Origin of the sequence: Streptomyces sp. NPDC056373 (assembly GCF_042262425.1) — a bacterium.
Taxonomy (GTDB): Bacteria; Actinomycetota; Actinomycetes; order Streptomycetales; family Streptomycetaceae; genus Streptomyces.
Genome location: NZ_JBHJPX010000001.1, coordinates 668444 through 726114, shown reverse-complemented (window position 1 = coordinate 726114; position 57671 = coordinate 668444). Strand labels below are relative to the sequence as shown.

Below are 57671 nucleotides of genomic sequence, written 5' to 3'. Positions count from 1 at the left end.
CCGTGGTGCGCCTGGGGGGGAGCGTGGGTCGGTCGTGGTGCGCCTGGGGGGTGAGCGTGGGTCGGCCGTGGTGCGCCTGGGGGGAGGGGGAGCGTGGGTCGGTCGTGGTGCGCCTGGGGGGAGGGGGAGCGTGGGTCGGTCGTGGTGCGACTGAGGGGTGAGCGTGGGTCGGCCGTGGTGCGCCTGGGGGCATCCGCGGCCGGTCACGGGGCCACACCCGGGGCGTCGCGCGTGGGGCTGCGGCGATGCCCCGGGCGGTTCAGTCCCCCGGCTTGCGCGCCACGAGGCTGGCCTGGGCGACCGGCTCGCCCTGTGCCTCGTCCGGCTCCCGCACCGTCGTGGCGCGGACGGTGAAGCCGGCGCCGCTCAGCAGGGCGGCGACACGCTCCGGCCGGCGCCGGCGGAAGGTCAGGGACACCTGGTGCCCGAAGGCCTCCTCGTAGCGGCGGGGCTCGTCACCGCACTGGAAGCCGAGAAGCAGATGGCCGCCGGGACGCAGGACGCGGTGGAAACCGGCGAAGAGGGCGGGCAGGTGCTCCTCGGGCGTGTGGATGATCGAGTACCAGGACACGACACCGTCGAGCGAGCCGTCCGGCAGGTCGAGCTCCAGCATCGAGCCGTGCACGAACCGCAGGCCCGGGTGCTCGCGGCGGGCGATCGTGAGCATCGACTCCGACAGGTCGAGCCCGAACACCGACAGCCCCCGGGACGCCAGGTACGCCGTCACCCGCCCGGGCCCGCACCCCAGGTCCGCGACCTCGCCGCCCGCGCCCACGAGCTCAGCGAAGCCGTGGAGCACGCCCCGGTCGAGCGGCGACCCGGGCCGCAGGTCGTCGAAGTGGACGGCGTACTCCTCGGCCACCGTGTCGTAGAAGGTGCGGGTCTCGCTCACGAAGTCGGCGTCGGTCATGGCCACAGACCCTAGCGCGGCGTCGCGGCGCCGCCCTTCGGCCGGAATTCACCGGGAATTCATCGGGCGCAAGGGCCCGGAAAGGGCAGGAGCCCCGTCGCCTTGCGGCGCGGGGCTCCTTGGGTACTGCAAATCAGACCGGCGTGACGTTCTCAGCCTGCGGGCCCTTCGGACCCTGCGTGACGTCGAAAGACACCTGCTGGTTCTCCTCGAGCGAGCGGAAGCCGCTCGCGTTGATCGCGGAGTAGTGGACGAAGACGTCGGGGCCGCCGCCCTCCTGGGCGATGAAACCAAAGCCCTTTTCGGCGTTGAACCACTTCACGGTTCCGGTAGCCATAAGCCCTCCTTGGGCCCAAAAGGGTTGCCCTGCTCCAGAACCAGCAAGTGTGAAGATGAATTCCGCACAAGTGCATATGTCTGAGAATGACGAGAGCCCGCGGTCACATGCTCCGCAGGCTCTGTACTGCAAGGGAAACCAAACTGCAACTTGCGATGAGCCTAGCACGCAGGCTGCGGAATGCAATAGGGGTCAAGATCACGTCACCCGAATGTTTGAACATCCCTCCGCCGACTGGCCGAGAGGGCGCCCGCAAGGGGCTCGCACCCCGACGGCGGGGTCGCGCGCCGGTCCGTACGCCGTGAGGGCTAGCCTCACGATGTGGACAATCCTCGCACCCGGCCGCGCGTCGGCCACATCCAGTTCCTGAACTGCCTGCCCCTGTACTGGGGGCTCGCGAGAACGGGCACGCTCCTCGACTTCGAGCTCTCCAAGGACACCCCGGAGAAGCTCAGCGAGAAGCTGGTGCAGGGCGAACTCGACATCGGTCCGATCACCCTCGTCGAGTTCCTCCGGCACGCCGACGATCTGGTCGCCTTCCCCGACATCGCCGTCGGCTGCGACGGCCCGGTCATGTCCTGCGTGATCGTCTCGCAGGTCCCGCTGGACCGTCTGGACGGCGCCCGCGTCGCCCTCGGGTCGACCTCCCGCACCTCCGTCCGCCTCGCCCAGCTGCTCCTCGCCGAGCGCTACGGCGTCCAGCCGGACTACTACACCTGCCCGCCCGACCTGAGCCTGATGATGCAGGAGGCCGACGCCGCCGTCCTCATCGGCGACGCGGCCCTGCGCGCGAACATGCTCGACGGGCCCCGCTTCGGCCTGGAGGTGCACGACCTCGGCGCGCTGTGGAAGGAGTGGACGGGCCTGCCGTTCGTCTTCGCGGTCTGGGCGGCCCGCCGCGACTACCTGGAGCGCGAGCCGGTCATCACCCGCCGGGTCCACGAGGCCTTCCTCGACTCCCGCAACCTCTCCCTGGAGGAGGTCGGCAAGGTCGCCGAGCAGGCCGCCCGCTGGGAGACCTTCGACGAGGAGACCCTCGCCCGCTACTTCACCACCCTCGACTTCCGTTTCGGCGACCCGCAGCTGGCCGCGGTCGCCGAGTTCGCCCGGCGGGTCGGCCCGACGACCGGTTTCCCGGCGGACGTGAAGGTGGACCTGCTCCAGCCGTGAGCCGGGCGGTGCTCCCGCACTGCTCTGCTGGGTGGTGCGGGCGCACCGGGACCGGAGGCGCCCCCACTTGCAGGCTCGGGACGTCCGGACCGCCGCCGGCGATGCGGTCGCCCTCCCCACCTGTGCCCCCTGTTCCGCCCGAGAGGGCAGGGGCGCGGGGAGCGCTGCCGGCGGAGGCGGGCGACAGCGGTCGCTGGCCGATCGATGCCGCCGTTGCCAGGGATGCAGCGTGCCTCGCGATGTTGCCGTTGCCCGGGACGCAGCAGTGCCCCGTGACGCCGCCGTCGCCCGGCAAGCACCGGCACCCCCGCGACGCCGCCGTCCCGGAGCCCCGGGGCGGTGACCACCCGCAGGACCCGAGGCGGCCGGCCTGCACGGCGAACGGTGAGTCGTTCGCGGGGACGCCGACGCCACCCCGGTCTCCGGGCGCCGCGCGGGCAAGGTCACGATCTCCGTCGCGGCGACCCCCACGCCGGAGGGCGGCGGGCGGGTGCGGAGGCTCAGCTGCTCCGTGGCCCTGGCGGTCGTGACGATCGGGTCGGTGCTCGTGTTCGACGTGCTGCCGGACCGGGGCGGCGGCCACGACGACGCGGGCTCGAGCAGCGGCTCCGATGCGTCTCCGGCGGCGGAGGCGAGCTCCGCCCCGTCCGGTGCGGTGCGGTGCCGCGGCGTACCTCGGCACCTGGGAGGGCCAGGGCGTCGCCCTCGACGGCAGACTCCCCCTCGGCACGTTCCGCATCACCCTCGAACAGGCCGCAGTGGGTGAGCAGCTGGGCCGGCTCCGACAGACCGACCAGATCGGCGGGGTCTGCGTCGACGTACTCTGAAGCAGGTGACGAAGACGGAGCTCGTCGCGGCGTCGGTCGGCGCGGGGACCAACGACGGCGGCTGCAACTCGGCGAAGACGACAGTGCACCTCAAGCCGGTGGGAGATGACCTCCAGTACCGGTCGGAGAGTGAGGAGTCGGGGCGGCCGCAGGCCCGGATGGTGAGGGTTCGGTAGAGGGTGCCCTGCGGCCGAGCTTGACGAGCATGGTGATCAGCATCCCGGCCGCCGCGAGGGTGGCGGCCAAGCCGACGGCCCACAACCACGGGTGGTGCACGTGCACCCAGCAGGGCCCGCCCTGGCTGTAGCAGTCAGCGTCCCAGTTGCGGCGCCGCTTGGGCCGTGCGGTCGCGGCGATCACCCCAGCGACCAGGTAGCAGGCGGCCAACCCGGGCAGCGACGCCGCCAACCAGGCCAGTGAAGGCCCTTTATTACTCTTCCGATTCATCCGGGTCAGCGGTGCCACCCAGGCGAAGAAGACCACCGGTACCAGGGCGCCGACCGTGGCGGCGAAAGCGTAGGCGCCGCCGGGCCACGCGGGAGCGACGTCGCCCCACAGTTCATGACCCCAGTACATGTCGAACAGGACGAGCGGCATGAGCAGGGCGACGAAGCCGGGAAGAACCAGGCAGCCGAACAGGCGCTCTCCACAGTGGTTTTCACCCGGGGGGACAGCCGGCGTCCTGGCCTGTGCTCGTACTTCAGAACAGGACCAGCCGCTTTCCTCCGCTTTGGCTTCGCCGAGGTCTTGCTCATGGCCCCTGGCCCTCCACCTTCTCAGGCGCTCACTAGTGTGTCTGCGATAGCGAACACCATCTGACGCGACTAACGCACCGTATTGCGTATCGCCGGGAAGGCCCACCATGGAGACACTGCAGCCGGACGATCCACTGGAGTTGGGCTCCTACCGGCTCCTTCGAAGACTCGGCGTCGGCGGCATGGGCCGCGTATACCTGGCTCGTTCGCCCGGTGGCCGTACCGTCGCGGTGAAGGTCGTACGTCCGGACCTCGCCGCCGACAACGACTTCCGGGACCGCTTCCGGCACGAGGTCGAGATAGCGAAGGCGGTTTCCGGGCGCTTCACCGCCCCGGTCGTGGACGCCGACCCGGACGCGCCGCTGCCCTGGCTGGCTACGTCGTACGTGCTCGGCCCGGACCTCACGGACGTGGTGTCGGCGCACGGTGCGCTGCCGGAGCAGACCGTCCGGGCACTGGCCGCCGGCCTCGCCGCCGCCCTGCAAGAGGTTCACGCGGCCGGACTGATCCACCGCGACATGAAGCCGTCGAACGTCCTGCTCGCGGCAGACGGTCCGCGCGTCATCGACTTCGGGATCGCGCGGGCGGTGGACGGAAACCGTATGACGCAGACGGGAGTCGTGGTCGGCTCACCCGGCTACATGTCACCGGAGCAGGCGCTGGGCGGGGACATCGGCACGGCGAGTGATGTCTTCTCACTGGGCGCCGTACTCGCCTTCGCGGCGACCGGCCGGGGCACCTTCGGCCATGGTGCCGTCTCGCATGCCTCGTTGCTGTATCAAGTCGTGCACGGTGAACCCGACCTCGAAGGCGTACCGCAGCAACTGCTGGGACTGGTCCGCGCATGCCTCGCGAAGGACCCGGCGCATCGGCCGGTACCCTCCGAGATCGTGGCGGCACTCGCCCCGCAAGGTGTCGAGGGAGTCCTCAGCAACTGGCTGCCCTCGGCGGTGGCCTCGACGATCGCCACGCACGCGGCCGGCATCCTGGACCTCGAGGCACCGCAGCGGCCTCAGCCGCCCGCCGCGTCCTTCGGGCCGGCACCGGTGATGACCGACGGGACACCGCAGCCACCGGGTACACCCACGCCGGGTTACGGGTATCCCCAAGCTCCGGGATACGGCGGTGCCCCCGCGGCTCCCGCCCAGGGAACCCCTGCCCCGGGGCATGCCACACCGCCGGGTGGCCTTCACACCCCGGGGTACGGGACGACCACGCCGGGGCAGGACGCTCACGGGCGGCCCGGCGCCGCGGGGCCGACCGTCTCCACCTCCTCCGCAGTGCCCTCCCGCCGCCGAGTCCTCGGGCTCGCGGTCGGCGGCGCCGCCGCCGTGGCGGTGGCCGGCGGCGGCACCGCCTGGTGGCTCGGTCGGAACGGCGACACCACCGACGGGGCGACCGGCACGAGCGGCGCCGGATCCGCACAGCCCGTCGAGGAGAACTTCACCACCCCGCCGGCCGGAGTGGCCCCCCAGCCTCTGTGGCACGAGACAGCGGCGGAAGACAGCACCACCACTGACGTACCGCTCCTCATCCATGACGGCCTGCTCCTGATCAGCGGAGACCCTCTGGTGGCGTACGACGTGAAGACGGGGAAGCCCCGGTGGTCGAAGCCTGATGTCTGCGCCCCCGGTTCACCGCTTCTGTTCCACGACGGCAAGGTGTTCCTCACTGACAGCGGCGCCGAGGGCGTCCTCGTCGCGCGCGACGTGAAGACCGGCAGCGAGGTGTGGCGCAGCCGCCTGGGCAAGGAACTCGGTATCGAGAGCACCATCGCCATCGACGACAAGAACGTGTACGTCACGGCGACCGACTACGCAGAGGCCCACAGCGCCACCGACTACCGCACGGCCATCGCCGCGATCAGCCACAGCACTGGGAAGAAGGTGTGGCTGCAGCACCGCGACTGGGGCACGAGGGACTACGACGTCCAGGGCACCGCCTCCGGCAAGTACCTCGTCTACGCGGATTCCAACAAGAACCTCACCGTGCGCGACACCGCGACCGGCGACCAGTTGTGGACGCAGAAGATCGGCGACGACTGGGCCTGGCAGCCCACGGTCGCGAACGGCCTCGTCTTCCTGCCCGGCGAGAAGCTGACAGCGGTCGACGCGGAGACCGGCCGCACCCGCTGGACGCTCTCCCCCAAGGGCCGCCGCGGCTTCAACAATCCGGCCGTCATCGACGGTGTGCTCTATGTCAGCGACTACGACCGCGGCATCTGGGCCGTCGACGTCAAGAAGCGACAGCGGATCTGGCTCTGTGAAGATCAGGACCGTGGCGCGCCGGGAACGTTCATCAGGGTCGGCACCACGCTGTACTGCGCCGCCGGGCCCCTGTCGGGAGGCGTCATCGCCCTCCAGGCCAGGACCGGCAAGGTGCGGTGGACATGGTCGGACGACAAGGACTCCGGCGCCCCGTGGCAGTTCGCAACGGCAGGAAACCGACTGTTGGTGACGAACGGGCCGGAGATCTACGCGATGCCGGCGGTGTGACGCCGGGGCGCTGGGGCGCGATACCGGGGACTGCCATAGTCTCCGTTAGCTGAAGTTAACGAACGTGGCCACAGGGGCCGACGGGGAGGACGACCATCATGCGGATGCTGGTCACGGTCGTACGCGAAGGCGGTGAGCCGGAGGACGTCGTAGTCACCACCGACGACACCGCCACGGCAGGCGATGTCGCGGAGGTGTTGGCGCAGGCTGCCGGGGTCCATGCGCGTGGCAATGGGCCGGGGAACGTCCTGGCGATGCCCGGCACCTCACTGGCCTCGCTGCCCGGATACGGGACGGCGTCGGCAGGAATACCGGCGCTGTGGGCCGACGGCGAGCTGTGCGATCCGGCGTCACCTGCGGCCGGCGTCCTGAGGGACGGCATGCGAGTCTCCGTCGACCGATCGATAGGCCCGCTGCTGCGCAAGGGCGAGCCCGTCGGACAGTACGAGTTGCGGGTGGCCGGCGGACCCGGCTCCGGGCGAGTGGTCAGGCTGGGTGTCGGCGTGGCCACTGCGGGATCGGCCCCGACCTGTACGCTCCCCCTGCCGGACGCCTCCCTGCCGCCGATCGCCCTCCGGCTGACGGTCGACCTCCAGGGCAACGTCACCCTCACCCCGGAGAGCGGGGCCGGGATCCGACTGAACGATGACGCGGTGACGGCCGGGACGCCCTGGCCGCTCGGCGGAGTCGTACGGGTCGGCGACTCGTTGCTGGTGATCGACAAGGTGGCCGAGCCGGACGCGCACCTGTCGCCGATGAGCGAGGGCGGCCTCGCCTACAACCGCCCCCCTCGGCTGTCGCCACTGCGGCCCCGGCGGCGGCTGGCCGTGCCGGTGCCCCCCTCCAAGGGGGAACGGGCTCGTTTCCAGTTCATCATGGCGTTCATGCCCATGCTGTTCGGGCTGTCCATGTACTTCATCACCAAGCAGATCTACATGCTGCTGTTCTGCCTGATGAGCCCGCTCATGATGCTGGGCCAGTGGATCAGTGAGAACCGCGAGGGCAAGAAGAAGCACAGGACGTCCCTCAAGCAGTACAAGAAGGACCTCGCGGCGCACGAGGCCGAACTCGTCACTCTCGGCAAGGAGGAACAGCGCGCCCGCCGCGAGGACAACCCCGACCCGGCCGAGACCCTCCTCTTCGCGACCGGACCCCGCCGCCGCCTGTGGGAGCGCCGGCTCACCGACCCGGACGCGATGCAGCTGCGCATCGGGCTCGGCGCCCTGCCCTCCGACGTGGAACTCGTTTTCGCGCGCGGCGGCTCGTCGCACGACGAGGAGCCCCCGGAGCCCCCGGTCCTTCCCGACGTCCCCGTCACCCTGCCCTTCGCCCGGCTCGGCGTGGTCGGCATCGCGGGCGACCGCCCCCGTGCCCTCGCCACCGCGCGTTGGCTGAGCGTGCAGGCCGCCGTGCTGCACAGCCCCCGCGATCTGTCACTGGTTTCCCTGGCCGCCACGCCCGCCGCGGGCGCCGAGTGGCACTGGGCGCACTGGCTGCCGCACACCAACCCCGAAGAGGGACAGGACTGCGTAGCCCTGGTCGGTTTTGACTCGGAGGGCATCAGCCGCCGGGTCAACGAGCTCCTCAACGAACTGGCTCGACGCAAGGCCGCCCGCGAGCAGCACAACATGACGGGCCAGCTGTATCCGGACGCCAACGTGCTCCTGATCCTGGACGGAGCACGGCTGCTGCGCCGTGTGCCGGGCGTTCCGCAACTCCTCACCGAGGGCCCGCAGTACGGCATCTTCGCCCTCTGCATCGACGAGGACGAGCGGCTGCTCCCCGAGGAGTGCAAGGCCGTCGTGGCCTGGTCGCCCGACGCGGCCCACCACGTCCGGGTGCGCGGCTACGGCCTCGAGGCGGCAGGCGATGTGCTGGCCGACCAGGTCCCGTACGAATGGTGCGAACTCCTGGCCCGCTCCCTCGCCCCCATCCGTGATGTCAGCCGCGACGACGCCGGTTCCGCGCTGCCCACCTCGGCCCGGTTGCTGAACCTGCTGAACATGCCCAACCCGGCGGGTACCGACGTGGAACGCATCTGGCAGGCGGGTGGCTCGACCACGGCCGCGCCCATCGGGCTCGCTGCCGACGGCGCGTTCGTCCTGGACATCCGGCGTGACGGGCCGCACGCACTGGTCGCCGGTACGACCGGTGCCGGTAAGTCCGAGCTCCTGCAGACGATCATCGCCTCGCTGGCCGTGGCGAACCGGCCCGACGCCCTGAACTACGTCCTCATCGACTACAAGGGCGGCAGCGCGTTCATGGACTGCGCCCGCCTGCCGCACACCGTCGGCATGGTCAGTGACCTCGACGCCCATCTGACCGAGCGGGCCCTCGCCTCGCTCGCGGCCGAGCTGCATCGCCGGGAGCGCATCCTCTTCGACGCCGCGGCCAAGGACATCGAGGACTACAACGACACCCGCAAGCTACGTCCCGAACTGGAGCCGATGCCGCGGCTCGTGCTCGTCATCGATGAGTTCGCATCCCTGGTCGCCGAACTGCCCGACTTCATCGCGGGTTTGGTCGACATCGCACGTCGAGGCCGCTCGCTCGGCGTGCACCTGATCCTCGCGACGCAGCGTCCCGCGGGTGTGGTGAGTGCCGACATCCGGGCCAACACGAACCTCCGCATCGCCCTGCGGGTCACGGACGCCGCCGAGTCGATGGACGTCATCGACGCACCGGACTCGGGCGCGATCGCCAAGTCGACCCCAGGTCGCATGTATGTACGATCGGGTGCTCAGTCCCTGGTCGGTGTCCAGTCGGCCCGTATCGGTGGCCGTCGCCCTGCCACGGGCCAGACGGGCCCCAAGGCCAACCTGATCCCGCTTCCCTGGAACGCCTACGCCCGTCCGCTGCCCAAGCGGGACGACGCTGAGGACGACGGCACGATGGTCACCGACCTGGCCGTCCTCGTCGACGCCGTACGTGACGGCGCGGAGCGGATGGGCTTCGGTGAGCAGCGCAGCCCGTGGCTGCCGCCGCTGGCGGAGTCCGTCACGCTCGACGAACTCTCCGCCTACGGCGGTGCACCGACCGCCCCGGGCGACGACGTGGCCCCGATCCCGTACGGCCTGGTCGACCTGCCGGCGAAGCAGAGCCGTGTGCCGGTGTCCCTGGACCTGGTGCACGGCGAGCACACGCTGCTGCTCGGCGGCGCCCGCTCCGGTCGCTCGACGGCTCTTCGTACCCTGGCCGGCTCCCTGGCACGGAACACCTCCCCGCTCGACGTGCACGTCTACGGCATCGACTGCGGCTCCAACGCCCTCCTGCCGCTAGTTCGTCTGCCTCACGTGGGCGCTGTCGTGACCCGCGACGAGCCGGACCGAGCCCGCCGTCTGATCCAGCGCTTGCAGGTGGAGGTCGCCCGTCGACAGCAACTGCTCGCGATGGAGGGCGCGTCGAGCGCGGCGGAACAGCGTGCTGGGGCCTCCCCGGAGGAGCGTCTGCCCTGGATGGTCCTGCTCTTGGACAGCTGGGAGGGCTTCGCATCGACCTTCGAGAACTACAACTACGGTCAGTTGCTGGAAGCGGCCCAGAGACTCTTCCGCGAGGGCTCGGCAGCGGGTCTGAAGGTCGTCATGACGGCCGACCGCAGCGGCCTCAGCGGCCACGTCTCCTCTGCCTTTGCCGACCGTCTCGTCATGCGCTTCGCCGACCCGAACGACTACTCCACGGCAGGCCTCCAGGCTCGCGAGGTCCCGAAGAACATGCCACCCGGCCGCGCCCTGCGGATCACTGACACGGGTGTGGACGAGACCCAGATCGGCCTGCTGGCGCAGGACCCCGCAGGCCAGGCCCAGGTCCGTGCGCTCCGCGAGATCGCGGAGGAGGCGCGAACCCGCTACGGCCGCGTTCCGGCGGGCCGCCGCCCGCTGCGGGTCGACGCCCTTCCGGCGCGCATCACGGCGTCGGAGGCCATGGCTCTGGACCCGGACTTCGCGCCGCCGTCGCCTCTGTGGGCTCTTCTCGCCGTCGGTGGCGACGAACTCCACCCCATCGGGGTCGACTTGGAGGAGAACGGACCCGGCTTCGTCATCGCGGGCCCGCCGAAGTCCGGCCGCTCGACGGCACTGCTGTGCGCTGCCGAGTCGCTTCTGCAAGCAGGGACGCCTCTGGTGGTCGTGACACCTCGTCGGTCCCCGCTGCGGGACCTGGAAGGGCGAGAGGGCGTCCTCGGCATGCTCAACGCGGACAGCTCGGGTGACGACCTTGAGGAGATCCAGGACCAGCTCGACGGACGGCCGTACGTCGTCGTGGTCGATGACGCCGAGCTCCTCTACGACACACCACTGGACGAGCCGCTGGAAGGGGTCATCCGCAAGGGAGCCGACGGCGGTGTGGGCCTGCTCGCCGCCGGCACGACGGACTCACTGTCCAGCCAGTACCGCGGCTTCACGGTCGAGGCCCGCAAGTCCCGCAACGGCCTGCTGTTGACGCCGCAGAGCTCCTCGGACGGAGAGCTGTTCGGCATCCGACTTCCCGCGAACAGCGGGGGCGGGGCAGCGGGGAGCGGGTTGTTCGTGGCGGGTGGGGGGTTTGTGCCGGTGCAGGGTGTTATGAACGGCTAGGACACAAGAGGGCTCCCGCCCATGGGGCGGGAGCCCTCATTTCGTTGATCGACTGACACTGGTCTGCAAATCAGTCTCTTATGACCTCTTGAGGGTTCTTCTTGGCACCGGTTGATGATGCAGGAGGCGCCTCTGGGCCGAAGGTGCGCAGGATCCAGAGACGGCGCCAGATCACCGCCGTGGTGAGGCCGAGGCAGATGACAGCCAGAGCTGAGGTGCCGAAGGCCGGCAGGTTTGCCGGCGGGTCTTCCACCCAGGCACGGGTGAGAATTCGTGACGGGTCATCGCGATCGTACGTGACGACCAGTGATGCAGAGGTGTGCGTGTCGGGGTACATCCCGGCGTAGTCTGACAGCTTGACCTCTGTACCGGCCTCGGGCCCGGTCACGAGGCGAACCTTCACATACTTGGGTTTCGAGTCGATACCGACGACAGTGGCAGCGGAATCGACGCCGCGGGAACGCAGGTCCTGCACCAGAATATGCGGAGGAAGCCACAGAGCAAGAGATAGGACGATGCACAGCAGGAATATCCCTGAAATTGCCCAGATTACGCGCCGTTGAGGGAGCTTCGGTCGCGGCTTCCAAGCCTTCGCCTCGGCAATTGCTTTGCGCGCCTCCTTCACGTGGGGTGGGAGTTGGTGCTGGCTCGCACCAGCTTTTCGACTCTTCTTAGCCATGACTGAAACACCTCATGAGAACCATCCACCCACTGTATTCTTTACGCTCGATGCGGCGTCGCCAATCGCCTTGCCTGCGCTCTTGGCCGCTCCTGTAACAGCGTTGACAGCCTTCCTGCCTGCTTCCGTCTTGATGGCATACGAAACTGCGTAACCAACACCGAAACCCACCACGACACCTGCAGCGATACCCCAGCCGACCGGCCCGCCAACGGCAGCAACTGTTGCCGTGGCGGCCCAAGTTCCAGCCATGCCAGCCGCCATACCGCCGACGTTGGCGGCAACAGCTACATCCTTCTCCTCGCCGTTACTGATATCCCAACCGATGGCGCCAACGGTGAGGAGACTCCCGACCAGAGGTAGCTTTCCACCGGTCCGGAGAGCGCGACCCCACAGCGATGTAGTGCTGGGCGGCTTGAGCCCAGGAACCTTGCCGATCAGCCAACCTCCCCCGTCAGCGATGGATGCCTCCATCAGGCGGGAGAACGACCCCATTCCAAACTTGGAAAGAATCCGCTCCGCCTCCCGCGCAGATTTTCCAGAGGCCTTGGCAGCGCGACTGGTCGCGTTCTTGAACGCCCGCTTCTCTGCCTTGCTCATAGCGTTGAGGCGCTGCTCCTTCAACTGGGCCGCTTCATCGCTGAATTTCTGCGCTTGAGTCCAGAAGTTACTTGCAAACTTTGACTGGACGCCGATGACGCTGGCCAGTAGTCCAGCAGTGTCAGACCATGTGTCAGCGGGATCGAGGAGCTTCTTCGCGGCGATCTGTGTGTGCTTCCAAGCGATGTCCCACAGCTCCGGGTCGTCCCCCTGCATTAGCGCCCGGTTGAACACAGCCGTTGGCTCGTCCTTCGTGAACTGGCCATGGAAGAGCGCGGCCTTCTTGTCAAAGCCCGGCGCAGGTGTTTCAGCGTTGACCGCTGTGGTGAACGCGGACCCGAATACCTTCGCATCGTCCTTGGCCGTTGGGGCATTGGCGGCGGCGATTGCCATCGGCAGATTCTTGACCAGGTCTGGATTCATCTTGGCGTAGAACGCCGAGGCGAAGTCTGGGTCACCCTTGTGTTTGGCGAGCTCCTCAGCGATGCGGTGGAATTCTGGGCCTGCTTTACTCGGATCGAGCTCAGCCGCCTCGTTTGCATCCTCTGCAAGCTTCTTCCCCGCGCTTCGAGCCTCGCCGATCGTCGCGATGGGTTCGCGAAGCTGGACCATGGCGCCAGGTTTCTGAATCCCTTTTTGGTCAAGCTCCATTGCTGCTGCGAGTGCCTGACGGCGGCGAAGCATGGGCAACTCGTCATCGACCCAGCCGGCGATCTTTCCGATTTCCGATAGGTTGCTCGTCTCTAGCCCAAATTTCTGAAATCTGCTCACATATGAAGACTTTGCCCCGTGCAGCTTCTTACCGCCGGACTCAAGGCCCTTGATCGTCCTCAAGAGGTTGTCCGGGTTGATTCCGGAGAAGTTTGGATCAACCACTGGTCGATTCACCTTCCGCGCTGTCGGCCAGTTGAGGGTCGATCAGCACCGCGGCTGCGCCCGACCCGCTGAGTGCCTCCCCTACTTCCTCGGTGGGGATGATGACCCAAGGCTGCCCTTCTCCCATGGCCTCGACCAGCAGGGAGATGGACGTGAAAGCCAATGCCACGAGCCGCTCCTCGCCGTCGTCACCAGCCATGGGCACGAGGATGACGTCTACGGTGCCGTCGCTGAGCGGGGAGCCGTCAGGCCCTTGAGGCACCTCGGTCATGGTGGGAAGCACGAGGGCTTCGGGGGCGGCCTGGGCCGTTTCGCTTGAGGTCATTGCTTCAGATTATGAGGTGATGGAGCGGCAAGCAATGTGATCTCTGGACGGCTTATGGGGCATCGAGTTGACCGCTCGGTAGGCTTACGCCCCGCGCTGGGGGCTCGATCGGAACACCCCAGAGGCCGCTGGTACGGTGAGCATTCATCAGTCGGAACTGTGATGAATGAGGGTGGGATTGTGGCAGATCCAGATGCCAAGGTGCCCAATCCGCGGAAGGCGGACCTTGAGCGGCTGCGGAGCGACCTGGCCAAGGAGGTGGAGAGCATCAAGAAGGCACTCAAGGGCCCGACCGAACAGATCGGCGGTGACAAGGTCTGGGTCGGGAAGAATGCTCGAGCCTGGCACAGAGAACTGGACGGGCGGAACAAAAAGTTGGTCGAGCAGGTCGACAAACTGCTGCCTATCATTGATGCCGCCATTCGGAGTGAACCCGAGAAGGTGTCACAAAGCGAAGCGCGTATGTACAACAAGGATGTTTGAGTCGCCGCGCGTGAGCTGTCGGTGCCGGGCTGAGGCTGCAGCTCCTGTGGCGCTCGACGCCGTTCCTTGACGTGCTGACGTCGCACCCACTGACTGCCCGCACCTCCTGTTCAATGCCGCCGGGGGCATCCCACTCGAGGTGCGACGGCCTCGAAGGAATGCCCCGGCAGCTATGACGTCGGCGCGGCAGCTCAGGTCGCGCGCTCGATGTTGTCGGCGCTGGTGTTGGCCGACTTGCTGGCGTCGTTCAGCGTGTCGACCCACTTGTCGAACGTCGGCTTGATGTCGTGCCAGTCGTTCCGGAAGCGGTCGGCCTTGGGGCCCTTCCAGTAACCCGAGCTGTGGCTCGTGGCGGACTCCAGTGCCTTGATGAGGCCTTGGAGGTCGGTGGCCTTCTTGCCGAAGAGCTTGGACAGCTCCCGAAGCTGAGTGAGATCTGCACCGCGATCCATGGCGATCCTCCCCGTGTCACACACGTAAACGGACTATCCGTTTGCACCAACGGACGCTACCGCACCAGAGGGAGCCGCCGTCCATCGCCTTCGTAGAGGGGAGTCGCGTGTGAACGAGCGGTGTTGACCCTGATGGTGAGCCCGAACCCCCGCGGTGGCTCTGGGCGGAGCTGCCGGTGCACTGGCACCTCCGGGACAGCGGGGGGCCGGACTTACGTGCAGATGCGCAAGAAGCGCAGTACCGCGGGAATGAAGGCTTGATCGGTTGAAACAAGGACGATACGTAGGCCGTTGCCCGGCGGCGTCGTACAGTCGGCACCATGGCTGCGAGTCCAGTCGGTCTCCACTGTCCGACGCGCAAGGCGGAGAAAATTTGAAGAGTGTGAAAAGTTGTGCAAGGTTTTCCGGCAAGTCAGTTCTCTTCTGAGCCAGTCGGTGCCGGGCAAGCCCTCAGCTATGATGTGTGCGGGGTCAGACTGCGCGTGCGTCAATGACGTCACGACCGCTGATCGCGCTCTTTCCTGGCGTGGGTCCGCCTGTAGCTAGCCTGGGCGCCTTTGCTACCTTGCCCCGACGCGACTACGCGGCCGGAAAGACGTTTGGCAGACGCATGGAGAGCCTCGCGGTGGCAATGACGAACACTGTTCATATTGAAGTGTCAGCACGCTGCGTTTGTACGCAGCGCCCGTGGTGATGTTCTCCTCTGGTCAGGCTAGTGGACGGCCTCGGCCATCGAGCTCGCCTTCCCGACAGAGTAGCTACGGGCTGACTGGGACGCCCGGATCCCTCCCGAAACGTGTGGTGGCCGGGGAAGGAGGGTCGTGTCCCTCACATCAGGGTCAAAGGGCGGAGGCACTCGTATGCCGAGCGGCGAGGCGGATGCCCTCGACATCGGTGTCGCGCTCGTCCTCGAGGGCATATACACACGGAACCTGTTGTTGCCCGGCGCGCTGGTGTCGCTGCCCAGGCGCTTCCTCAGTCGGTTCAACGATCTCTGACCGGTTCGCCAGTGTTCGGTTATCTCCAAGTTCAGTGTCAGAAGCAGTGATGCGCTCCGGGTGAGCGGATTCCGTCCCGGGGCATGCCGGGCCGTGCCGCGCAGGGCGAATGTGTCTGCTGCGCGGCAGGCCTGACTTGTCCGGGGCGAGGGCCCGGGCTTACCTGTTGACGGCCTGGATCTCCTGCACCGTGACTGCCTGTTCGTTGCCGAAGGTGCCGTTCGGGAGGTCTCCGCCCGCGCCGCCGGTGCCGGTCCAGTCGATGTCCCACGTGATAGTGGCCTGGAGCTTGTACGTGCCGTCGCCGGACGAGCGGAGGTACTTGAGGCCACAGGGCGGGGTCTGGTCGGCCTTGCCCTTGGCGTAGGGCTCGCCGATGGACTTGTCGGCGTTGATGACGCACTCGCCGGAGGCCGGGTAAGTCTCGGCGTCCTTGGTGCCCGGCTCCAGCTTGAGGGACACCGGCCTGGCGGTGGTGGTGGCCTGGATGTTGAAGCCGGGGACGTTGAGGGCCGCCGTCGCCTGGACCTCGTCGAAGACGGCCTTGTCGAGCCAGGCCCATGTCGGCAAGTTTACCTTGGTGTTGGCCGCGGGGGCGAGGGTGACCTTGGTGTCGGGCAGCTGCATGTGCTGGTAGGCGAGAGCGGCGAGTATCTCCGGTGAGATGGCCTCTTCGTACTGGGGCGGCGGCGCATCACCGTTCTCAACCCAGAAGGGGAGATCGGTGCACGAGGTCCGCTTGAGGTAGTCCGGCTCGTTGGGGTTCTCGACGCCGGCCCAGAACATACCCTTGCCGTCGTTCTCGACGTTGTAGTCCTTGTAGCCGGGTTTCCCGGGGATGCCGAAGCCGTCCTCGTAGTGGCGCTTGGTCTCGCCGAGCGCCGCGCCCGCGGTCCCGCCCATTCCAGGCGTGTTCAGCTGGCTGTCGATGTGCTTGGACATCTCCTTCTTGAAGTCCTTGGCGCCCAGGTAAGGGGCGTACCAGCAGGGAGGCGGTGTCCAGTTGACGTCCGAGGATGTCACGTTTCCGGTGCCGCCGCCCTTGGCGACGGAGCCGGAGTACTGGATGCGGGCGGCGGCGAAGATGCCGGTCCTGTCGCTGCCGCCCTCCTTCGCTTGGCCGCCCTTGTCCCAGTCCACCGGTTCCGCCGCGGCGGTGGGCGCAGTGAGGACGAGAAGGCTGATCGCAAGTATCAGGGCTGCGGCACTGGGGCATGGGATCGTCGGTCGTGGCCTGTTCACCGGCACTGCTCCGCCCCCCTCTCGACGAAGACCTTGGATGCTTGCCACAAGCCCTCGCCCGTGGGGAACTTGACCATGACGATCTTGTAATAGCCGAAGTCCTTGGCGCTCGGCTCCGTCTTCAGGATCTTCCCCGTTTTGACCTCTTTGCCATAGAACTTACTGGTGTCCGCGCAGAACGCGACCTCGACGGATTTACCGTTTGGCGCGGAACGTGTAGTGGCGTCGTAGTGGCGGCGTGTTCCGTCAGCGGTCCAGCCACCCTTGATCCATTCATTGATCTGCACCTGCGCGTAGTGCAGACCATTGCCGGTGGCGTAGGTGGTCACCGCCGCGTCCTTGGTCGTGCGCTTGCCGACGCCGCGATAGATGGCGCGGAGGAAGTTCGCCGCGTCATCCATCGCAGCCGCCTCGTTCTTGTCCTTCGGCTTGTCCCAGTCGAAGACCAGGTTTATGTCCTTAGGCAGGGACACGTCCACGCCGTCCGGCTTGTCCTCTGCCGGTGCTCCCGAAGGTGATGCCGACTCCTTCGGCGTCTTCGCTCCCTGGTCGGCGCCTGCGATCTTGTCGTTGTCGCTGGACTTGTCGTCCCCGCTACCGCAGGCCGTCAACAGCAGTGCTGCCGTTGCCGCCAGCGCGGCAGCAACGGGCAAAGGGCGGCGCTTCACAGTGGATACTCCCCGTGAGACAGATGTGAGGTCAGGGAGACAGACGCTATCGGTGAGGTTCTCGGTTTCGCCAGAGCGAACTGGGAACTGCGCAGGGCATTTGGGGCGTATGAGGGTGTAGTGGCGCGGAGTTGTTCCCAGATCGTGCTTCAGCCATGGCGGCCCCGGACACTCGGTCGTCCGTACCCGGGGTCGTCGGTGCAACCGGGGGTTTTTGCTATCGCGTCGCCCTGCATCCAGCGCAGGCGCACGGCGGATATGCGGAGGTGTACGGGACGGGCTCGGCGGGACCGCCGGCCGTGATCTCGACCTTTCCGCAGTCCTCCGTGACGGCGCCTTCGGCGTCGACTCGGTAGACGTGGAGCGTCATCCGCGAGTGGCGGTAGGGGGATTGCAGGAGACCGACCGCGCCCTCCAGGGCCGGGTAGTGAGAGACGCACTCCTGGCAGGCGTAGATGGTGAGGGGCAGGCCTGACGGGGCCTGGAACTGCCGGATGGGGGCCGGTGTGCCTGTGGAGCGTTCGCAGCGGGTGCACATCCGCATCGCCGGGCGCGTCATCGGGTGGCCACCGGTACGCGCCCTCCGTGGATGCGCTTAGCGCCCACATCCGTGCCGAGGGCGGCCCGACGGCGTTCGCGTTGGCGGCGGTGTTCGGCGGGGTCCAGGACGTAGGGGCGCACCAGGCGGCATGCGGTGCCGTCCAGCAGTTCGGTGAAGCGGGTCGGCGGGGGCGGGATGGGGACGATCCGCAGGGGCGGCACCGCGCCGAGGCGGTGACGGCCGCGAGGGCGTGGGGTGCAGAGGCTCAGCATCCACGCGAGGGTGCGGACGGTAAGGTCCAGCATGTCGGCGCTCCTTCGTAGCGTTGGCCATGCCCCGGGACGGCCACCATCCGTCGCCGGGGTCTGTCGTGACAGACCGTAGAGCTACTTGTACAGTCCTGTCTACCCATATGGGCTGAGAGGAGCTTCTATGCCTTCATGGAGGGTCGTACGTACAGTTCACTGGTGTTCGAATTTGACCCCACCAGGCCGAAGTGGCAGCAGATCGCCGAAGTCGTTCGGCAGCGCATCGCCAGTGGCGAGTACCCGGTGCGCGGCTTGATCTCCGAGGTGAAGCTGGAGCAGGAGTTCGGAGTTGCTCGCGAGACTGTTCGTAAGGCCACCGCAGCCTTGCGGGAAGAAGGGCTGATCGTCACCACCCGGGGCATGGGGTCGTTCGTCGCCGAGCGCTGAGCCACCCCGGGCAGTCTCGATGGGGAACCGGCATGCGGTCGGGGGCGCCGCGGCCTCTTGGAATTTGCTGTTACGGCCATCCAATCGCCGACGCGTAACTACACTCCCGGCCCATGCGAAGCCCCCACAACACCAAGCGCCCCAAGCCGAGAAGAGGCAGCGGCTCCCGAGGCGGCCGTGAAGAAGTGCCCGGGGGCGGTGACGCCCCCTGACCCCCGCCCCGTCCAAAGCCAAGGGCAACACCAAAGCCAAAACCCGAACCCGGGCCCGCCACAAACAATCCCGCGACCCCCGAGCCCACTGGCTCCTCCTCGCCCTCACCCTCCCCCTCGTCTTCGCCCTGCTGATCTTCGAAGGCTGGACCCGGCACGAGGTCGACGCCGCCAAGGCGCGGTCGCCCTGTACGGCTCCCGTGCCCGACGTCGTCGCCCGCGGCGGGCCCGTGATCGGGATCAACCGGGACGGGATACGGACCGGGGCGATGCCCGCCCGGACCGTCGCGCTCACCTTCGACGGGGGTCCCGACCCCGTCTGGACACCTCGGCTCCTCGACCTGCTGCGACGGCACAACGCGCGGGCGACCTTCTTCGTGCACGGCTCCCAGGCCGCCCGGCATCCGGAACTCACACGGCGGATCCGAGCCGAGGGGCATGAGATCGGGTCCAACACATATACCGGGGCCGTCCTCGGGGAGTCCTCCGCGCCGCGTTTCCGGGCCGAGTTGGAGCTGACCCAGAGTGCCCTCGCCGGGGCCACCGGACGGCGGACGAACCTGCTGCGGATGCCCCGCACCACCAACCCCGACACCCTGTGCGGACGCGAGTGGCAGGCCGCGCGGCGGGCCGCCGGGTACGGGTACGTGCTCGTCGCCGCCGACAAGGGGTCGCGCAAGCCGGCGCAGGGGATCGTCCGGCAGCTGAGTCAGACGGAGAGCGCCTACGCGGAGGCGCGCAGGCTCCTGAAGAACCCGGGCGTCGATCGGTTCACCACCGTGTCCGACGGGCTCGGGCTCGTGCCGTACGCCTCCCCGTCCCTCGTTCAGAAATGGGCCGGGCGGGGACTGATCCACGTCACCGGTCTCGGCCAGGCCTTCGCCACCGCCATGATCTGGATCCTCGGCGTCGCCGGCGGCCTCGGCGTGCTGCGGCTGTTGCTGCTCGCCCTCTTCGCCCGCGCCCATGTGCGGCGGCTGGAGCGGTTCCGGACCGGTGCGCCCTGGATGCGGGAGACGTCGGGGCCGGTGACCGTGCTGGTCCCGGCGTACAACGAGGAGGCCGGGATCGGGTCGACCTTGCGGTCGCTGCTCGACTCCACCCACCGGCGGCTCCAGGTCGTCGTGATCGACGACGGGTCCACCGACCGGACCGCCGACATCGCCGAGAACATGGGGGACGCGCGGGTGGAGGTCGTACGGCAGGCCAACGCGGGCAAAGCCGCCGCCCTCAACACCGGGATCGCACACGCCCGGTACGACATCGTCGTGATGGTCGACGCGGATACCGTCTTCGAGCCCGACGCCGTCGAGCGGATCGTCCAGCCGCTCGCACACCCGGCCGTGGGTGCCGTCAGCGGCAACACCAAGGTCGGCAACCGGCGCAGCCTGCTCGCCAGATGGCAGCACCTGGAGTACGTCTTCGGGTTCAACCTCGACCGGCGCATGTTCGAGGTGCTGGAGTGCATGCCGACCGTGCCGGGTGCCATCGGGGCGTTCCGGCGGGACGCCGTGATCGGGGTCGGCGGGGTCAGCGAGGACACCCTCGCCGAGGACACCGACCTGACGATGGCCCTGTGGCGGTCCGGCTGGCGGGTGCTGTACGAGGAGTCCGCCGTCGCCTGGACCGAAGTGCCCACCAGCCTGCGGCAGTTGTGGCGGCAGCGGTACCGGTGGTGCTACGGCACGCTGCAGGCCATGTGGAAGCACCGGGGAGCTCTCCTCGGCAGGGGCCCGGCCGGGCGGTTCGGGCGGCGCGGGCTGACGTATCTCGCGCTGTTCCAGGTCGCTTTGCCGCTGCTCGCGCCCGTCATCGACGTGTACGCGCTGTACGGCGTGCTGTTCCGCGACCCGTGGGAGTCCGCCGCGGTCTGGTTCGCGTTCCTGGGCGTCCAGATCGTCTGCTCCGGCTACGCGCTGAGACTCGACGGCGAGCCGGTGCGGGCCCTGTGGTCGATGCCGTTCCAGATCGTGGTCTACCGGCAGTTGATGTATCTCGTCGTCATCCAGTCGCTGGTCGCGCTGCTGCTCGGCAGCCGGCTGCGGTGGCAGCGGATGCAGCGGTCCGGGACTGCCGCTGAACAGATCGGCGGGCCCGTTCCGTATAGGAGTGTGCCGATGCGCTGACCCGAGAGCCCCCACAGCACCTTCGAGGCGTCGATGAGCGACTGGACCGACCGGCTGGGAGAATCCCCACCGGAGTGGAGCCCGCGGCGGGAACCCCTCGTTCCCCCGCCCTCGATCCGCACCGCCCCCCTGCCCGGCATGCCCTCGCCCGCCGCCCCCGGCCGCTACGACAGCGGCCCGGACCACCGCGGCGGGCGCGGCAGCAGGAACCCGCGGCGCCGGGCGGGCAGGGGCCGGAGGTACCTGCGTACGGCCGCCGTCCTGGCGTCCGCGCTGGTGCTCGGCGGGGCCGGTACGTACGTCTGGGCAGACACCCGGCTCAACCAGGAGGTCGACCTCGGCGCGCTCGGCGCCCGGGTGCCGGCCGGTGAGGGCACCACCTACCTGGTCGTCGGCTCGGACAGCCGCGAGGGACTGTCCGCGCAGGACCGGAAGGATCTCAACACCGGCTCGGCCGAGGGCCGCCGCACCGACTCGGTGATCCTGCTGCACACCGGCGCCAGCGGCACGACCATGGTGAGCCTGCCGCGCGACTCCTGGGTGACCCTCCCGCCCTACGTCGACCCCGGCACCGGCCGCGGCTACCGGGCCGCGCCGGACAAGCTGAACGCCGCTTTCTCGCTGGGCGGCCCCGACCTGCTGGTGCGGACCGTGGAACGCAACACCGGGGTGCGCGTCGACCACTACGCGGAGATCGGCTTCGCCGGCTTCGTGGGGGTAGTGGACGCCGTCGGCGGCGTCGACCTGTGTCTGGGCCGGCCCGTGCGGGACAAGGACTCCGGAGCGAACCTGCCCGCCGGCTGCCAGACCCTCGACGGCGCCGAGGCGCTGGCCTTCGTACGGCAGCGCAAGCAGGAGGAACAGGGGGACCTGGGCCGCACCCGCAACCAGCAGAGATTCCTCGCCGCCCTCGCCCGGAAGGCCGCCACCCCGTCCACCCTCGCCGACCCGTCGAAGTCGTTCCCGACCCTGGACGCGGGCCTCGACACGCTCATCGTCGACGAGGGCACCGAACTGCCGGACCTCATGAAGCTGTTCGAGGCTCTGCGGAAGGCCACGGGCGGTGGAGGTCGGCAGCTCAACGTGCCCGTGGCCGACCCTGACCTGCGCACCCCCAAGGGCAGCGCGGTGAAGTGGGACGACCGTCGCGCCCGTGCCCTGTTCGACGCCTTGCGCGAGGACCGCCCGCCCGGCTGATCAACGGCCCCTGCCGAGACCGGCCGACGGGGGCACCAGGGAGCCGTGCCCGTTCAACGGGCCTCGGCGAGACCGGCGGCCGTGGGCAGAACGGGGCCGCGCCCGTTCAACGGGCCCTGGCGAGACCGGCCGAGGGGGACATCAGCGAGCCGTACCCGGACGCCGCCCACGCGATCCGCCCTGCCGAGACCTCGAAGTAGGGCATCCTACGGCCGTCCTCGTCCGTGTCGGGGAGCACCTCCGGGGCGCGGCGGTCCCGCAGCGCGTCCGCGCACTCCTGGCACACCGCCACGTCGAGCCGGTCCCGGCGGCCGAGCGGACGCCAGCCGGTGCGCAGGGCCGCGCGGCCGTGCAGGGGGTTGAAGAAGCAGAGGGGAAGGCCGGGCGAACCGGCCAGGGCGTCGCGGCCCTCCTGCGCCAGGGCCGCCGGGCGATTCCATGCGGTACGGCGGTCAGGGGGCCGTCGGTCACCTCGTAGTAGGGCAAGCGGGCGCTGCCCAGGGAGGGGTCGGGCAGCCTCAGCAGCCGGCCCGGGATGTCGCCCGGTGCTGCGACGGCCGTGTCGCCGCAGAGCGCGCAGACGGGGAGCAGGCGGCGGCTGTTGCCCTCGGCCGAGACACGGACGTGGTGACGGCGGCCGGCGGGTCCGTGCAGCGGGTTGACGCCGCAGCACAGGTCGGCAGGATCACCGACGAGTGCGGCACGGCCGGCTCGCGCGAGCACGATCACGGCGACGAGGGTCGGGGCGTCCGTCCCCGGCTGCCGGACGCGCCCGGGGTCGCCGTCGACTAGGAGCAGCGCGGCGTCGAGGTGGTCCCAGGCGCGGTCGCGGTCGTCCGGGTCGCTGAACTCACCTGCGAGGGAAGTTAGTTCGGCATAAGCGTTGCGCCGGAGGTAGGACACCGAGGGTTCGGTCGGGGCGGTGAGCGGGAGGCTGCCGGACGGCTCGGGTACGGGGGAGCGTCGCCGCCGCAGGCCCCGGACGATCCATGTCGCCCCGGCCACGAGGCTCGACAGCAGCAGGGCCCCGAAGGCGCCCACGAACAGGCCCGGCCAGAAGTCCGTGGAGAACAGGGCGGGGAGGGCGGTCTCGCGGGTGGCGCTCGGCGCCGCCGGGGGCGCGGGCTCGGACCAGGGCCGGTCGGTGCGCGGGGTGTCGTCGATGAAGGTCATCAGCGCGTCGAGGCGCTCACCGAGGAGGTGGTCGTCGGCCTCGTCCGCCCTGCTGTCGCCCAGTGTGACGGAGTCCGGTACGTCGAAGGAGAGGCGGTTGCCGTCCAGGCGCAGGCCGTGGTTGTAGACGTCGATCGTGCCGTCGGCCGGGTCGGCGACCACGTACACCCCGTCCCGGCCCACCTTGGCGTGTACGGCCGCGGCGAACAGCCCCGAGTCGCCGGCCGATTCGCTCTCCGGCGTCTGCGGTACGAGGGAGACGTACACCGGGCCGCCGCCGTCGGAGCGCCGGAAGTCCCGGATCCGCTCGTGCAGCCGGTCCAGTTGACGGGCGTCGAGGACGCGCGGGCTCTCCGGATCGGCGTACACCGGGTCCTGCTTCAGCCCCGCCACGACCCGCTCCACCCGGGCGGACAGGTCGGCGGGGGTGGGAGGCTCCGCCGCGCTCGACCGGGTCTGGTCGAAGACGACGGTGGCGGTGAGGGCGACAGCGGCGGCGGAGAGGACGGCACCGCCCCAGACGAACCGGCGCAGACCGGGCTTCCTCGGACGCCCGCGCCTCGCGCAGGCCGCCAGCAGCAGGATCGACAGGGGTACGCCGGTGAGCAGGATGCCGGTGATGAACGACTGGTTCCGGCGGTCGGACGGGCCGATGTACATCTCGGCGGGTTCGTCGTCCTGGTACTTCTCGCGAGCGGCCTCGGCACGGGCGGTGGCCTTCTCGCCGCCCTGCGCGATGACGTCGGCGAAGCGCGAAGCTGAGCAACGCGCCTGCGTCGTAGGGGAGTTCGTACCGTGCGACGGTGACGGCGGCGTCGGCGGGGGCGTCGACGCCGAAGGCCCTGGCCTCCGTGATGTCCGGCCCTTCGAACAGGACGTACAGCCCGTCGCGCCCGAGCCGGTCGTGCACCGCGCCGAGCAGCTGCCGGGCGTCCGCGCCGGTCTGCAGCGGCAGGACCAGGACGTAGGTCGGGACACCGGTCTTCTTCGCGATCCGGGAGAAGTCGGGGGCGCTGGAGCGGGGGACCTCGCGGGGGAGCTGGTCGGAGACGTGGACCGGGTTCTCGCGGAGGCGCTCGGCGAGGTAGGCGGCCTGGGTAGGAGCGGCGGTGGTTTCCGCCGCCCGGGCCGGAGTGGCGGTTGCGAAGACCGTCGTCAGCGCGCAGAGGGCGAGAAGCAGCCGGAAAACGCGGGTTCGGCCATCGTAGCCTGCCCATGTCCCGCCTGCGTAAGGCCTGTTCGCCGTGACGGCTCTCACCGGTGTGCCCCCGTGGTCCGATCGCTGCCCGCGACGCACTCTACTTGGGGCTTCGCGAGTGCTACAGGTCGAGTGTTCCTGCGGACGTAGTGAAGACCACGACTCAGGGAAGATTGACGACATATTCAGGCAAAAGGCGCGTTTCAAACTATGAGGGCTTGGCATTTCTTGGCATGAGCATCAAGATTCCCTGCATAACTCGTGCAGCGAGTGACCAGTGATGCGCATGGGGTGTACGGGGTGGGGGGAATGGTGACCAGTGTGTCTGCGCGCCTGCGCGTATTGATCGTGACGCTCGTGTTGTCCGTGGTAGCGAGTGGCGGCTGGCTGGTACAGGCGAATGCGGTCGACTCCGGTGGCAGCGAGCGCGGTTACGCGTACCGAGGCCCGCAGCCCGCCGCACGCCAGAAGGCGGTCACACCGCAGCAGCGGCGTGAGCAGACCAGGGGCCGGGCCAAGCCGATGAAGCCCAGGGCGCTGCCGACGACGAAGAGCAGGCCGGCCACGGCCGGGCAGATCAAGCTGCTGAAGCAGAATCAGCGGCAGTCGCAGAGCTCCGGCCCTAAGTTCCCGAACGGGCATGCTGCTTCCCGCAGTTCTGGCAGCACGGTTGACCAGGCGTCTTTCACCACCCGTGCCGGCACCGCGGCCGCCGCCTCGTACTCCAGTGGTGCCCTGTATCAGGTGACGGCCGATCCCTTCGGTAACGCTGCCGCGCAGCAGGGCGGTTGGCTGATGGCGCTTGGCAACCACATCGGTGCCGCTGTGCCGGGCGAGCCCTTGCAAGTCTCCGCGGCGATCTGGCAGTCGGGAGGCGCGGACACCGAGGTGCATCCGGTGAGGGTGCGCTGGAAGGTGGACTACTACGGCTGTCGCCTGAGCAACGACGACGTCCAGCACGTCGACTTCGGGCAGACGGTGCAGGCGCCGACCCTGAAAACCGACGCCGTGTTCCCGGTGGTGAACGCGTCATTCACGGTGCCGACGACGGAGTGCACGCAACAGTTCCCGAGCCTGGTGATCTGGGCCTGCACGACCGTGACGGACGATCCCACGGACACCGAGTCCTGCGGTTCGTACAATATGTTCTACATCGTGCCGTCCCTGCCCGAGGGCGCCGCATGCGGTGCGGTTTGCGGTGACGCGAGCGGTGCGGCCGGTACGACGGTGATGCGCGCCGATCCGGTGAACACAGCGACCGGCGCGTTCACGGAGGCGTTCACCGACGCCCAGGTGCCGGCTCCCGGCGTGCCGTTGCAGGTCGGACGGGTCTACTCATCCGACAACACTGACACCGGTGCGCTCGGCAAGGGCTGGCAACTGCCCTGGGAGACACGGCTGAAGATCGAGGCCGATGGCGACGCGGTGCTGGTCGGTGAGGGCGGCACCCGACACACCTACACCAAGAACTCCGGGGGGACGTTCACCGCCCCCGGTCAGGCACGTTCCAAGCTGGCCGCCGACGGCAGCGGCTACAAGCTCACGACCGCAGACCAGTCGAAGTATGCCTTCAACGCCTCTGGTCAGCTGACTGCGGTCAAGGACCGCACCGGCCGGGGCCTGTCCCTGACGTACGCGGGTGGCAAGCCCGCCACCATCACGGACTCGGTCGGACGCGCCGCGAAACTCGCCTACGCGGGTGACCGGCTGGACACGGTGACACTGGCGGACGGGCGGTTGGTCGACTACAGCTACACCGGCGACCGGCTGACCGGCGTGACGGCTCTGGACGGCAAGACGGAGACCTACGGCTACGACACCTCCGGACGTGTCAACAAGGTGACGGACGCCCGGAACGAGCAGGTCACGTTCAACACGTACGACACGCAGGGCCGGGTGATGTCCCAGACGGACGCGCTGGGACACGAGACGAAGTTCACGTACTCAAAGAACGGTGTTTTCGACCAGGTCGATGTCACGGCTCCGGACGGCGGCGTCTGGACGGACGTCTACTACAAGAACGTTCTGTTCACCCAGATCGACCCGCTCAACAACAAGAGCTACTACCGCTACGACAAGTTCTTCAACCGCACCAGCGCGATCGACGCGGAGGTCCGCGAAACCGAGTGGCAGTACGACAGCCAGGGCCGTCTGAAGCGCCGGTCCAACGCCTCCTCGGACGAGGAGTGGACGTACGACGCCGCCGGCAACGTGGCCACCTACACGGACGGCGAGTACAACGACTACACCTTCGGCTACAACACGGCCAACCAGGTTACTACGGTCAAGGACCCGTTGGGCAAGACGACGTCGTACAGCTACAACGCCACCACCGGGCTGCCGGAGACCGTCACCACGCCGAGCGGCAAGACCACGAAGTACGGCTACGACGCCGACGGCAACCTGACGTCGGTCACCACCCCGAAGGGGAACAAGACCACCTACACCTACTTCCCGACGGGACAGGTGAAGACGGTCGTCGACCCACGCGGCAACGTCACCGGTGCGGACCCGGCGAAGTACACGACCTCATACACCTACGACCCCGCGGACCGCGTTAAGACGGTCACCGACGCGCGTGGCAACACCACCTCGTATGACTACGACGAGGTCGGCAACCTCACCACGGTCACCGACGCCGCCAAGCGCGTCACGGTCTACGGCTACAACGACGCGGGCCGCCTGAAGACGATCACAGATCCGGCGCTCAAGCAGACGGTGCTGGACTACGACCCGGCCGGCCGGCTCAGTAAGGAGACCAACCGCCGGGGCGCGACCGTGACGTATCAGTACGACAAGGCCGGCAACCAGGTCCAGGTCGTGACCGCCCGCGGTAACGCGATCGGAGCCGACGCGAAGCACTACACCTGGAGAATCGGCTACGACAAGGTCGGCAACCGCAAGACCGTCACCGACCCGCTCGGCAAGACCACCGCCTTCACGTGGGACGCCGACAACCGGCCGCTGTCGGTCACCGATCCGCTCAGCCACACCCGCAGCGTTAAGTACGACGACAACGGCAGCGTCGTCATGACCACCGACGGTCTCGGCCACGGCATGACGCTGGACTACGACGAGAACAACCGCCTGAAGTCGTCGAAAACCTGGGCTGGCTACCTCACCACCTACGAGTACGACGACGACAGCCACCTGACCGTTGAAGTCTCCCCGGAAGCCGAGCGCACCACCTACACCTACGACGACGACGGCAACCTCGCCACCACCGTCGACCCGCGCGGCAACGTCACCGGCGCCGACCCGGCGAAGTACACCTGGAAGTACGGCTACGACGCGGCCGGCAACCCCGCGTCCGTCACCGACCCGCTCGGCCACCAGAGCAAGACCGGCTACGACACCGTCGGCAACGTCGCCTCAGTCACCGATGCCCGCAACAAGCAGACGGTCTACGAGTACGACGAACTCAACCGGCCGAAGAAGGTCATCGCCCCGGACACCGGAGCCACCGCCTTCACCTACAACAAGGCCGGCTTCCTCGAGACCAGCACCGACGCCAACACGCACACCAGCACCTACGGCTACAACGACGAAGGCCAGCTGACGTCGGTCAAGAACCCGCTGGGCAAGACCGTCGCCTACGAGTACGACCTCGACGGCAACCGCACCAAATACACCAACGCCCGCGCCCAGACGATCATCACCACCGTCGACGCACGCAACCTGCCGACGAAGATCACGTACTCCGACGGCACCGCGGCGCAGACGTACGGCTACGACGACGCCAGCCGCCTGAAGACCGTCACCGACGCCACCGGCACCCGCACGCTGACCTATGACGACGACGACAAGATCCAGACGATCACGTCGCCGGGCGCGACCAAGCCGTTCACCTATGTCTGGAACACCGACGACACCCTCAAGTCGCGCGCCTACCCGGACGGCCGGACCGCCAGCTACGGCTACGACAAGGTCGGCCGGACCAAGACCCAGACGATCAACTCCAAGGCCGTCTCCTACGGCTACGACAAGGCCGGCAACCTCACCTCGGTCACCCTGCCCACCACCACGACCCGCAGCGAGACGCGCACCTACGACGAGGCCGGCCGCCTGACAACACTCACCTCACCCACCATCAACAACACCTTCACCTACGACGAGAACAACCGCCTGGTCGGCGACAAGCCCGGCACCGGCTACCCGACCCGCTACGCCTACGACGACACGGGACGCATGACCCGCGTCTGCACCGACACCTCCGCCACCTCCTGCCTGACAGGCACCGCCGGCACCACATACACCTACGACAAGGTCGGCAACCTCAAAACAGCGGCCAGCTCGAGCTCGACAACCACCCACACCTACGACGACGGCGACCAGCTGCAGTCGACGGCAAACGGCACGACCACCACGAGCTACGGCTACGACGCCGACGGCAACCAGACCAAGGACGACGACGGCACCTACGCCTACGACCCGGCAGGCCGCCTCAAGTCCGCGACCATCGGCACCAACACGTACGGATTCACCTACGACGCCGACGGCAACCGCACCACGGTCAACAAGAACAACGCGCTCGCCGGAACATCCCGCTGGGACATCAACAACCCGCTCCCGCAGCTCGCCACCGACACCAACGCATCCGGCGCCCTGCTCGCGGACTACCACTACGACCCCGACGGCACGGCCCGCTCCATGGACCGCTCCGCCGGCACCTACTACTTCACCCAGGACCGCCAGAACTCCACCAGTGCGGTCTATGACGCAGCGGGCACGGACAACTACCGCTACACCTACAGCGCCTGGGGCTCACCGACCGGCAAAGCCACCGTCACCGGCGGCCAGACCAGCCCCTTCGGCTACACCGGCCAGTACAAGGACCAGCACCTCCCCGACCGACTCCAGCTCCGCGCCCGCTCCTACGACACCGCCCAGCGCCGCTTCACCACCCAGGACCCCGTCTCGGCAGCCGCGGACAACCCCAACCAGTCCCCGTATAACTACGCGGACAACGACCCCGCTAACCAGTCGGACCCGTCAGGGCTGTGCCCGCAATGCGTCATCGGCGGTGGTATCGGAGCCATCGTTGGCGGAGGCGTCTACGCTCTCACTCACCGGGACGACTTCGACTGGGGCGACTTCGCGGCCGCCACCGGACAAGGTGCACTCGTCGGGGCAGTCGGCGGCTTCCTCGCCCCAGCCGGTACCGCCCTCGCCTCTCAGCTCGGACTGCAGGGCGGACGCGCCCTCGCGGTCGCCATGGTCACGGACGCTGCGATCGGGATGGGCCTCACCTGGGCCATCAACACGGCCCAGTGCCAACCGACCACGCCCATGGACCTCCTCGTCGGGGCGCTCACCGGCGGACTCGGCAACCTCGTCAAGCCGACTTGGGGTGCACTCAGGGGCCTCTTCGGCAAGCCGGTCGTAACGGTGCCGACACGCTACGGTCCTGGAGCAGCACATGCTGGGGACCCGTCTGTTCTGCCCAAGGGGGAGACGGGTAATCCGTTCCTGAACCGAGCTGACGCGGAAGCCGCGGCATTCAACTTGGCTGGTGTGCCTCATGGGACTGTTCCAGACGCTGCTTGGATTGTGACCGGAAACGTCAAACTCGCGCACGTGCCGGGTTACTTCTACTCCTCCAACCCCAGTCACTGGGGACGGTTCCGACAGTACGAAACGGCGCAGGGGTCTCGGGTCGTCGTCGAGCACACCTTCGACAAGGCTGGTCCGCACTTCCATGCCGGCAAGCCGAAGTATGACTCCCTCAGGAACTTTGTGAACTTTGGCTGGAACAATCAGAAGAGTTCGCCGCGACGATACGACTATGAGAAGTATGCGAAAATGGACAAGCCTGGCGGAGATCATCACTTCTTCTACCAAGAAGGCTGGGGTACGTGGTGATGCATGGAAACCGAGTGGGGAGAGGCCGGGAAATGGCTGTCGGCTCAGATGAAGCTCATTCACTTCTCGCTTCTTGCGGTTTGGAGTTGTGTGCGGCTGGAGAAAATAAGGTGCCTGCCGCGCTAGACATTGTGCAGCTGCTGTCCAATGCCTACATAGAGCCAGTGGCAGCTGTTCCGAAAAACACTCGGAACCCGGTGGAAGAATTGGGGCGGCAGTGGCACAGAATGGCAGCAGTAAAGCATTTGGCGCCGGAGGACGGGAGATTTCTTATCCTGCTGGCTGGGCCGGGTACGAGCGAGAGAGGGTGGCTCTGCGTGAAGGACCTCGTCGGCAGCGATCTGCCTTCCCGGCTGCTGGAGGTTAACGGGTCGGTCGAGTTCATTGCTTTGTCCATGGACGGGCAGCGCATCTGCGCGACCAGCGAGGAAGACGAAGAATACTGGGTGGTCTATGAGGAAGTTTCGCCCTAGTTGATCGAGGGAAGACGCACGATGGGGCAGGTTCGCCGGTGAGGGATTCCCTCGTCCGGGAAATGTGCATTGCCATCCGCTGTATCTTCGGGAAGAATCAGCGAAGAAGTAGCTGTTCAAGAGGGGGCGGAATAATGAGATCACGCATAGTCATTCGGATCGGCGTAGGGGCTGCGGTCTTGGCTTCAGCGATGCTGGTGAACGCGCCTGGAGCCAGCGCCAACTGGAGCAGCAGCATCACGGCATGGGGGCCTTACAGCGAGTCCCGCCGTTGGACGGACGAATCCTATTCAGAAGTGCGGTTCGCGAACTGCTACGGGTCGGACGAAGCGATGTTTTGGACCGAGGTCCGGCTGAAGCGAGTGGTCGACAACGCTCCGGATGTGTCTTACGACACCAAGACGTACACCAACTGTTTCAACTATATCCGGGGTTCCGACTCTCATTATGTAAGCGCAGGTGCCTGGACCGGCCTGCCTTACAGTGCGGCGGTCAAGCAGGGTGATGAGTACAAGGGGGGCTACTACTTCGATACCCCGCACATGGATGAGACTGGACCTCTGAATGTGCAAACCGTGTACCAGGACACCACTCAAGCTGACTGACCCGACTGATCGACCAAGGGGCGGCGGAGCTTCCGTCGCCCCGGTTTCGTATCTGAAACTCTGGACTTCCCCGAATGAGATTCGCAGCGTCATTGAGATCGAGCTTGGCCGCCAAGGTGGCGGTCTTTGCACTAGGGCTTACTCTTTTCTACTACTTTGACAATGCCGCTGTCCGGCTGCAGGATCAGTCGTATGCCCCGGCGATCGTAGCGGATGCCGTCGGGCCGATAAGCGCCTTCGCGTACGCTGTGGCGGGGGCGTTGGCCGCTTGGGAGAGCGGGCGGCTCAAGCGCGCAAAAATAAACGAATCGGCGCCGGTACGGTCCCGCTACCTTATCGGTTTCAACGCGATTCTTCCGGTCTTGATGCTGTCCTGGCTCATGCTGCTGCTCCCGGTCGCGATCGCGTTCGCGGAAGCGGCCGTAATGCCGGCTCCTGACAGTATGCGTCCGCTTGCCCAGCAGGTGATTCTCTGCTTCCTTCACGCGATCATAGGGTACGTGGTCGGCTCGTATCTGCCACGCCTGATCGCGGTACCAGTGCTGGCGCTCTCTATTTACGCATTCGTCGCATTCTCGGTCTCCATGGAATCGTACTGGGTGAGACATGTCTCGGGGAACTATTACGAGCCGTTGATGTTCGGTGAACTGGCATCCTTCTCCGCTCTGTATCCGCCGCTGCTCTTCTTCGGTTCCGTGGCCGGATCGGCGATGCTCGTCCGGTCGGGATTCGGGCCGTCAATGCTGAGAGCTGCTCTGGCGGTGACGATTGCCGTCGCCGGCATGTACGGGGCGCGATCGGTCGTCCAGGACCGTGGCCCCAGTCTTCCTGTCGTGTCGCACACAGAACCTGACGAATGTCTTGGCCGCGCCCCGAAGATCTGCGTGCCGGTCGCTTTCAATGTCGATCTGCGATCGGTTCGTGAGCAGGCGGTATCCGTCATCGGGCAGCTCAACGCGGTTGGTGTGAACGCCTCCCCGAGGTTGATTACCGACCGTACGGCATACGGCAGGTACCAGAAGCCGTCGGACAACGAAACCTGGCGCACGGATATTGTCGTCGGACTGTCGGACGACAGCTTGAGGTTCCGCTTGATGAGCAGTGCACTGCGCTTCCCGTGCGCAGCCCCCAACCCCATCGTGCGACGGGCAGTTCTGCTCTGGGCAGCTGAGAATACCCATGAGCGACGTGCCTTTGACAGCCAACTGGAACGCGACTTGCATGTCCTCTACTCGGAGCAGCAGAAGGACGAAGAGGTTGTCGATGACATAGAAGCCATCGCACGCACTGGTCTCGACCTTCCGAAAGAAGACCAGGGACGCTGGTACCGTCAGACGGCCCGCCAGGCCTGCGAGGTCGGAGCATGATCTGGTGGCTAAGAGTGCGACGTGCTCACCTTGTCCTGCCAGGATCGCTTCTGATGTATGCTGTGCTCCTTTTGGCGCTTAATGGCCGGTCATTCATGATGCCCACCTGGAGCGCCAGTACCGTACAAACGCGTCTTACGCTTTTCGTGCCGCTCGTGGTGACCATCGGCCTCGCCCTGTGTATGGAATCGCGGCTCGCGGCGCCGGAACTATCCGGAGTTCGCGCGGTCAACCGTCTCGATATCTGCATGTCAGCGATATCAACACTCGGAGCGCTGTTGTTGGGTGCGATTCTCTCTTTCCTGGCGGATTCTCCCGAGTTTGTGACGGCCGGCCGCAACTCGGCATTCCTTTCAGGATTGTTCCTTGTTGCGTGGCCTGCACTCCGGGAAGCGGCGGCACTAATTCCTGCAGCCTGGATATTTGTTGTCATGCTGGCTGGATATCGATCCCCCCTTGATGCTTACCCGTGGACCATAATACCTGAGCCTGTCGATAGGCTCCACGCCTGGACAGTGGCATTCCTGGCGTTCCTTGTTGGTATTTTCGTTCAGGGTCGAACCATGCAGAAGGAATCACAGTGACCCTTGTGTTCGAAGAGTGTCGGTACTCGTACCGGCCGTGGCGCCGCCCTGTTTTGGACGGAATGTCTCTTGTGCTGCCCGAAGGTTTCACGATTCTGCTGGGTCCCAATGGGGCTGGTAAATCAACCATGCTGAAGCTTGCGGCGGCTGTCAGCACCCCCCAGCGCGGAACAGTCTTGTTTTGCGGCGTCGACTCCAAGAAAAGGGAGTACCGGCGGTTGATCTCGTGGATGCCGCAGCACATCACTCCGGTGGCGGGACTCACGGCGCGTGAATACGTTGCCTACGTGGGCTGGCTGAAGGGCATGAGCAAGGCGGATGCGTGGGACAGGGCTGTCCAAGCGCTTGAGCGTGTCGAACTGCAGCAGAGAATGGATGTGAAGACTCACCAGCTCTCAGGTGGCCAAATGCGGAGGGTGGGTGTAGCCGCTGCGCTTGTGCACGATGCCGGACTGCTGCTCTTGGATGAACCGACGGCGGGCATGGATCCAAGACAGCGTCGGGTGTTCCGGGATGTGGTCCGTTCCCTGAGCGGTGAGGTGCAAGTGGTGATGTCTACACACGACATCGCAGATTTGGCGGAAGAGGCTGATACCGTGACTGTCGTCAACGACGGGCGAATACTCAAATCCAGTAGCGTCGACGAGTTTATGAAAGCGGCTTCCCCGGACAGCGCTCCCGGTCGCATCGCTGAATCTGCGTACTCGGCCGTGCTGGGCGTTTACTGAGCTTGGACTCGGGTTGTCCCGGAGCCTTTTCCGCTCGCGTTACGGCTTTGAAGACGACTACCCCGGCCAGGTCACCGATGCGGCGGTCTGCGCCTCCCGTGCCCTGGTGACCTTGGCCGGCACAGCACCAGATGTCATAGCCCCCGGTGGTCCGACGAGCAGGGACCCCACCGCCTGGCCTTCCATGAGCGAACAGTGCGGAGATCATGGCCGTTCTGTGACGGGGGTCCCTCAAAGGGAAGGGAGTCGGCTGAAGTTGCAGATGCGTAAACGTTGAACGGCGGACCGCGTGAGGCCGAATGCGTTTTGAGACGCTTATGTGCGGCTGATAGCTTGCCATGGCTCGACGCAGACTTCGACGCTGGCCACCTCGCCAGTTCAGAACCTCTTCAGCGGGCCGGGATGCGTTAAGTGTCCCAATTGGTAGACATTTCTTGGTGTACGGGGAGCGGTTGCGTGAAGATCCAAGAGCGTACGGGGGCGGGCGCAGGTCGTTCCGCGACTCCGGCTCAGCCGTCGGTCGGAGACCGGCTTCCCACCCCTCCTCGCGAGCGCAAACCTGCACTTGCCGCGCTCGCGGTGCTGCTCATCCTGGTGGGTGCGCTGGGGGCGACCATGCTCGTGCTCCAGGCCGGTGACCGGATCGAGGTCGTCAAGGTCACGGAGGCCATCCCCGCGGGCGGTTCGGTCAACAAGTCGAACTCGACCCCTGTCATGGTCGCCAAGGACGACAGCATTCACTACGTCGAGTGGACCCAGCTGCCCGAGCTGCAGAAGCAGAAGCTGAAGGCCGTTAACGCCATCCCCGCCGGAGCCGTCGTTGTCGGCGAGATGTTTGGCGACGAGGCGGGTGTCGCCGCCGGCAAGGCCACCGTGGGCCTGTCCCTCAAGGCCGGCCAGTACCCGACCGGCATCAAGCAGGGCGACACCGTCGCGGCCTACCGCGTCAGCTCCGCCTCCGGCTCGGGCAACAGCAACAGCAACTCCTCGTCCTCGTCGGCGTCCAGCAACTCGGTCATCGTCGACAGCGCCCGCGTCACCTACGTCCCGGACGCCAAGGACAGCGGCGACGAAATCGTCAGCAGCACCAACCTGGCGGTCACCCTGACCGTCGACAGCGACAAGGCCGCCGACCTGACCCAGGCTGCCTCCAACGGCGAGGTCGCTCTCGTCCAGGTCCCCGGTAACTCCGGCAACTAGAAGGCGGCCCCCACCCCATGGCGCTCATCGCTCTCGCCGCCGACAAGGGTTCCCCCGGCGTCACCACCGCGGCCGTCGCACTCGCGGCGGTCTGGCCGCGGCGTGTCCTGCTCGCCGAGGCGGACCCGGCGGGCGGTGACCTCGTCTACCGCAGTGCCGCCGCGCACGGCGGCCCGCTCAACCCCAACACCGGCATGCTGTCCATCGCCGCCACCGCACGCCGCGGCCTCGTGCCCGACCAGCTCTGGGACCACGTGCAGCCGCTGAGCGGCGGGCTCGAAGTCCTCGTCGGGCTCGGGATCGCCGAACAGGCCGCCGGACTCGCCGGGTTGTGGCCGACCCTCGGGCACGCCTTCAACTCCCTCGCCGACTCCCCGCACGCCGCCGCCGACGTCATCGCCGACTGCGGACGCATCAGCGGCGACACCCCGGCCGTGGAGATGTTCCCGCACGCCGCGCTCGTGCTGCTCGTCTCGCGCACCGAGCCCGAGGCCATCGCCCGCGTCCGCGACCGCGCCGCCGCCCTCGCCGGCAAGCTGCACGGCGGATCGCGCGGCGCCGCGAGCCTCGGCACCCCGATGATCGGCGTCGTCCTGATCGCCGACACCGGCACGGCCGGCAAGATCGCCTCGCAGGTCAACGACATGCTCGTGCACGCCCAGACCGGCGCCCGCGTGGTCGGCACCATCGCCGACGACCCGGCCGGCGCCGACCAGCTGGCGGGCCGTAAGCGCGGACGTCTCGACAAGTCGCTGCTGATCCGCTCGGCCCGCAAGGTCGCCGCCGACCTCTACCAGCAGTACGGCGCCGCCTGGGCCGCCTCCGCACAGGCCAACCAGGCGCCCCAGGCCCATCACGCCCCGCACGCCCCGGGTCAGATGCAGGGCCACGCGGGGGCCGGCACATGACCGCTGTCGACCACCAGTTGGTCAAGCGGTTCCGTCAGGACGCCGGCGACCGCATCGCCGAGCAGCGCAGGCAGGACCAGCTCGCGGGCGTCACCCCGATGTCCACCGAGGACGAACGGCAGTACGCCCGGGCCGTCATAGCCCAGATCCTGGAGGAGTACGCCCGCGCCGAGATCAACGCGGGCCGTACGCCGCTGGACGCGGAGACCGAGGAGCAGTACGCGGCCGCCGTGCACGCCGCGCTGTTCGGCGTCGGCCGGCTCCAGCCGCTGCTGGACAACCCCGAGGTCGAGAACATCGACATCAACGGCTGCGACCAGGTGTTCATCGGCTACTCCGACGGCCGCGAGGAGCAGGGCGACCCCGTCGCCGAGACCGACGAGGAGCTCATCGAGCTCATCCAGGTGCTCGGCGCGTACTCGGGTCTGTCCTCCCGCCCCTTCGACTCGGCCAACCCGCAGCTCGACCTGCGGCTGCCCGACGGCTCGCGCCTGTCGGCCGTCATGGACGTCACCCGGCGCCCCGCGCTGTCCATCCGCCGGGCGCGCATGGGCAAGGTGTTCATCTCCGACCTGGTCGGCAACGGCACCCTGTCGCCCGAGGTCGCCCACTTCATGGCCTGCGCGGTCCGCGCCCGCAAGAACATCATGATCGCCGGCGCCACCAACGCCGGAAAGACCACGCTGCTTCGGGCTCTTGCCAACGAGATCCCGCCGCACGAGCGCCTCATCACCGTCGAACGGGCCCTGGAGCTCGGGCTCGACACCTTCCCCGACCTGCACCCCAACGTCGTCGCCTTCGAGGAGCGCCTGCCCAACTCCGAGGGCCAGGGCACCATTTCGATGGCGGAACTGGTGCGGCGCTCGCTGCGTATGAACCCCTCCCGCGTCATCGTCGGTGAGGTCCTCGGCGACGAGATCGTCACCATGCTCAACGCCATGTCGCAGGGCAACGACGGCTCCCTGTCCACGATCCACGCCAACAGCTCGCACGAGGTCTTCAACCGTATTTCCACCTACGCGCTGCAGGCCACGGAACGGCTGCCCATCGAAGCCAGCCAGATGCTGATCGCGGGCGCGGTCAACTTCGTCGTCTTCATCCAGCGACGCAACAACTACGGCAACGGCGGCCGCCTCCAGCGCATGGTCACCTCCGTCCGCGAGGTCAACGGCGTCGACGGACGCGTGCTGTCCAGCGAGGTGTTCGCGGAGGCCCCCGACGGCCGGATCGTGCCGCACGCCCCCATCGCCTGCCTGGAGGAACTGATGGCACACGGCTACCGGCCGACCGGGACCTGGGGGTGAACCGGGAATGACCACGAACCTCGCGGCACTCGGCTCGCTCGGCTCCATGGGCGGCCTGTTCTCCACCACCGTCCTGTACTCGATAGGCAGCGGCGTCGCCGTCGGCGGCGGACTCGCCCTGCTCCTCATCGCCATCCGCGGGCTGCCCGCCAAGCCCGACCACGAGAAGCAGAAGGCCGCCGAGCGGGCGAGCGAACTCATCCGCTTCGCCGGGCAGCGCGGCTCGCTCGCCGCCATCGTCGGCCTGGTCGTCCTCGTCCTCACCCGCTGGGCGGTCGCGGGCATCGCGGCCGGTGTCCTGGTCTTCTTCTGGGACCGCCTCTTCGGCGGCGCCGGTGAGGAACGGGCCGCCATGCGCCGCGTGGAGGCCCTGGCCTCCTGGACGGAGTCCCTGCGCGACACCATCGCCGGCGCCGTGGGCCTGGAGCAGGCCATCCCGGCCTCCGCCCGCGCCGCGGCCCCCGTCCTGCGGCCCCACCTCGACGCCCTCGTCGACCGGCTGCGCGCCCGCACCCCGCTGCCCGAGGCGCTCCAGCAGCTCGCCGACGAGATCGACGACGCCTCCGCCGACATCATCGTCGCGGCCCTCATCCTCAACGCCCGCCTGCGCGGCCCCGGTCTGCGCCAAGTCCTCGGCGCCCTGGCCAAGTCGGCCCGAGAGGAGGTCGACATGCGCCAGCGGGTCATGGCCCAGCGCGCGTCGACCCGCAGGTCCGTGCAGATCGTCGTCGCCGTCTCCATCGCCTTCGTCCTCGGCCTGTCGATCTTCAACCGCGACTTCGTCGAGCCGTACGGCACGGCCGTCGGCCAGCTCGTCCTGGCCTGCGTCTGCGGCCTGTTCGCGCTCGGCTTCTGGTGGCTGCGCAAGCTGTCCACCATCGAGACGCCCGAGCGCTTCCTCGTCCGCGACGAGGCATCCGTCCAGTTCGTCCGTCCCAGGACGCCGTCGCACGCGCAGTCCCAGCAGCGGCTGCCGCAGGAAGAGGGGGCGCGCTGATGGACCTCACGATGCCGCTCGTCGTCGGCGCCGTCATCGGCCTGGGCATCTACGCCCTCGTCCGCGCCCTCATGCCCGGCAAGCGCAGCGCGATCTCCCAGGTCGCGCGGATCGACGCGATGCGGGCCCGCGGCTCGGCCTACGAGTCGGCCCGCGTGGAGCGCGAGAAGGGCCGCCTGGGCGCGCTGCGCGCCGAAGTCGGCCTGCGCGTCTCGGAGTTCTACCTCCAGCAGGGCTGGGAGCAGCGCTCGCTGCGCGCGGACCTGGCGGTGCTGGACCGCAGCTGGGAGAAGTTCCTGGCGACGAAGGTGCTGCTGGGCGTGGCCGGGCTGTTCTTCGGCCCGTTCCTGTTCGCCATCGTCTACACGCTGGGCTTCGGCCGCAGCCCGATCATCCCGGTCTGGCTGTCCCTCCTCTTCGGTGTGGTCTTCTTCTTCCTGCCCGACCTGGAGGTACGCCGGGACGCCGCCGAGAAGCGGCGCGACCTGCGGCGCGTGATCGGCGCCTACCTCGACCTGGTGTCGATGAGCCTCGCCGGCGGACGCGGTCTGCCCGAGGCCCTGATGGCCGCGGCCGAGGTCTCCGACGGCTGGGCCAACCAGCGCATCCGCAACGCCCTGTCCGACGCGCGCATCACCGGCGTCAGCCAGTGGCAGGCGCTCGGCGCGCTCGGCGAGGAGATCGGCGTGGAGGAGCTGAAGGACCTCTCCGCCTCCCTCGCCCTGGTCGCGGACGACGGTGCGAAGGTCCGCGAGTCCCTCGCCTCCCGCGCCGAGACCATGCGCCACCGCGAACTCGCCGAGATCGAGGGCAGTGCGGGCGAGAAGTCCCAGTCGATGCTCGTCGCGCAGCTGCTGCTGTGCGCCGGGTTCCTGGTGTTCCTGATCTTTCCGGCGGCGATGCGGGTGTTCCAGGTGCAGTGAGCCGTGCACGAGCCTTGCGGTGAGCTCGCAGGGAGCTCGCAGTGAGCGACCTTCACAACTCCAGAACCTCCGTGACCTGAACTCGAAAGGACAAGACGTCATGAACGGACGTAACTTCCACACCGGCATCCCCGCCGTGGACTTCCTCGTCACCTTCCTCCAGGCCCGCACCGAGCGGGCCCGCTCCGGCGAGCTGGACCGCGGCGCCTCCGCGGTCGAGTGGGTCATCATCTCCGCGGTGGTCGTGGCGATCGTGGGTGTCGTGGCCGCCATCATCAACGCCGCGCTCAGCGAGGGCGCCAACAAGGTCGGCGACTGCATCAAGGGCGCCGACGCGGGCAAGACCTGCTGATCGCCTCGAGAGCAGCGGGAGCAGGAGCAACGGGGTTCACGGGGATGCCGGCAGACGTCAGCAGACGGGTACGCCGCTGGGCGCGGGCCGCACGGGAACGAGCGGCCACCCGCGGCGATTCAGGCATGACCGCGATCGAGTTCGTGCTGCTCACCCCGGTCCTGTTCTTCATGATCTTCGCGACGGTGCAGTTCGCCCTGTACTTCTTCGCGGACCACGTCGCCCAGGCGGCGGCCCAGGCCGGAGCCCGCAAGGCCCGGGCCACGGCCGACGAGCAGCCGGGTGCGTGGCGGGGCGAGGCGCGGGACGTGGTGGACAGCTACATCCAGCAGCTGGGACCGCAGTTGGTGCTGTCCCCGGACGTGACGATGCTGCAGCCCGAGCAGAACACGGTGGGCGTGGAGATCGCGGCCCGGGTCCCGACGGTGTTTCCCGGGCTGGATCTGACGGTGCACGCGCAGTCGGCGGGGCCGGTGGAGCGGTTCGTGCAGGATGAGGGGAACTGAATGCCCGTCCCTGCTCTCCCCGGAGGTCCTCGGTCCGCGGACGACAGCGGCCTGTCCACCGTCGAAGTCGTGATCCTCGCCCCGGTGATGATCCTGTTCATCCTGGTCCTGGTGGCCTTCGGCCAGCTCGTGGACGGCCGTGGGGCGCTCGACGGCGCGGCCAGGGACGCGGCCCGCGCGGGGTCGATCCAGAAGGACCACGCGACGGCCATGGCCGAGGCCAAGAAGGCCGCGGAGGCCAACCTGGCGGACGTCTGCTCGGGCCCCGTGAACGTGACGCAGACCAGCCAGGGCTTCGAACCGGACACCATCTTCACGGTCGAGGTGAGCTGCCAGGTGCGGGGTCTTGCCATGCTCGGCCTCGACGTCCCGACGACGCTGTCGGCGAGCTTCAGCTCCCCGCTCGACCCGTTCCGGAGGTCGGTGTGAGGCACCTGCGGTCCTCCTTGCGGTCGTGGTGGGCGGCCCGTGGCGCGCGTCTGGACGACCGCGGCTCCGGTGCCGGCGCGGTCATCATCTTCACGCTGGTCTTCCTCTCCCTCTCCGCGTTCGTCATCGACGGCGGGCTGTCCATCTCCAAGCGCGAACGCGCCGCCGACATCGCCGAACAGGCGGCCAGATACGCGGCCCAGGACATCGACCGTGACGCCCTCTACGAGAACGAGGGCGGCCCCGCCCCCATCAACTTCGAGAACTGCAACGCCCGCGTCAAGGCGTTCGCCCGCGAAATGGACATGACGGGCGCGGACATCGGCGCGACCCACTGCGTGGCGGCGAACGCCCAGCAGGTCGAGGTCGAGGTGCAGCTCACGTACTCACCCGTCTTCACGGGGATGTTCTACGGCGGTGACGTGGTGGTCCACGGGCAGGCGGTGGCGGAGAACGAGGTCGGCTGAGCCGGTCCGGAACATCCCGTGAATCTGCACAGCATTCACTGTGAGGTCGGGATGGAGCGGGGAAGCGGCCGGGCCCGGCCCTTTTCCCGCATTGCGAGCCACCCTCCTGCACCGCGAAGCGACAGGAGATGTGAAGACCGCGAGTACCCCGGTGACCAAAAGGCCACACTCATGAATTCACCCCCCGCTTTCCGTCCGCTTTCCCATCCACGGACTGAGCACTGACTGGCCGCCCTTCTCCCGGCGTGCTTTGATCGTTCGCGCTCGAGCATTTCGAATTTTGAACCGAAGGGAATCGCCCCCCATGGCCTTCACCCCGCAGATCGAGACCGCCCAGATGTCCGACGCCGAGCTGGACACCATCGCCGGCGGCCAGGCGGGCGGTGCCACCGCGGGTGCCGGCGCCGCTGCCGGTCTCTACGTCGAGACCACGGCCGCGGGCCTCACCACCGGCGTCGGCGGCGGCGTGGGCCTCGCCGTCTCGCCGCAGGGCATCCAGGCGGACCTGCACCTCAACGCGGCCGTCTCGCACTGACGAACGCAGGAAAAGGCCCCAGCTCTGCGGAGCCGGGGCCTTTCGCATGTCTCGTACGGGGCCTACTTCCCCCCGCCGTCTCCCTTACTGCCCTTACCGCCCTTACCGCCCCGCTTGTCCTCGGTCTTCACGGCGTCGTTCACCTTCTTGGCGAGTTCGTCGTCCAGCTTCTTGAACTCGCGCACCACGGCGTCGGACATGCTCGCCAGCGCGTCCAGCTGCTGCGTGATGTCCTCGCGCCCGTCTTCCCAGTTGGACTCGAAATCGTCGAGCGCGTCATTGACGCTGCCGTCGCCGATGTCATCCTTGTACGACTCGAAGAGTTTCTTGGTGTGATTCAGCCGGGTCTTGATGGACCGCAGCCGGCGCCCGTAGCTCTCCAGCTCGGTCAGCGGAAGCGCGAGGTCGCTCTTGCCCTTGCCCATCCGGCAGCCCCCAACGTCGCCACTCTGATCTCGGAGGAACGGTACCCCGGCCGGATCTTTCCGTCGAACGGCTGTGCCTCGTAAGTTCACGTGTGCATACGGTTGTTGAGGTTGGTGTGCGCGTGACGGGGGTTGCGGTATGGAGGGCACAGGCCTGCGGACCGGGATGTCCTGCGGGTTCGTCATCGAGCTGTCGAGTGGCGTCAGATGTCCTTCGGGAGTGAGGCGAGGAAACCATCGACCACATCCTTTACGTAACAGGAGAATCGGTCAGTATCGCCACGGCCTCCTTGAGCGTACGCGCCAGGTCCGGGGCGTCCGCCCATACGTCCGGCCTCCTGGTGAGCACCGCGTACAGCAGATCGTCGTCATACCACCCACCGGCTGCCTGATCGGGGGCCGTGGCCCGCAGGATCTCCACAGCGAGCGGAAGCAGCCACGGCAGGCCGACGTCCTGACCGATCAACCGAGCCAGTTCGTCCGGCTCCAGCGCTCCGATGGGGCGACGCCGCAGCTTATGCACGCTTCTGACCAGTGAGGTCGAGTCCTGAGGCGGCTCCGGCCAGCGTTTTCCCTCGAGTTGTTCAAGGGACTGACCAGGGTCGACGGGCTGAGGCATCGACAGAGTTCCTTTCGTGGCCCCGGCTGTCGAGGAAAGCGAGTCCGCCGTTCACGTGGGCATCCACACTACGTGCCGTCACCGGTGCCCGACGGAATGCAGGAATCCGTTGAGGCGATCGAGTTGCTGGTGACCTCACTTGGAGCATGCAATGCCGTCCGACGACCTTCAGGGAGGCCCTGGCCGAGTAGGGCGACGATCCTCCGAGCACCGGACGGCGAACTCGTCAGCCGGGCCCACGAACCGTCCCGGAAGAAGACCGTGACGTCGGACTCGTCCATGCTGAACCGCCTGATCTCCGCCCCGGTGATCTCCTCGCGAGGAACCGACCAGAGGACGGACTCGGTTCCGGGTGTCTTCTGGCCACCGCCCCATGAAAGGAACCGGCTGCCCCGCGCGGTGTCCTCGTAAGACACGATGCGTACCGGCCCGTCAGGCTCGGCCAGTTCGATCTCGGTCACGGTGCGCCAGGAGCGCCGGGAGGGGTCGAGCTGCCAAGGCAGCGTACGGGCCGTCCCGCCCACGCCCGCCCACATGACGGGGAAGTCGTCGACCTCGTTCTCCCGGTCCTCCAGCTCCCCTCGCATCGCTGGCGACGCGGGACTGCCGAGGGCGTCGGCAAGGATGTAGAGCGGCAGCATCAAGAGCCCGGTGGTGGCGGTCAGCACGTGCACGCCGAGCTTGCCCAAGAATCCCCGGACCTCGAAGGCTGGTCCGGTCGGCCATCCTGGCAAGTCCCGTTCGATGTCATTGCGTTCGAGGTCGCGATAGGAGCGACGCTTCGCCACGGAGGCGGCGGTACCACTCGCGAACTCGACCCGGTAGCGGTCGGCTTTCTCGTCCGTGTCTTCGTTGCACGGCGGTTTCCGGTTCACGCTCGATTCACCGCCCTCACCTGGAGCACTTCCCTCGCTCACCGCGCACCGACGAGTTCTGCCACACGCCCTGCTCGTTCTTCGTGAGGGAGAGCGAGTAGCGGACGTAGGGGCTGGTGCCTGCCGGATTCCCCTCGACCTTGCCGGTCTTGCGGTTCCTGGTCTTCGCGTCGGTCTCGTCCGTGCAGTAGGTGAGCGCCGCTCCCTTGGCGTTGCCGGCCATGACGACCTTTGGGTCGAAGGCGGGCAGCTTGCCGATGACGGTGAGGTCCTTGTCCGTGTAGGACTTGATCCACTGCTTGGTCAGCCCGCGGACCCCCTCGGTGTCGTAGAAGGTGACGGCTTCGCTGTCCGGGTCGTCGGCGATGATCGCCGCATATCCGGCCCGGACCTCTTCCCTGGCGTCGTCGAGCATGGCCTGCTCCGCAGGGTCGCTGCTCGTCCAGTTCTCGAAGGTCAGCCGGAAGCTGCTCGGAAGCTTGATGACCGGGCGGTTGACGCCGGATGCCGCTGACGGCTTCGAGGCTGCCGGGCTGGGCGAGCTGTTGCCGACGGCGTCCTCGTTGCCGTCCGACGACGAGTCGTCGCCTCCTCCGCAGGCGGCCAGAAGCAGCGCCGCCGCCGTGGCGAACGCTGCGGCAGTGGTGGTCGGTGCGCGGCGGGCCACAGTTGGTCTCCCCTTGGCTTCGGTGCAGGTGGTTGCGGAGGCGGCGTCACATCGCATGGTCGTCGGTCGGTGGGCCGGCGGGTGCCGGGTTCAGCGGTTGACCGACTGGATCTCCTGGACGTTCATGTCCTGGGTGGTCTCGAAGGTGCCGTCGGGGAGGTCGCCGGTGGTGCCGTCGGAGCCCTGCCAGGTGATCTTCCAGGTGACGCTGGCCGAGAGCTGGTAGGGAGCACCGTCGCTCGCGCGGAGATAGCGGATGCCGCACGGCGGGGTCTCGTCGGCGGCGTCTTTTGTGTACGGGGTGCCGATGGAGCCGTCGTCGTTGATCGCGCAGTCGCCGGAGGCGGGGAAGACTTCTGCGTCCTCGGTGCCCGGGTCCAGGTGGAGGGCGACCGGCTTGGCGGTGGTCTCCGCCCACAGGCCGGTGTTCGGCAGTGCGGCGCGGACCTTGACGTCCTTGAAGGTGCCCTTGTCGAGCCAGACCCAGGTCGGGAGGTTCACCGTCGACCTGGCCGCAGGCTTCAGCTCCACCTCGGTCTCGGGGACCTTGACCTTGTTGTAGGCGTACTCGGCGAGGGTCTTCGGGGTGGGCGCGTTCGGATCGTCCGGGACCTGGCCGGCGTCGACCCAGAACATGATGCGGCCGCAGTCCCACGATGCCGAGGCGTTGGGGTCAGGGGCGACTCCACGCCAGAAGTAGCCGTCCTTGCCGAGGTTGTAATCCTTGTAGCCCTCGGCCGAACTGTTCTTCGCGGCCTTCAGATCGAAGTTGTCAGCCGGTTTGCCGTCCCGGTAGTGGTCGGTCCACAGACCCTTGCCGAACCAGGACTCGTGGATGCCGACATCGCCGCCGCCGTCGGTGTCCACGAACTTCTTCAACTGATCCGGGCTGAAGGCGGGCTCGTACCAGCAGGCCGGGGGCTTCCAGTTCGGGTCGACGGTGCCAAGGTTCCCCTGCTTGCCGCCGCCGTCGCCACCGCTCGGATAGGTGACCCGAATGTTGGAGACGGACGCCGACAGGCTGCCGTCCTTACCCGCGTTACCCGTGGCGTTGTCCCCGTTGGACGGCTTCTTGTCGTTTCCCACGCCGACGGCATGAGTCGGCGTGGCGGACAGGGACACCGCCAGAGCCGTGACGGCGACAGTGGTCAGGGCCCGCTTGTGCCGGAACATCAGGAGCAACCGCCCCTGTCGGAGTTCGTGGACACGGTCTGCCACACACCCTGCTCGTTCTTCTGCATCGTGACGACGTAGGCCACGTGGGGATCGGTACCAGAAGGAGTTCCGACGACGTCGCCCGTCTTACGGTTCTTGGTCTGCGCCTTGCTCTCGTCCGTGCAGTACCTCAGCTGGGCCTTGGTCTTCTTCGCGAAGAGGGTGGCCTCAGGATCGAAGACAGGAAGCTCGCCGATGACTGTGACGTTCTTGCCGGTGTAGGACTTGATCCACTCCCGGTCCGCGGAGAGGCCGGCCCGCGTGTCGTAGAAGGCGAGGGCCTCACCGCCGTCAGGATCGTTCGCGATGATCGCCGCGTAGCCGGCACGGAGCTGCTCCTTGCCGTCGTCGAGTACGGCCTGCTTGTCCGGGTCGCTGCTCGTCCAGTTGTCGAAAGTCAACCGGAAGCTGCTCGGAAGGGTGACCTCGGGCCGTTCGGCCCCGGACGGCGTCGATGCGGAAGCCGAATCCGTCGGGCTCGACCCTGTGCCCGCTCCCCGGATGTCGTCCGACGACTTGTCGTCACTCCCACCGCACGCGGTGAGCAGAAGCGCCGCCGTCACGGTCAGCGTGGCGGCAGTCGTGGTCAGAGCGCGGCGGGCCACAGTTCGTTCTCCCCCGGGGTTCGGTGTGTGCGGCAGAGAACGAAGCTATCAGGGGCGGGTAACGGGGCCCTGGAAGGCAGTGGTGGATTGCGTGGGGACCGTGAGGGGACTGCGTGGCACATGCGAAGGCGATGGTCCCGATCGCCCGGCCCAGGAATGAACACCCAAGACCTCAGGGGCAAATCGGACGGCAGTGAGGTTCCCTGCCTCCGCCCTTCGACGACCCCGAAAAGAGTCCATAAGATCTCGGTAGGCTCAGCACACCCCCACCTCACAGCCCGGCCCCACCCCACACACGACCCCAGGACACCCGCCATGCCGCGACGCCGCACCTCAAGCTCGTCAAGCTCGACGGGAAGTACGTCGGGAAGTTCGACGGGAACGACGGGGACCACGGCCGCCCCCAGGAACCGGACGCCGCAGCCGGTGCGGATCCGGCGGCGGTCGTTCGGGGACTTCGTCAAGGCGTTCTTCGCCTTCGTCGCCCTGGCCGTGCTGCTCGTCGGCGTGCCGGGTGCGCTGGCCACGCAGATCGGGTGGCCGCTGCCCAACGGGGTGCCCAGTTTCGACTGGCTGCAGCAAGAGATCACCGTCCACACGTTCCTGAACATCCTCACCGTCATCGTGTGGCTGGCGTGGGCGCAGTTCACCGCGTGCGTGCTCGTGGAGATGAAGGCCGCGCTGTCCGGCGTCGGCGTGCCGGGGCGGGTGCCCGGTGCCGGGCCGAGTCAGCTGCTCGCACGTCAGCTCGTCGCCGCGCTGCTGCTCGTCGGTGCCACCGCCGCCAGCTTCACGCCGGGGCTGTCCCAGCTCGGGAACAGCTATGACGCCAACCAGAAGCCGACCGTCGCCGCCGCCCAGGCCACCCCGGGCCTCTTCGCCCAGCAGCAGGAGCAGGCCTCCGGCGCCGCGGCCGCCCTCGCCGAGCAGGCCTCGCACGCCGCCGCCCACGCCGACGCCGGCGGCACCACCGCCAAGCAGGGCGACACGAAGTTCTACCGGATCCAGCCGCCCGAGGGCCGTCACCACGACTCCCTGTGGGAGATAGCCCAGCGCCACCTCGGCGACGGGCGCCGCTACAAGGAGATCTTCGAGCTCAACAAGGACCGCGTGCAGCCGGACGGCTCCAGGCTCTCCGAAGCCAGCCTCATCAGGCCCGGCTGGATCATGGAGATGCCGGGCGACGCCCGCGGCGGCGACCTCGTCGAGATGCCCGACGAAGCCCCCGACGTGTCGCCCGATGTGCAGCAGCAGATCAGCGACTACGCCCAGACCGGCGACCACGCCCAGGGCGGAGGCGGCGCGCAGGGCGGGAGTGACCAGGCGCACGGCGGCGCCACCCAGGTCTCCGTCCCCGACCAGCAGCGGCCCGCCCACGACGGCACCGGGCACCAGCAGGCCACCGCCGTGGGCGCCGAGTCCGGCAGCTCCTTCGGCCTGCCCGAAGCCCTCCTCGCCGCGCCCCTCCTCGCCGCCGGTCTCCTCGGCGCCCTGGGGCGGCGTCGCCGGCAGGCCCTGTGGCAGTCGGCGTTCGGCTCCGTCGGCGGACGGCGCGGCATGGAGCCGCCCACCCCGAGCGGTGACGCACAGGACGTCCAGGACGCGCTCCTCGTCGGCGCCGACCCCGAGGGCGTACGGCTCCTGGACCGGAGCCTGCGCGGTCTCGCCGCCTCCCTCGCCGAGGAGTCGCGCGCATTGCCGGTCGTCTACGCGGCCTGGCTCACCAACGGCGACCTGCACCTCCAGCTCGCCCAGCCGGCAGGGAAGCCCCCGGCCCCCTGGCAGCAGGGGCAGGACCAGACGTTCTGGATGCTCTCCCGCGCCGACGCCGAGCGCTACGAGGACGTCGACACGGCCGCGCCCTACCCGGGCCTCGTCAGCCTCGGCACCATGGACGACTCGCGGCTGCTGCTCAACCTGGAGGCCGTGCCCGGCATCGTCTCGCTGAGCGGCCGGGAGGCCGACCGGGCCGCCGTCTTCGCGTCCGTGGCCGCCGAGTTGGCGACCAACGGGTGGTCGGACCGCATGACCATCACGCTCGTCGGCTTCGGGGAGGACCTGACGCCCCTCGCCCCGAACCGGATCCGGCACCTGGAGGACGTCGAGGCCCTCGTCGAGACCATGGAGGCCGAGACACGGCAGCGGCGCGGAGCGCTGGGCGCCGCCGGGCACGACTCCGTCCTCACCGGGCGCACCGGGCCCGCCCAGCACACCCGTTGGGCCCCGCACCTGGTCCTGCTCGCCGCCCACCCGTCCGCCGAGGACGCCGTCAAGCTCGCCGAACTCGCCGCCGACGCAAGCCGTCTCGGCATCGGCTACCTCGTCGGCACCGAGACCGGCGATCTGCCGGGCGCCGCCTGGGAGATGGAGATCACGGGCCAGGGCAAGCTGCTCGCACCCCTCCTCGGGCTGGAACTGGACGCCCAGTTGCTGCCCGCCGCCCAGCAGCGGGCCGTGGTCGAGCTGTTCGTCGAGGCCGACCCGGAGCGCGAGAGCGACGGGCCCGCGACCGCCCCGCCGTTCCTCGTCGACATCAGCGAGCAGGGCCGTCCGGCCGTGTACGCCCGGCTCGTCGGGCCGTACGAGATCATCGGGCTGGACAACCCGGACGGGGAGCGCAGCGCGCTGCTGCACGAGGCGCTCGCCCTGCTGCTCCTGCACCGCGAGGGCGTGCACCCGCGCGTGCTGTCCTCGGCGCTGTGGCCGCGCGGTGTCACCGACGACGTGCGCGGTGCGCTGCTGGACCGGCTGCGCGACTGGCTCGGCACCGACCCGGACGGCACGCCCCGCCTCGCCACCGACGGCTCCGGCCGGCTCACGCTCGCCAAGACGGTCGTCTCCGACCTGGACGTGCTGCGGTCCCTGTACCACGAGGCCACACAGGGCCGGGGTGTCGGCAGCCGGGCCGTGCGCGGGCGGCTGCTCACCGACGCGCTGGTGCTGGTGCGCGGGCCGCTGCTCGCCGACCGGCCCGAGGGCCGCTACCAGTGGCTGTCCCACGAGATCGTGGACGCCCAGCTGCCGCTGCTCGTCGCGGACACGGGGCTCGCGCTGTGCGAGTTCCACATGGAGAAGGACCGCGCGGAGAAGGCCATCGAGGCGCTCAACGCGGCCCTGCGCACCGCTCCGGCCGACGAGCGCCTGTGGCACGAGCTGCTGCGCGCCACCCATGCCGGCGGTGACACGCAGCGGCTGACCGGACTCGCCACCGACCTCATCGGCCGCAGCGGGGCCCGTGGGCTGCCGCCGCGCACCGAGGCACTGCTCGACGAGCTGCTGCCGACGTGGCGTGACGCGATCGCCGCGGTGGGATGAGCACCGGGCTGCTGGTCCTCGTCGCCGCGCTGTGGGGTGCGGCGGCAGGAGCGCTGCTGCCGCGCGCGGCCTACCGGTTCTCGGCGCCGTCGGGGGAGACGTGGCGCAAGGAGTGCCCCGGCGGGCACCCCGTCAAGGGCTGGCTGGGACGGGCGGCGTGCGGCGAATGCGCGGAGCCCGCATACGGGCCGCGTACGACGTCCCTCGCGATCGCCACCGCCCTGATCTGCGCGCTTCTCGCCGCCGCGACCGACACCCGCCCCGAGCTCGGGGTCTGGCTGCTGCTCGCCCCGGCCGGCGTGCTGCTCACGGTCGTCGACTTCCGGGTACGGCGCCTGCCCGACCCGCTCACCCTCCCCTTCGCCGCGGCCGCCCTGGCCCTGCTCGGCCTCACCGCCCTCGTCCCCGAACACGCGGGCCACTGGACGACCGCCCTGCTCGGCTCCCTCGCCCTGGGCGGCGGCTACTTCGTCCTGTTTCTCATCAACCCCGCCGGCATGGGCTTCGGCGACGTCAAACTCGCCCTGGGCACCGGCGCGGCCCTCGGCTGGTACGGCTGGCCGACGGTCATGCTCGGCACGTTCGCCGGTTTCCTCCTGGGCGCGCTGTACGGCGGCGCCCTGGTGGTCACGCGCCGAGCCACCCGCAAGACGGCCATCCCCTTCGGCCCGTTCCTGATCGCGGGCGCGTTCCTGGGGCTCCTGGTGGGGGCGTACACGGCCTGACAACAGGCTCCGGCGCGGCCCCGGCCCACCCGGTCGTCCGGCACGCCGACCCGCGCCTGAGAGAGCCGGCCGAACGTCTGTGATCTGCGCCCGAGAGCCGGCCGAACGCCTGTGACCCGCGCCCGATAGCCCGCCGAACGCCTGTGACCCGCGCAACCGGCGCTGTCATGATGCTGATCATGACAAACGCATCGTCCTACCCCGTCTACCCCGCCCACCCGACCGCGTCCGTCGGCCCGTCCCCGGACCCCGAGCCTCAGCCGTATCACCGCCTGGACCGCGCCACCGGCCGTCACCGCTGGTGGCGGCCGATGGTCGGTACGGTGCTGCTGGCCTTAGCCTGCTTCGTGAGCCTGCTCGTGCTGCTGGCCGTCTCCTTAGGGATCGGCACGGCGCTCGGTGCCCCCGAACTGCCCGACGGCGGTGCCGACCTGGGGCCGCTCGGGAACACCGCGATGGACCTCGTGTCCATTGCCATAGCCCTGCCGCTCGTGCTGCTGGCCACGCTGTGGCCGGCGAGACGGGCCGCCGGGACCGTCACGTCGGTCACCGGACGGCTGCGGATCGGCTGGCTCGGGTGGTGTCTGCTGGCCGGGCTGCCACCCATCCTGCTGCTCACGGTGATCTCCTTCTTCCTGCCGGGCGGCTCGGACGAGTCCGAGTCCTTCGTGGGGTGGCGCCCCTTCCTCGTGGCCCTGGCCGTGCTGGCCGTCCTCGTCCCGCTGCAGGCCGCGGCCGAGGAGTACGTCTTCCGCGGCTGGCTGCTCCAGGCGGTCGGGGCGTTCCTGCGCTCCCCGTGGCTCGCCGTGATCCCGCAGGCCGTACTGTTCGCCGCGGCCCACGGCTGGGGCACCCGGTGGGGCTTCCTCGGACTGCTGGTGAACGGTGCGGTGATGGGTCTGCTCACGATTCGCACCGGCGGACTCGAGGCGGCCGTCGTCCTGCACGTCCTGAACAACCTGCTGGCCTTCGGAGTCTCCGCCGCGTTCGTCGACGGGCTGTCGTCGGACGAGACCGCGGCCGACGCGCCCTGGCCGCTGGCCCTCACCGCCATCGTCACGGACCTGCTCTACGCCGCGCTCGTGCTGTGGCTCGCCCGGCGTCGCGAGCCGCAGCGCCTCTCGGTACCGAAGACCCCGCCCGCCCCTGCTGCCCACCCCGCCCGCACGGCCTGACGTCCAGCCCACCGAGGCCCTGGCGTACGCTGGGCTGGTCCGTCCACAACCCTTACGAAAGGGACGCCCGGTGACCGAGAAGGCCGACCTTCAGCCCATCCTCGACCGTGCAGCCGCCGGTGGGCGGATCACCCCGGACGAGGCGCTCGTGCTGTACCGGGACGCCCCGCTGCACGCCCTGGGCGCCGCCGCCGACGCCGTACGCCGCCGCCGGTACGCCGGGACCGAGCACATCGCGACGTACATCATCGAGCGCAACATCAACTACACGAACGTCTGCGTCACGGCGTGCCGCTTCTGCGCGTTCTACGCCGCCCCCAAGGACACCGACAAGGGCTGGACGCGCGACCTGGACGACATCCTGCGCCGCTGCGCGGAGACCGTCGAGCTGGGCGGCACGCAGATCATGTTCCAGGGCGGGCACCACCCGGACTACGGCGTCGAGTACTACGAGAAGCACTTCAAGGCGATCAAGGACGCGTTCCCGCAGCTGGTGATCCACTCGCTGGGCGCATCCGAGGTCGAGCACATGGCCCGGATCTCCAAGGTGAGCGTGGAGGAGGCCATCCGGCGCATCCACGCCGCAGGCCTCGACTCCTTCGCCGGTGCCGGTGCCGAGCTGCTGCCCGAGCGGCCCCGCAAGGCCATCGCCCCGCTGAAGGAGTCCGGCGAGCGCTGGCTGGAGATCATGGAGATCGCCCACGACCTGGGCGTGGAGTCCACCTCCACCATGCTCATGGGCACGGGCGAGACCAACGCCGAGCGCATCGAGCACCTGCGGATGATCCGGGACGTCCAGGACCGTACGGGCGGCTTCCGCGCCTTCATCCCGTACACCTACCAGCCCGAGAACAACCACCTGAAGGGCCGCACGCAGGCGACGCTCTTCGAGTACCTGCGGATGATCGCGATCGCCCGCCTCTTCATGGACAACATCGCCCACATCCAGGGCTCCTGGCTGACCACGGGCAAGGAGGTCGGCCAGCTCTCCCTGCACTACGGCGCCGACGACCTCGGCTCGATCATGCTGGAGGAGAACGTGGTGTCGTCGGCCGGTGCCAAGCACCGGTCCAACCGGATGGAGATCATCGATCTCATCCGGAAGGCGGGCCGGGTGCCCGCCCAGCGCGCCACCACCTACGAGCACCTCGTCGTGCACGACGACCCGGCGAACGACCCGGTCGACGACCGCGTGGTCTCGCACATCTCCTCCACGGCCATCGCGGGCGGCACGGCTCACCCCGAGCTGAAGCTGCTGGCCCCCAACTGACCCCACGGTGCTGACGATCCACGCCGCCCCGCTGGTCCTCCCCGCGGGCGCGGCGCCCGGCACGGACGCGCCCGGCGCGGATGCAGGCGGCATGGGTGCACCGGGCACGGACGCACCCGGCACGGACGCACCCGTCGTTGACGGGGCCGTCCTGGTGGACGGTGACCGGATCACGGCTGTAGGGCCCTGCGAGGAGCTCGCCGACGCGGCACCGGGCGCGCGAATGCGGCGCTGGCCGGGCGTGCTCACCCCCGGTCTGCGTCAGTGGCATCCCCTGTGGCTGCTGCGCCACTGCTACCACCCCGACCCGCGCGAGGCCGGCGAGCTGGGCGAAGAGCCCCTGTGGGGCGAGAAGCTGGCCGCCCTGGGCGACCTCACCGAGACCCGCTGGTCGGGCAGCGTACGGCGCGGAGTGCAGCGGATGCTGCGGTACGGCACGACGGCCGTCGCGTCCCCCGGCGCCCGTTTCCGCGATCCGCTGGTGGCCACGGCCGTCGCCCGCTCCGGGCTGACCGTCGTGGGGACCACGGGTGCTCCCGGCGCGCTCCTCGGTGAGCGGCCCGACCTCGACCCGTTCGCGGAGGGGTACGACCTGCGCGGCACGGTCCACGCCCCGCTGTCCGTCGGCGCCCGGGCCGACCTGGCCGTGTTCGACGTGCCCGACGAGGCGGCCCTGCGCGGGCGCGGCGCGGTGACCTGCGTGGCGACCGTGCTGGCCGGCCGCCTGGTGTACCGGGCCCGCTGAGCCCGGAGCCGGGTCAGCCCGCGAGCACCTTCGCGAAGGCTCCCGGCTCCTGTGCCACCCCGCTGCAGTGGGTCGCCGCCTTCGCCGGATCGGTGCCGCCCGCACACTGCCGGTCCCGGGCCGTCGACCACATCGAGACCCAGGCGATGCCCTTCTCCTCGGCGAACGCGCGGACCTCGGCGGCGTCCGCGAGCGTGAACGTCTCGCCCTTGACGTCGTTGACGCCGATCATCGGGGTGAGCGCCATGCCCCGCCAGGCGGTCGCGTCGGAGGTCTTGAAGACCTTCCGCAGCTGGGCGTGCGCGGCCCCGGCGGCCGAGAGGGCGTAACCGCCCATGTCACCGGCGTACTTCGAGCCGTAGTTCATCGTCATGAGGTTGACGGTGGAGACCTGCACGGCGTGATTGTTCGCGGAGGCGAGGAGCGCCAGGCTGTGCTTGTTGAGGCCCTTGGGCATCACCGGCAGGGTGAAGGAGACCTTCAACCCGGGCCGTTCCTCCTGCAACCGCGCGATCGCCTGCGAGCGCAGCGCCGTGGACGCGGAGTCGCCCAGCTCGTCGCCCTCGATGTCGAAGTCGGCCAGGGTCGTACCGGCAACATCGAGCGCCCTGCCGTAGGCCGCGGCCAGTTCCGGCGCGCTGTCGCAGTTCGCCGCGAGTTCCCTGCCGTCCGCGCCGCCGAAGGAGACCCGGACCCGGGCGCCGCCCTCCTTGAGCTTCGCGATGCGGGACGCGACTGCCGCGTCGCCGACGGCGTGGGAGCCGTCCCAGCGGGGGACGCAGTCGTCGCCGTCGGCAATGACGAACGCCAGGTTGTACGTCGTGGGGGAACCGGCCGCATCGGTGGCGGCGGCTTGCCCGGCACTGACATACGGGGCGTAGGAGGTGCCGCTCCCGGAAGGGGGCGGGGTGCCGGCTCCGGCGGAGGACGAGGTACTGGGAGCGGCCGTCACCGTGGGGGCCGCGTCGCCCTGCCCGGAACATGCGGCGGTGGTGGCGAGGGCGAACAGGCAGCCCATCCCGGCCGCCGCCGGTGTCCGGAAACTCCTCATGACGTGCGCTCCCGTTCTCCTGTGCTCCGGGGGTCCGACAGAAAGTACGTCTCCCCGCAGCAAACGTCTCACGAAGGCGGTGGCGCGCGGCGGGATCCGGCGAGGTTTCCCGGAGCCGCCGGTGCGCACGGCGAGCGGCGGCACGCAGGCAGCCGCGGCTCCTGCCCGGAGGGCGTGCTGCAAGAATGGGCCCGTGACCCGCGCATCCCTGGACAAGCAGCCGCACGAAGTCGCCTCGATGTTCGACGACGTGGCGGAACGGTACGACCTGACCAACGACGTGCTGTCCCTCGGCCAGGACCGGCGATGGCGCAAGGAGGTCGCCAAGGCGGTCGACGCGCGCCCCGCGCAGAAGATCCTCGATCTCGCGGCGGGCACCGGCACCTCCTCGCTGCCCTTCGCCCGCACCGGCGCCTACGTCGTCCCGTGCGACTTCTCCCAGGGCATGCTCCAGGTCGGCAAGCAGCGGCAACCGTGGCTGCCGTACACCGCCGGCGACGCGACGAGGCTGCCCTTCAAGGACGACACCTTCGACGCCGTCACCATCTCCTTCGGGCTGCGCAACGTGCAGGACACGGACGCCGGCCTGCGCGAGATGCTCCGGGTGACCCGGCCCGGCGGACGGATCGTGATCTGCGAGTTCTCGCACCCGACGTGGGCGCCGTTGCGCACCGTCTACACCGAGTACCTGATGCGTGCCCTGCCGCCGGTCGCCCGGGCCGTGTCCTCCAGCCCGGACGCCTACGTCTACCTCGCCGAGTCCATCCGCGCCTGGCCCGACCAGCCCGCGCTGGCCGAGCGGCTGGGCAAGGCCGGCTGGTCGCGGGTGGCCTGGCGCAACCTGAGCGGTGGCATCGTGGCGCTGCATCGGGGCTTCAAGGCCGAGTGAGGCCGGGGCCCGTCGGGCCTAGGGCGAGCTGAGGACCATGGAAGGGTCGCCCGGCTCGTCCAGCTCGCGCTGGAGACCGCCGCGGGGCGGACGCGGGATGCGCGGTTCGTGCACGCCCCCACCGCCCTGTCCGGGCCCGAAGTCGAACCACACGTAGACCATCGACTCCCGCGGCACCTCTGCACCGGGCTGCGGGTACTGGCGTACGACGTAGTCGACGACGGCGAGCTCGGGCCGGTCCGGCGTGGTGAGGAGGAGACCCTGCGCCCGGGCCGTCTCCCGCGCGTCCACGGCCATCAGGCCGACCAGACGCGGTACGCGCACATCGGGTGTCTTGCGGGATATGTGCACAGATGTCACCCCCAGCGGTACAGGAAGGGTAACTCCCGCCCCGTACCGACCGGAAGCGACAGGTGTCCTGATGTGGCAGCCGACTACGCTCCGTCGACGGCCGGGAGGCCGAGCCGGTAGCAGTGTCCCGTCCGCCGCGCGGCCGGAGTCGTGAACGTCTCGGCGAGGCGCATCCCGAGCCGCCGCGTCACGGCGATGGACCGGCTGTTGCGGGCGTCGACCATCGCGACCACGCCCGGCACGCCCGCGGCCCGCATCCGCTCCAGCGTCTGCCGCGCCGCGGCCGTCACATAGCCCTTGCCCCAGTGCTCCCGGCCCAGCCGCCAGCCGATCTCGATCTCGCCGGCCGGGCCCCAGGCCCGCTCCCACGGCTGGGCGCCGGTGAAGCCGAGGACCTGGCCCGACCCGTCCAGCACGGTCCACAGGCAGAAACCGCGCTCGGCGTCGTGGCGGCGCTGGCGGGCGGTGAGCTCCTCGTAGACCGAGAGCTCGGCGGCCCTGCCGCCCTGGAACTCCATGACCTCCGGGTCGTCGAAGATCCGGTGCCAGACGAACGCGTCCTCGTGGGTGGGTACCCGCAGCCGCACGGCGGGGAGAACTCGGTTCACGGGGCAGCCCTTCAGCCGGGTGATGAATGCCGCTGCATAGACTGCCCATGTCCCGTGCCGGCCGGCACATCAATTCCGAACCTCGGGGAGATCCCGCCGTGAGTGTCGAGACCGAGCCCCTCTCGGAGAACACCGCCGATGTGATCGTCGTGGGCGCGGGGCCGGCGGGCTCCACCACCGCCTACCACCTCGCCAAGGCGGGGCTCGACGTCCTCCTGCTGGAGAAGACCGCCTTCCCACGCGAGAAGGTCTGCGGTGACGGCCTCACCCCGCGTGCCGTCAAGCAGCTGGTGGCCATGGGCATCGACATCTCGGAGGAAGCCGGCTGGCTGCGCAACAAGGGCCTGCGCATCATCGGCGGCGGGGTGCGGCTCCAGCTCGACTGGCCGGATCTCGCCTCCTTCCCCGACTACGGCCTCGTCCGCAAGCGTGACGACTTCGACGAGCAGCTCGCCCGGCAGGCCCAGAAGGCCGGAGCCCGGCTCTTCGAGCGGTGCAACGTGGGCGCGCCGATCGTCGACGACCGCACGGGCCGCATCACGGGGGTGCACGCCAAGCTCGGTGAGGACAAGCGCGAGGTCACCTTCCACGCGCCGCTCGTCGTCGCAGCCGACGGCAACTCCACCCGGCTGTCCCTCGCGATGGGGCTGCACCGCCGCGAGGACCGGCCGATGGGCGTGGCGGTGCGCACGTACTTCACCAGCCCCCGGCACGAGGACGACTACCTGGAGTCCTGGCTGGAGCTGTGGGACCGCCGCGGCGCCGAGGACCGCCTGCTGCCCGGCTACGGCTGGATCTTCGGCATGGGCGACGGCACCTCGAACGTCGGCCTGGGCGTGCTCAACACCTCCGACTCCTTCAAGGAGCTGGACTGGCGCGAGGTCCTGAAGGCCTGGTGCGCGTCGATGCCGGAGGACTGGGGCTACACGCCGGACAACATGACCGGCCCGATCCGGGGTGCCGCCCTGCCGATGGCCTTCAACCGCCAACCGCACTACACCAAGGGCCTGCTGCTCGTCGGCGACGCCGGCGGCCTGGTCAACCCCTTCAACGGCGAGGGCATCGCCTACGCCATGGAGTCCGGCCAGATCGCCGCCGACGTCATCGTCCAGGCCCACGCCCGGCCGACGCCCGCGAGCCGCGAACTGGCCCTCCAGCGCTACCCGCGCGTCCTGAAGGACACCTACGGCGGCTACTACACGCTCGGCCGCGCCTTCGTGAAGCTCATCGGCAACCCGAAGGTCATGCAGATCGCGGCCCAGCGGGGGCTGACGCACCCGATGCTGATGAAGTTCACGCTGAAGCTCCTGGCGAACCTCACCGACCCCACGGGCGGCGACGCGATGGACCGCATCATCAACGGACT

52 protein-coding genes and 1 pseudogene (1 of these 53 cut by a window edge) are annotated in these 57671 nt (G+C 68.7%); 33 read left to right on the top strand and 20 right to left on the bottom strand.

What is annotated here, in order from left to right:
• Positions 1–259: 259 nt before the first annotated feature.
• Together ACFCXS_RS03395 and ACFCXS_RS03390 are read right to left on the bottom strand one after the other, a co-directional pair.
• Positions 260–910: a class I SAM-dependent methyltransferase gene (locus ACFCXS_RS03395; RefSeq protein ID WP_376641386.1), complete on the bottom strand. Its 651-nt coding sequence runs from the start codon at positions 908–910 to the stop codon at positions 260–262.
• 133 nt (positions 911–1043) lie between these two features.
• Entirely contained in the window at positions 1044–1247 is a 204-nt protein-coding gene (locus ACFCXS_RS03390) for a cold-shock protein (RefSeq protein ID WP_003992177.1), read from the bottom strand.
• A 321-nt stretch (positions 1248–1568) separates the two neighbouring features.
• On the opposite strand from ACFCXS_RS03390, the gene ACFCXS_RS03385 reads away from it, so the two are divergent.
• The 5 genes from ACFCXS_RS03385 to ACFCXS_RS03365 all read left to right on the top strand — a co-directional run bounded on the left by ACFCXS_RS03385 (position 1569) and on the right by ACFCXS_RS03365 (position 11065).
• Positions 1569–2417 carry a menaquinone biosynthetic enzyme MqnA/MqnD family protein gene (locus ACFCXS_RS03385; RefSeq protein ID WP_376641385.1) on the top strand — a complete coding sequence of 283 codons (849 nt, stop codon included), beginning with the start codon at positions 1569–1571 and terminating at the stop codon, positions 2415–2417.
• A 611-nt stretch (positions 2418–3028) separates the two neighbouring features.
• A complete protein-coding gene (locus tag ACFCXS_RS03380; protein ID WP_376641383.1) occupies positions 3029–3244 on the top strand; it encodes a hypothetical protein in 216 nt (71 codons plus the stop codon).
• Positions 3245–3249: 5 nt separating this feature from the next.
• Positions 3250–3420: a hypothetical protein gene (locus ACFCXS_RS03375; RefSeq protein WP_376641381.1), complete on the top strand. Its 171-nt coding sequence runs from the start codon at positions 3250–3252 to the stop codon at positions 3418–3420.
• Between the two features lie 686 nt (positions 3421–4106).
• Positions 4107–6494, top strand: coding sequence for a PQQ-binding-like beta-propeller repeat protein (locus tag ACFCXS_RS03370; RefSeq protein ID WP_376641380.1), 2388 nt, complete (start codon positions 4107–4109; stop codon positions 6492–6494).
• Positions 6495–6592: 98 nt separating this feature from the next.
• The gene (locus ACFCXS_RS03365) at positions 6593–11065 is read left to right on the top strand and encodes an FtsK/SpoIIIE domain-containing protein (RefSeq protein WP_376641378.1); all 4473 of its coding nucleotides are present in this window, start codon (positions 6593–6595) and stop codon (positions 11063–11065) included.
• 70 nt (positions 11066–11135) lie between these two features.
• Here the strand turns inward: ACFCXS_RS03365 and ACFCXS_RS03360 are convergent, their stop codons facing one another.
• From ACFCXS_RS03360 to ACFCXS_RS03350, 3 genes are read right to left on the bottom strand one after another with little or no spacing between them, the layout of a single operon-like run.
• Positions 11136–11744 (bottom strand): hypothetical protein, encoded by a 609-nt coding sequence (locus tag ACFCXS_RS03360; RefSeq protein ID WP_376641377.1) that lies wholly within the window; start codon positions 11742–11744, stop codon positions 11136–11138.
• A gap of 12 nt (positions 11745–11756) precedes the next feature.
• Positions 11757–13220, bottom strand: a complete 1464-nt coding sequence (locus ACFCXS_RS03355; protein WP_376641375.1) for a hypothetical protein — start codon at positions 13218–13220, stop codon at positions 11757–11759.
• Positions 13213–13545, bottom strand: coding sequence for an SAV_915 family protein (locus ACFCXS_RS03350; protein WP_376641373.1), 333 nt, complete (start codon positions 13543–13545; stop codon positions 13213–13215). The genes ACFCXS_RS03355 and ACFCXS_RS03350 overlap by 8 nt, the downstream gene beginning before the upstream one ends.
• A 180-nt stretch (positions 13546–13725) precedes the next feature.
• On the opposite strand from ACFCXS_RS03350, the gene ACFCXS_RS03345 reads away from it, so the two are divergent.
• Positions 13726–14028 carry a hypothetical protein gene (locus tag ACFCXS_RS03345; protein WP_376641371.1) on the top strand — a complete coding sequence of 101 codons (303 nt, stop codon included), beginning with the start codon at positions 13726–13728 and terminating at the stop codon, positions 14026–14028.
• A gap of 191 nt (positions 14029–14219) precedes the next feature.
• Here ACFCXS_RS03345 and ACFCXS_RS03340 read toward each other — a convergent pair whose 3' ends face one another.
• On the bottom strand, positions 14220–14480 hold the full coding sequence (locus tag ACFCXS_RS03340) for a WXG100 family type VII secretion target (RefSeq protein WP_097218954.1): 261 nt from the start codon (positions 14478–14480) through the stop codon (positions 14220–14222).
• Between the two features lie 860 nt (positions 14481–15340).
• On the opposite strand from ACFCXS_RS03340, the gene ACFCXS_RS03335 reads away from it, so the two are divergent.
• Positions 15341–15478 carry a hypothetical protein gene (locus ACFCXS_RS03335; RefSeq protein WP_376641368.1) on the top strand — a complete coding sequence of 46 codons (138 nt, stop codon included), beginning with the start codon at positions 15341–15343 and terminating at the stop codon, positions 15476–15478.
• A gap of 159 nt (positions 15479–15637) precedes the next feature.
• On the opposite strand, the gene ACFCXS_RS03330 is transcribed toward ACFCXS_RS03335, so the two are convergent.
• From ACFCXS_RS03330 to ACFCXS_RS03315, 4 genes are all read right to left on the bottom strand, one after another.
• Entirely contained in the window at positions 15638–16726 is a 1089-nt protein-coding gene (locus tag ACFCXS_RS03330) for a hypothetical protein (protein ID WP_376641367.1), read from the bottom strand.
• The gene (locus ACFCXS_RS03325) at positions 16717–17388 is read right to left on the bottom strand and encodes a hypothetical protein (RefSeq protein ID WP_376641365.1); all 672 of its coding nucleotides are present in this window, start codon (positions 17386–17388) and stop codon (positions 16717–16719) included. The genes ACFCXS_RS03330 and ACFCXS_RS03325 overlap by 10 nt, the downstream gene beginning before the upstream one ends.
• 217 nt (positions 17389–17605) lie before the next feature.
• Positions 17606–17947 carry a hypothetical protein gene (locus ACFCXS_RS03320; RefSeq protein WP_376641363.1) on the bottom strand — a complete coding sequence of 114 codons (342 nt, stop codon included), beginning with the start codon at positions 17945–17947 and terminating at the stop codon, positions 17606–17608.
• Positions 17944–18234 (bottom strand): hypothetical protein, encoded by a 291-nt coding sequence (locus ACFCXS_RS03315; protein ID WP_376641361.1) that lies wholly within the window; start codon positions 18232–18234, stop codon positions 17944–17946. Before ACFCXS_RS03315 ends, ACFCXS_RS03320 begins: the two co-directional genes overlap by 4 nt.
• Before the next feature lie 162 nt (positions 18235–18396).
• Here ACFCXS_RS03315 and ACFCXS_RS03310 point away from each other — a divergent pair, with 162 nt between their 5' ends.
• The 3 genes from ACFCXS_RS03310 to ACFCXS_RS03300 all read left to right on the top strand — a co-directional run bounded on the left by ACFCXS_RS03310 (position 18397) and on the right by ACFCXS_RS03300 (position 22159).
• Positions 18397–18624, top strand: coding sequence for a GntR family transcriptional regulator (locus tag ACFCXS_RS03310; protein ID WP_033309133.1), 228 nt, complete (start codon positions 18397–18399; stop codon positions 18622–18624).
• A 412-nt stretch (positions 18625–19036) separates the two neighbouring features.
• Positions 19037–20962, top strand: coding sequence for a glycosyltransferase (locus ACFCXS_RS03305; protein ID WP_376641358.1), 1926 nt, complete (start codon positions 19037–19039; stop codon positions 20960–20962).
• A 33-nt stretch (positions 20963–20995) separates the two neighbouring features.
• Positions 20996–22159, top strand: a complete 1164-nt coding sequence (locus ACFCXS_RS03300; RefSeq protein ID WP_376641356.1) for an LCP family protein — start codon at positions 20996–20998, stop codon at positions 22157–22159.
• A 106-nt stretch (positions 22160–22265) separates the two neighbouring features.
• On the opposite strand, the pseudogene ACFCXS_RS03295 reads toward ACFCXS_RS03300, so the two are convergent.
• A pseudogene (locus ACFCXS_RS03295) lies at positions 22266–22583 on the bottom strand (hypothetical protein); the annotation flags it as partial.
• Between the two features lie 2304 nt (positions 22584–24887).
• On the opposite strand from ACFCXS_RS03295, the gene ACFCXS_RS03290 reads away from it, so the two are divergent.
• The 16 genes from ACFCXS_RS03290 to ACFCXS_RS03215 all read left to right on the top strand — a co-directional run bounded on the left by ACFCXS_RS03290 (position 24888) and on the right by ACFCXS_RS03215 (position 41770).
• A complete protein-coding gene (locus ACFCXS_RS03290) occupies positions 24888–30392 on the top strand; it encodes a DUF6531 domain-containing protein (RefSeq protein WP_376641354.1) in 5505 nt (1834 codons plus the stop codon).
• A 317-nt stretch (positions 30393–30709) separates the two neighbouring features.
• Positions 30710–30865: a hypothetical protein gene (locus ACFCXS_RS03285; RefSeq protein WP_376641353.1), complete on the top strand. Its 156-nt coding sequence runs from the start codon at positions 30710–30712 to the stop codon at positions 30863–30865.
• Positions 30866–31056: 191 nt separating this feature from the next.
• On the top strand, positions 31057–31470 hold the full coding sequence (locus ACFCXS_RS03280) for a hypothetical protein (protein ID WP_376641351.1): 414 nt from the start codon (positions 31057–31059) through the stop codon (positions 31468–31470).
• Positions 31471–31574: 104 nt separating this feature from the next.
• A complete protein-coding gene (locus tag ACFCXS_RS03275; protein ID WP_376641349.1) occupies positions 31575–32837 on the top strand; it encodes a hypothetical protein in 1263 nt (420 codons plus the stop codon).
• 53 nt (positions 32838–32890) lie between these two features.
• On the top strand, positions 32891–33421 hold the full coding sequence (locus ACFCXS_RS03270) for a hypothetical protein (protein ID WP_376641346.1): 531 nt from the start codon (positions 32891–32893) through the stop codon (positions 33419–33421).
• Positions 33418–34149, top strand: a complete 732-nt coding sequence (locus ACFCXS_RS03265; protein WP_376641343.1) for an ATP-binding cassette domain-containing protein — start codon at positions 33418–33420, stop codon at positions 34147–34149. The genes ACFCXS_RS03270 and ACFCXS_RS03265 overlap by 4 nt, the downstream gene beginning before the upstream one ends.
• Positions 34150–34605: 456 nt before the next feature.
• Positions 34606–35349 (top strand): hypothetical protein, encoded by a 744-nt coding sequence (locus ACFCXS_RS03260; RefSeq protein ID WP_376641341.1) that lies wholly within the window; start codon positions 34606–34608, stop codon positions 35347–35349.
• A 17-nt stretch (positions 35350–35366) separates the two neighbouring features.
• Positions 35367–36257 (top strand): hypothetical protein, encoded by an 891-nt coding sequence (locus tag ACFCXS_RS03255; RefSeq protein ID WP_376641340.1) that lies wholly within the window; start codon positions 35367–35369, stop codon positions 36255–36257.
• Entirely contained in the window at positions 36254–37561 is a 1308-nt protein-coding gene (locus ACFCXS_RS03250; protein ID WP_376641338.1) for a CpaF family protein, read from the top strand. Before ACFCXS_RS03255 ends, ACFCXS_RS03250 begins: the two co-directional genes overlap by 4 nt.
• Positions 37562–37607: 46 nt before the next feature.
• On the top strand, positions 37608–38558 hold the full coding sequence (locus ACFCXS_RS03245) for a type II secretion system F family protein (protein WP_376641517.1): 951 nt from the start codon (positions 37608–37610) through the stop codon (positions 38556–38558).
• The gene (locus tag ACFCXS_RS03240) at positions 38558–39481 is read left to right on the top strand and encodes a type II secretion system F family protein (RefSeq protein ID WP_376641336.1); all 924 of its coding nucleotides are present in this window, start codon (positions 38558–38560) and stop codon (positions 39479–39481) included. The genes ACFCXS_RS03245 and ACFCXS_RS03240 overlap by 1 nt, the downstream gene beginning before the upstream one ends.
• Before the next feature lie 100 nt (positions 39482–39581).
• Positions 39582–39833 carry a hypothetical protein gene (locus ACFCXS_RS03235; protein ID WP_010041603.1) on the top strand — a complete coding sequence of 84 codons (252 nt, stop codon included), beginning with the start codon at positions 39582–39584 and terminating at the stop codon, positions 39831–39833.
• A 44-nt stretch (positions 39834–39877) separates the two neighbouring features.
• Positions 39878–40339, top strand: a complete 462-nt coding sequence (locus ACFCXS_RS03230) for a TadE family protein (protein WP_376641335.1) — start codon at positions 39878–39880, stop codon at positions 40337–40339.
• Complete coding sequence (locus tag ACFCXS_RS03225) at positions 40340–40768, top strand: TadE/TadG family type IV pilus assembly protein (protein WP_376641333.1); 429 nt, start codon at positions 40340–40342, stop codon at positions 40766–40768.
• Positions 40765–41235: a pilus assembly protein TadG-related protein gene (locus ACFCXS_RS03220; RefSeq protein ID WP_376641331.1), complete on the top strand. Its 471-nt coding sequence runs from the start codon at positions 40765–40767 to the stop codon at positions 41233–41235. The genes ACFCXS_RS03225 and ACFCXS_RS03220 overlap by 4 nt, the downstream gene beginning before the upstream one ends.
• 304 nt (positions 41236–41539) lie before the next feature.
• Complete coding sequence (locus ACFCXS_RS03215) at positions 41540–41770, top strand: hypothetical protein (protein ID WP_376641329.1); 231 nt, start codon at positions 41540–41542, stop codon at positions 41768–41770.
• A gap of 62 nt (positions 41771–41832) precedes the next feature.
• Here the strand turns inward: ACFCXS_RS03215 and ACFCXS_RS03210 are convergent, their stop codons facing one another.
• From ACFCXS_RS03210 to ACFCXS_RS03185, 6 genes are all read right to left on the bottom strand, one after another.
• The gene (locus ACFCXS_RS03210; protein ID WP_376641327.1) at positions 41833–42195 is read right to left on the bottom strand and encodes a hypothetical protein; all 363 of its coding nucleotides are present in this window, start codon (positions 42193–42195) and stop codon (positions 41833–41835) included.
• Between the two features lie 250 nt (positions 42196–42445).
• Positions 42446–42814 carry a contact-dependent growth inhibition system immunity protein gene (locus ACFCXS_RS03205; RefSeq protein WP_376641325.1) on the bottom strand — a complete coding sequence of 123 codons (369 nt, stop codon included), beginning with the start codon at positions 42812–42814 and terminating at the stop codon, positions 42446–42448.
• 68 nt (positions 42815–42882) lie between these two features.
• Complete coding sequence (locus ACFCXS_RS03200; RefSeq protein WP_376641323.1) at positions 42883–43689, bottom strand: hypothetical protein; 807 nt, start codon at positions 43687–43689, stop codon at positions 42883–42885.
• A 16-nt stretch (positions 43690–43705) separates the two neighbouring features.
• Positions 43706–44356 carry a hypothetical protein gene (locus tag ACFCXS_RS03195; protein ID WP_376641321.1) on the bottom strand — a complete coding sequence of 217 codons (651 nt, stop codon included), beginning with the start codon at positions 44354–44356 and terminating at the stop codon, positions 43706–43708.
• A 90-nt stretch (positions 44357–44446) separates the two neighbouring features.
• Positions 44447–45529, bottom strand: coding sequence for a hypothetical protein (locus ACFCXS_RS03190; protein WP_376641516.1), 1083 nt, complete (start codon positions 45527–45529; stop codon positions 44447–44449).
• Complete coding sequence (locus ACFCXS_RS03185) at positions 45529–46176, bottom strand: hypothetical protein (RefSeq protein ID WP_376641319.1); 648 nt, start codon at positions 46174–46176, stop codon at positions 45529–45531. Before ACFCXS_RS03185 ends, ACFCXS_RS03190 begins: the two co-directional genes overlap by 1 nt.
• A gap of 426 nt (positions 46177–46602) precedes the next feature.
• On the opposite strand from ACFCXS_RS03185, the gene ACFCXS_RS03180 reads away from it, so the two are divergent.
• The 5 genes from ACFCXS_RS03180 to ACFCXS_RS03160 all read left to right on the top strand — a co-directional run bounded on the left by ACFCXS_RS03180 (position 46603) and on the right by ACFCXS_RS03160 (position 53406).
• On the top strand, positions 46603–49491 hold the full coding sequence (locus ACFCXS_RS03180; RefSeq protein WP_376641317.1) for a BTAD domain-containing putative transcriptional regulator: 2889 nt from the start codon (positions 46603–46605) through the stop codon (positions 49489–49491).
• Positions 49488–50216 (top strand): prepilin peptidase, encoded by a 729-nt coding sequence (locus ACFCXS_RS03175; RefSeq protein WP_376641315.1) that lies wholly within the window; start codon positions 49488–49490, stop codon positions 50214–50216. Before ACFCXS_RS03180 ends, ACFCXS_RS03175 begins: the two co-directional genes overlap by 4 nt.
• Positions 50217–50395: 179 nt before the next feature.
• Entirely contained in the window at positions 50396–51391 is a 996-nt protein-coding gene (locus ACFCXS_RS03170; protein ID WP_376641313.1) for a lysostaphin resistance A-like protein, read from the top strand.
• A 70-nt stretch (positions 51392–51461) separates the two neighbouring features.
• Positions 51462–52661: a cyclic dehypoxanthinyl futalosine synthase gene (gene mqnC, locus ACFCXS_RS03165; RefSeq protein WP_376641311.1), complete on the top strand. Its 1200-nt coding sequence runs from the start codon at positions 51462–51464 to the stop codon at positions 52659–52661.
• Positions 52662–52668: 7 nt separating this feature from the next.
• Positions 52669–53406, top strand: coding sequence for a hypothetical protein (locus tag ACFCXS_RS03160; RefSeq protein WP_376641309.1), 738 nt, complete (start codon positions 52669–52671; stop codon positions 53404–53406).
• Between the two features lie 13 nt (positions 53407–53419).
• Here the strand turns inward: ACFCXS_RS03160 and ACFCXS_RS03155 are convergent, their stop codons facing one another.
• Positions 53420–54457, bottom strand: coding sequence for a chitinase (locus ACFCXS_RS03155; protein WP_376641307.1), 1038 nt, complete (start codon positions 54455–54457; stop codon positions 53420–53422).
• Between the two features lie 193 nt (positions 54458–54650).
• Between ACFCXS_RS03155 and ACFCXS_RS03150 the strand changes: the two genes are divergently transcribed.
• Positions 54651–55346 (top strand): demethylmenaquinone methyltransferase, encoded by a 696-nt coding sequence (locus tag ACFCXS_RS03150; protein ID WP_358961313.1) that lies wholly within the window; start codon positions 54651–54653, stop codon positions 55344–55346.
• An 18-nt stretch (positions 55347–55364) separates the two neighbouring features.
• Here ACFCXS_RS03150 and ACFCXS_RS03145 read toward each other — a convergent pair whose 3' ends face one another.
• Together ACFCXS_RS03145 and ACFCXS_RS03140 are read right to left on the bottom strand one after the other, a co-directional pair.
• A complete protein-coding gene (locus tag ACFCXS_RS03145) occupies positions 55365–55670 on the bottom strand; it encodes a PASTA domain-containing protein (protein ID WP_376641304.1) in 306 nt (101 codons plus the stop codon).
• 110 nt (positions 55671–55780) lie between these two features.
• Entirely contained in the window at positions 55781–56305 is a 525-nt protein-coding gene (locus ACFCXS_RS03140; RefSeq protein ID WP_376641302.1) for a GNAT family N-acetyltransferase, read from the bottom strand.
• 98 nt (positions 56306–56403) lie between these two features.
• On the opposite strand from ACFCXS_RS03140, the gene ACFCXS_RS03135 reads away from it, so the two are divergent.
• Positions 56404–57671, top strand: the 5' portion of a protein-coding gene (locus ACFCXS_RS03135) for a geranylgeranyl reductase family protein (protein WP_376641300.1). The gene runs 25 nt beyond the window's last position; only the first 1268 of its 1293 coding nucleotides appear in the window; it begins with the start codon at positions 56404–56406; its stop codon lies beyond the right edge, outside the window.

Excerpts from the sequence above, each read along its gene's own strand:
- ACFCXS_RS03225 (WP_376641333.1), top strand. The coding sequence starts at position 40,340 with ATGCCCGTCCCTGCTCTCCCCGGAGGTCCTCGGTCCGCGGACGACAGC.
- ACFCXS_RS03335 (WP_376641368.1), top strand. The coding sequence starts at position 15,341 with ATGCCGAGCGGCGAGGCGGATGCCCTCGACATCGGTGTCGCGCTCGTC.
- ACFCXS_RS03270 (WP_376641346.1), top strand. The coding sequence starts at position 32,891 with ATGTATGCTGTGCTCCTTTTGGCGCTTAATGGCCGGTCATTCATGATG.
- ACFCXS_RS03300 (WP_376641356.1), top strand. The coding sequence starts at position 20,996 with ATGAGCGACTGGACCGACCGGCTGGGAGAATCCCCACCGGAGTGGAGC.
- ACFCXS_RS03390 (WP_003992177.1), bottom strand. The coding sequence starts at position 1,247 with ATGGCTACCGGAACCGTGAAGTGGTTCAACGCCGAAAAGGGCTTTGGT.
- ACFCXS_RS03155 (WP_376641307.1), bottom strand. The coding sequence starts at position 54,457 with ATGAGGAGTTTCCGGACACCGGCGGCGGCCGGGATGGGCTGCCTGTTC.
- ACFCXS_RS03360 (WP_376641377.1), bottom strand. The coding sequence starts at position 11,744 with ATGGCTAAGAAGAGTCGAAAAGCTGGTGCGAGCCAGCACCAACTCCCA.
- ACFCXS_RS03230 (WP_376641335.1), top strand. The coding sequence starts at position 39,878 with ATGCCGGCAGACGTCAGCAGACGGGTACGCCGCTGGGCGCGGGCCGCA.
- ACFCXS_RS03280 (WP_376641351.1), top strand. The coding sequence starts at position 31,057 with ATGCTGGTGAACGCGCCTGGAGCCAGCGCCAACTGGAGCAGCAGCATC.
- ACFCXS_RS03370 (WP_376641380.1), top strand. The coding sequence starts at position 4,107 with ATGGAGACACTGCAGCCGGACGATCCACTGGAGTTGGGCTCCTACCGG.
- ACFCXS_RS03250 (WP_376641338.1), top strand. The coding sequence starts at position 36,254 with ATGACCGCTGTCGACCACCAGTTGGTCAAGCGGTTCCGTCAGGACGCC.
- ACFCXS_RS03395 (WP_376641386.1), bottom strand. The coding sequence starts at position 910 with ATGACCGACGCCGACTTCGTGAGCGAGACCCGCACCTTCTACGACACG.
- ACFCXS_RS03215 (WP_376641329.1), top strand. The coding sequence starts at position 41,540 with ATGGCCTTCACCCCGCAGATCGAGACCGCCCAGATGTCCGACGCCGAG.
- ACFCXS_RS03245 (WP_376641517.1), top strand. The coding sequence starts at position 37,608 with ATGGGCGGCCTGTTCTCCACCACCGTCCTGTACTCGATAGGCAGCGGC.
- ACFCXS_RS03365 (WP_376641378.1), top strand. The coding sequence starts at position 6,593 with ATGCGGATGCTGGTCACGGTCGTACGCGAAGGCGGTGAGCCGGAGGAC.
- ACFCXS_RS03240 (WP_376641336.1), top strand. The coding sequence starts at position 38,558 with ATGGACCTCACGATGCCGCTCGTCGTCGGCGCCGTCATCGGCCTGGGC.
- ACFCXS_RS03205 (WP_376641325.1), bottom strand. The coding sequence starts at position 42,814 with ATGCCTCAGCCCGTCGACCCTGGTCAGTCCCTTGAACAACTCGAGGGA.
- ACFCXS_RS03255 (WP_376641340.1), top strand. The coding sequence starts at position 35,367 with ATGGCGCTCATCGCTCTCGCCGCCGACAAGGGTTCCCCCGGCGTCACC.
- ACFCXS_RS03170 (WP_376641313.1), top strand. The coding sequence starts at position 50,396 with ATGACAAACGCATCGTCCTACCCCGTCTACCCCGCCCACCCGACCGCG.
- ACFCXS_RS03380 (WP_376641383.1), top strand. The coding sequence starts at position 3,029 with ATGCGTCTCCGGCGGCGGAGGCGAGCTCCGCCCCGTCCGGTGCGGTGC.
- ACFCXS_RS03320 (WP_376641363.1), bottom strand. The coding sequence starts at position 17,947 with ATGACGCGCCCGGCGATGCGGATGTGCACCCGCTGCGAACGCTCCACA.
- ACFCXS_RS03175 (WP_376641315.1), top strand. The coding sequence starts at position 49,488 with ATGAGCACCGGGCTGCTGGTCCTCGTCGCCGCGCTGTGGGGTGCGGCG.
- ACFCXS_RS03235 (WP_010041603.1), top strand. The coding sequence starts at position 39,582 with ATGAACGGACGTAACTTCCACACCGGCATCCCCGCCGTGGACTTCCTC.
- ACFCXS_RS03190 (WP_376641516.1), bottom strand. The coding sequence starts at position 45,529 with ATGTTCCGGCACAAGCGGGCCCTGACCACTGTCGCCGTCACGGCTCTG.
- ACFCXS_RS03350 (WP_376641373.1), bottom strand. The coding sequence starts at position 13,545 with ATGACCTCAAGCGAAACGGCCCAGGCCGCCCCCGAAGCCCTCGTGCTT.
- ACFCXS_RS03340 (WP_097218954.1), bottom strand. The coding sequence starts at position 14,480 with ATGGATCGCGGTGCAGATCTCACTCAGCTTCGGGAGCTGTCCAAGCTC.
- ACFCXS_RS03315 (WP_376641361.1), bottom strand. The coding sequence starts at position 18,234 with ATGCTGGACCTTACCGTCCGCACCCTCGCGTGGATGCTGAGCCTCTGC.
- ACFCXS_RS03210 (WP_376641327.1), bottom strand. The coding sequence starts at position 42,195 with ATGGGCAAGGGCAAGAGCGACCTCGCGCTTCCGCTGACCGAGCTGGAG.